Source organism: Frankia sp. Allo2 (assembly GCF_000733325.1).
In the GTDB taxonomy this organism is placed as follows: domain Bacteria; phylum Actinomycetota; class Actinomycetes; order Frankiales; family Frankiaceae; genus Frankia; species Frankia casuarinae.
In genome coordinates, this window is record NZ_JPHT01000020.1 from 1 (window position 1) to 41735 (window position 41735).

Genomic DNA, 41735 nt, shown 5'->3' on the forward strand with positions numbered 1-41735 from the left:
GAGCAAGGACACCTACCTGGCGTCCCACCACGCCCAGGTCCGTGGCCGCCGCGGTGTCCTGAAAGCGATCGGCGCGACCCGCCACGACATTCTCATCGCCTACTGGCACATCATCGCGAACAAGACCGTCTACCAGGACCTCGGCGGAGACTGGCATGCCCGCCGACGCCGGGACCCTGAACGCCGCCGGAAGAACCTCGTCGGCGAACTGGAGAAACTCGGCTACACCGTCACCATCACACCAGCGGCATAGCCGCTACCCCAGACAGAAAGGAACACCCGCAGCACGCGCACCGAATACCGATAAGACCAGCGTTGGAAGCCCGGCTCCCAGCGCCTTCCCGCATGCCCGGAACCAGCCCCTCCGCGGTCCAGCAATTCACTCCTCAGAAGACATTCGGCATGCCGGTCGCCGCGCTCGCCGCGAACCTCTCCTGGGAGGCTGCCTNCTCCTTTTTCATCGATCCGTTTGCCGATGAGATTCACCTCCTGAGCATCGTCTGGTTTGTGATCGATCTCGTTATCCTTTGGCAGGTCTGGCGGTTCGGGCCGCGGGAGTTCGAGGACAAGCTCTCCCGTCGTGGCTTCAACATGATGCTTCTCGGTGGGGTAGCGATTGCGTTCCCGGTCGTCTACCTGGGCTTCTCGGAGTTCCACGATCCGGACGGCGAGTACACCGGCTTCGGCGTCAACTTTATGATGTCGATACTGTTTGTGGCGATGCTCCTGGAGCGCGAGAGCCCGCGAGGCCAGTCGATGTACATCGCGGTGTCGAAGTTCTTCGGAACCTTCTTCGCGTGGCTGGCGACGGCCTTCACGGTCACGACTAACAAGGCCGAGCCGTGGCCGGACAGCTTCGGCTCCTTCGTCATTGACAGCGTCACACATGACACCTACCCGCTGACGAGGCTCATCAATGTTCTTTATCTAGTGACATTTCTGGTGGACATTGGGTACATCGTGACGTTGCGGCGCCATCTCATCGCGGCCAAGATGAGCCCGTGGCGACATTTCTAAGGGCGGGAGAATCCCGGCGCGCCTCGCACCGGCGGAGCCCGGCNGTGCGCTGATACGCGCCACCGGGCCTCGCCGGCTACGGCCGCCGAGCCCTGCGGCCTACTGGAAGCGGCGAACGTAGCGATGCTGCCAAGGCGTCTCCACCGCATGGCGAGCATAGTTCGTCCGTATATAGTCAACTGCCTCGCCCGGGGCGATTCCGTCGAGCACGGCGATACAGGCGAGTGCCGTTCCAGTCCGCCCTTTTCCTCCGGAACACGCAATTTCGACGCGTTCCGAGTCCGCACGCGTCCAGGCTTCGTGAATGCTGCGTGCCGCGGCCTCTCGATCGGATGGCAGCCGGAAGTCGGGCCATCGTATCCACCGANTCTCCCAGGGGACCGCAGGTGGTTGACGTCCCACGAGGTACAGTCCGAACGATGGTTCACTTCCGTCCGGAAGCGGCTGTCGCAGCCCCCTGCCGCGGATAAGCCGGCCCGACGGGAGTGCCAACACTCCCGGCGCCCCAGGTTCCCATGTCGTCATTGTTCTGATGCTAACACCACGTCCGTCGCGACAGCGGACCGGGAAGTGGCGGGCAGCGGCTCGGCCGCGACACACCGGNTGATGAANAGCATTTCTCCCGGTCGGGTCGAGGCTCACGACCGCCACGTGGATGCACTTCAGCGCGGCGGTCTCGTTCGGGAAGTGTCCGCGGGCCCGGACCCTGCGGGGTGCCAGAAGTCGGCTTGGACCCGTGAGCTGGGGTGATGCGACGGTGCGGCAGCCGGCATAATGGTCAGTCATGTTCGTACGCCTGCTCTATCTGATCTTCGTGCGGGTGTGTGGCTGGTTGGTTATCCTCGGTCGTTCGTCGGCGTCAAAGGATATCGAGCTGCTGGTGCTGCGGCATGAGGTCGCGGTGCTGCGCCGTACCCAGCCCAAGCCCCGGTGGGACTGGGCGGACCGGGCGGTGCTCGCCGCACTGATCCGACTCCTGCCCAGAGCGCTGCGAGCGCACCGGCTGGTCACGCCCGGCACCGTCCTGCGGTGGCACCGCCGTCTGATCGTACGGACATGGACCCATCCACAGCGGATGGGTCGGCCACCGGTCGGCACGGAGATCGTGACCTTCNTCGAGCGGCTCGCGACCGAGAACACGACGTGGGGCTACCAGCGGATCCAGGGCGAGCTGCTCAAACTCGGTCACCGGGTGAGTGCCTCCACGATCCGACGGGTCCTTCAGAGCAGTCGAACACCATCACCGTCTTCGGCGCCTCCGGCGGGTTGACCGAGGTGACCTCCGGATGCAGCACAGGTGCCCCCCGTGCTACCAGCCCGTTGTANTGATCGGCGTACAGGATGCCGGAGGCGACCTGCAACGCCGACCCGGAGGCGTAGCGGACCAGCTCGGGTGACTGCCAGTTCGAGGTGTGGCTGGCCTCGGCCATCGCCTGCCACAACCCGACGTACGCGGCCACGGCCCGCTGCCCGGCGATCTCGGCGGGCGAGATCGGCGACGGCGACACCGAGGGCGATGCGGTGGCGCGCGGCACGGAGGGGGCCGAGGTCGCGGCTGGCCCCGGTTCGGAGGTGTGATCCGAACTGCACGCACCCATCACAGTGACGGCCAGCAATACACCGGCCGTGGCCCACCGCGCCGGCCTGCGGCCCGTGGGGAGTTCCGAACGAGGAGCCACTGCATCCACCTCGCAACGTCCGGCGGCGGTCCGTCCCCCCTGTGCTGCGGACCGTTTCCCTCCATGCGTACCTCGCCGGAACGCCAGCGGGCCGTTCCAACTCGGAAGTGGGAACGGCAACCCAGCGCAAAATGACCCGTTATGACCACATCGTGTCTAGTCCATACGGGTGCGGGATGTGGCATAACGGGACCATTCACCGCTGGGAAATGGGGGAATGCTGGCACCGCGCCCGCCCGGCGACACCACAGAAACCGAGGGAGGCAGCCTTCTGGGCCCCCGTTTCACCGTCGACCGGCGGCGCCTACCCGTCGTCCCGGCCGAGCCGAAGGGCCTCACCCAGATCAGCTGTGGTGGGGCTTGTCGGCCAGCGTGCGGCCAGGTCGGCGTGCAACCGCCGCAGCCGTGGCAGAAGCCGGACGGACCCCGTCGCGGCGATGATCGTCGCCGCCTCGATACCGGCTGTGCCGGCGAGGTCGGGGCTGTCGGCCTGGAGGTAGGCGGCGGCTAGGTGGCAGAGGAACTCCGCCGCCCAGCCGGAGGTGCGGGCGTCGCCGAGGCCGGCGAGTCCGCGGGTGAGGCAGGCGATCGCCTCCTCGTTGGAGGCCGGGTCGTCGCGGCCGAGGTAGCGGCAGACCCAGCCGCGTTCCAACGCGTAGAACTCCGGCGTGTAGTAGTAGATCCACGCCGGGGCCGCCTCGCCGTCCGCCGCTGCGGCGGCAGCGAGATCGGCGCCCCGAGCCAGCGCCTCGACCGCCGGCCGGCGGCGGCCCGCGAGCGCGTGGGCGCGGGCTTCCTGGTGGGCGTCGTAGGCCCGCTGGCCCACCCACACCCGCTCGTCCCGCGACGCCGCCCGCGACAGGCCCACCGCGGCGTCGAGCTGGCCGAGGTGGAACGCCAGATGACCCTTGAAGCTGATTGTGGTCGCGTGCAGGGTGGTCGCGTCCACCTCGAACGCCCACTCCGCGGCCCGGTCCAGCCAGCCACGGGCCGCCGCCCACCGGCCGGTGGAGATGTGCAGCCAGCCGGCGAACTCCGCCCACTGCGCCCCGATCTCCACCAGCGGCCCCCGCACCTGCCCCGACGCCTCGCCGATCAGCCGCTCCACCTCACCCAACTGCGCCATGACCGGGACCAGTAGCCGGGCCGAACCGATCAGGTCCTCGGTCGCCCGCTGCTCGGCCAGGATCGCCGCCAACGACGCCACCACCCGACCATCCACACGGCTCGGCCGCGACACCGCACGGCGTAGCCGCTCCTGCTCGTCACCGTCGAGAAACCCGGTCTCTCCGGCGGAGGCCATGGGCTGTGGCGCGCCGCGGTTGCCCTGCTCGTGGCGGAAAAGGTCGTAGGCCATCGGCCGGGTCCGAACCGCCCCCACAGTCCCGGCAGACTGCGTGCTCCTGCGCCCCCGAGGCGCGGAATCCACCGTGTTCCGCTGCATGCGATGGAGGAGGAGCCGGTCCTGCGGGCTCAGCCGCTCCCGATCCTCAAGATCGAGGAGGCGATGAACATCGGTGCCGTACACAACGGCGAGTAGCGCGAGCACCTGCGGAGTTAGCCGTCGCCGGTCGGGGCGCGGCCAGTTCTCCACCTCGCTCAACCGCGGAGCGGTCATCACCGGTATGCCATCTGGATCGAAGCCGGTACGGGTGGCATGAGTGTTGATCTGGTTGGCGGCTTCCTGCAACGTCCATCCGAACGCATGCCGGAACGCCGCCCGAGGGCGGAGCCGGTAGCGGCGGGCGAACTCGACCGCGGCTTCCTCGTGCGTCATCCCGGCCGCCCGCATCCGCGCACGCAACTCGTTCTGCTCCACCCGCAGACTCACCCGCGCCACCCGCCCCACCTCCATCCCTCGCGGTGACCGCGCTGGAAAGTCGAACCGCACCGCTATGGATCTCTTCCACCGTAGCGGGGACAATCACCAGCCCACCGCTCCGCCGAAGCGCGCTCGGCAGCGACACCTTCTCGTCGTCGGACTGGCACAGCAGCCGTTCTCCTCGCGACCTGACAGCGCCAGGGTTCGCTTCGATCACAAGATCAGGAAAGATCGAGTTTTCGCGAAGCCTTGACACCTGCGCCAGCGGCACCCTGCCGGGGGTAGCCGCTCAAAACGGAGAGGACCGGTACGGCTACCCGGGGCAGGGGCTATGCCGGCACAGTGAGGCTCCCGGACCACGCCAGCGCGTCCGGTCGTGCCCTCGGCACCCGGGGCACGACCGCCGTGGGTTCCCGGCGGCAGTGGGGGCAGCGGGCCGGTTGGTGCGCGCACGCGATGGCGTCGATCACCAGCCGGTCCGCCGGGCGCATCCGTGCGCGGTCGTGGACGTCCACAAGGCTGTGGACGTCGGTCCCGTACACCGAGGCCAGCAGCACCAGAGCGTGCGGCGTGGGCCTGCGCCGCGCGGACGGGTACGGCCAGTTCTCCACCTCACTGAGGTGGGGAGAGGTCNTCGCAGCCCGGCCCAGCGGATCGAGATTGAGATCGGCGGCGTGGGCGTTGATGTGCCCCGCGGCCTGCGTCAAACTCCACCCGTGCGCGTACCGGAACGCCGCACGGGGCCGGTACCCGTACCGCGCCATGAACTCCTCGGCGATCTCCCCGTGTGTCCTGCCCGCATCCACCAGGGCGACCCGCAGAGCGTCACGCTCCGCTCGTACGCTGATCGCGCGCATGATCGTCCCCTCTCGGGTCACGTCGCCGGGCGGCGGGCCACGCCGGTCACGGCCTCGGGCGCGCGCTGGCTGGGCGGGGGCCAGTGCCACGGGTCCAGTCCACGCAGCGCGTCCGCGACCCGCCGCAACGTCTGCGGATCGGTGCGGTAGACGACCGGGGCCGCAGGCTCCGGCACCGCCAACGGCGCCCGCGCCGGCAGCGCCACGCCAGCACCTGCTGTCTCCGGCCGCAACCCGCCCGGAACCTCCCCCCATACGACCTTTCCACCCGATTTGACCCGGTACCAGGACCATGAGCTGCACAGCGCATCCACCAGAACCAGGCCACGCCCGTCCTCGCTGAACACGTCCGGACTCTTCATCTCGGGGCCGACGTTGCTGCTGTCCCACACCTCCACCACGACCTGCCCGCGCGTGGCCGTGAGCCGCACGGCCAGCACGTCCTGCGGACGGCTCACCTTCACCGCGTTGGACGTGATCTCCCCCACAACGAGTTCGACGGTGCCCACAGTGTCGGTGTCCACTGACCAGCCCAGCAGCGTGGCAGTGGTCCTCGCGCGCACCTCGGGCACAGCGGCGGCTGTCGGAGGGAAATGCGCCACCGCCACCCGGATCACCGCCGGCTGGTCGGCCGCTGTCATGCCGAGCCCCTCGGGCTGCGGACGGCGCGCGACGGGTGTGGATGCCGGTGATCGTGATGCTCATGTGCGGGTGTACTGTCCGCTGTCGCCGTCGATGGCCTGTGGAGTGACGGCAGGTCGCAGCCCGGCAGGACGGCGAACTCAGCCCATGCCACCAGCTCACAGCGCGCGTGTGACAGACGGCGGCTGACCTTCGCGACACGATCGTCAACGGTCAGGGGAAGACGGGTAAGCGCCTGCCGCATCCGCCCGTGCGCCCACTCGTGGGCGGTATCGAAGTCAGCGAACGCCCCGAGCGGCTGCCCGTCCGCGTCCCACACCACGAAGCGGTGTCCGTCCATGGCACCTCCCGGTCTAGCATGGCTTGATGCAACGATCCACGTTGCTGCAACAGCATGCAAGAGTCTCAGGGAAACTTTGGTTGCCGTGGTGCGTGTAGCGTCCGACCTGGACGATCACCTGTGATCCGGAGTGGAGGGGCCTGCTGATGCCTCGGCGTCCACCGTCGGCGCGTGCCCGTGGGCTCGGCGCTGAACTTCGCGACCTGCGTCTCGGCCTCGGGAAGACCAGCCGCGCTGTAGCCGAAGGCTTGGGGTGGTCTCCCAGCACACTTAGCCGGCTGGAGAACGGCCTACGCGGCATCACGGTCGAAGACGTCGCGGCGCTGCTGGTCGTCTACCAGGTCACCGGTCCGGAGCGAGATCGCCTCCTCGCGCTGGCGCGGGAAGTCGACAGGCCCGGCTGGTGGGAGACCGGCCTGCCGGGACTGCCCAACCAGCTCACGGCGCTCATCGGCTTCGAGTCGCAGGCCGAGAGGATCACCGAGGTGGGCATGCTGCTTGTGCCCGGCCTGCTCCAGACCACGGAGTACGCCCGCGCCGTCATGGTCGGCGGAGACGTCCCCGCCCACGAGATCGAAGCGCGGGTGGTTACCCGACTCGGCCGGCAAGCGCTCCTGAGTCGCGCAGACCCGCCCGAGCTGCATGTGATCATTGACGAGTCCGTTCTACGCCGCCCGGTCGGCGNCCCCGCCGTGATGGCCGCGCAGCTACAGCACATCCTCACCGCGGCATCCCGGCCCACGATCACCGTGCAGGTTCTCCTCAGCGCACTCGGGGCGCATCTCGGCACCGCCGGGTCGTTCGTGCTACTGGAGTTCCTCAAGGCGCACGCCATCGTCCACCTCGAACACCTACGCTCCAGCCTGTTCGTCGACGAACCCGGCGACGTCGCCCCGTTCATGCAGGCCCGGGATACGCTGGCACAACAGGCTCTTGACCCCACCGCATCAGCGGACCTGCTGGCATCCGTCGCAGACGAGTACCAAGGGAGGTGAGCACGACGGATCTGACCAACGCTGAATGGCGCAAATCGAGTTACAGCGCGACGCAGACCACCTGCGTAGAGGTAGCACAGGTTGATGAAGTCGTTGCCGTCCGNGACAGCAAAGACCCCACGGGCCCGGTTCTCGTCTTCACCCCCGACGAATGGGCGGCGTTTCTAGCCGGCGTACGAGACGGCGAATTCAACCATTAGTGGCGCGACATGGTGATGCAACCAGCGAGACGATACAGGCCCACCCGATCTCAGGTGGGCCTGTATCGTTCGCGTAACGATCAAGGATCGCGCGATGTCGCTCGTGAATAACGACTACATCCGTTCCGGTGCCGCGATCCCCAGCAAATCGAGTCCTTGCCTCAAGGTCCGGGCCGTGAGGTGGCACAGAGCGAGACGGTTGGCACGGGTTGAGGGGTCGGCTTGCAAGACGGGGCAGGCTTCGTAGAAGTCGGTGAAGGCGCGGGCGAGTTCGTAGAGGTAGTTGCACAGCCGGTGGGGTTCGAGCAGGCGGGCGACTTCGGTGAGGGCGCCGCCGAAGGCATCGAGTTGGAGTGCGAGAGCGCGTTCCGCTGGGTGCAGAGCCAGGGCCACGTCGACGGTGGCCGTCATGTCGCCGGCCTTGCGGAGAATCGACTGGATACGGGTGTGGGCGTATTGGAGGTAGACGCCGGTGTTGCCGTCGAAGGAGACCATCCGGTCGACGTCGAAGACGTAGTCCTTGGTGCGGCTGGTCGACAGGTCCGCGTATTTGACCGCGCCGATACCGGCGGCCTCGGCGATGTGGTCGAGGTCGTCGTCGGTGAGGGCGTGATCTTTCTCGGCGACGGTGGCTCGCGCCTTGCCGGTCGCGGCGTCGAGAAGATCCATGAGTTTGACGGTGTCGCCGGCCCTGGTCTTGAAGGGTCGGCCGTCGGGGCCGAGGACCGTACCGAACGCGACGTGCGCGACGTCGACTGCATCGGTGAGCCAGCCGGCGCGGCGCGCGGTCTCGAACACCAGCCGGAAATGGAGGGCTTGGCGGGCGTCGACAACGTAGAGGAGCCGGTCGGCGTGCAGGTCGCGGATGCGGTAGCGGATGGTGGCCAGGTCGGTGGTGTCATAGCCGTAGCCGCCGTCGGTCTTGCGGACCATCAATGTGGCCGGGTCGCCGTCGGGGCCGGTGACTTCCTGGGAGAGGACGACCAGCGCGCCTTCGCTGTCCTGCGCGATCCCGGCCGCGGTCAGCTCGTCAACGATGTCGAGTAGGCGGTCGTTGTAGAAGGACTCGCCCGCGGAGTCCGATGGTTCGAGGAGGACGCCAAGCCGGTCGTAGATCTGCCGGAAGGCGACCTCGGACTCGGCCACGATCTCCCGCCACCGGGCGACGGTGTCCTCATCGCCAGCCTGCAACGCGACGACACGGGCCCGTGCACGGTCAGCGAACCCGGGGTCGGCGTCGAACTCCTTGCGCGCGGCCCGGTACAGGCTGTCAAGCGCGGAGACCGTCGACGTTCCAGGCGCGAGGTCGTCGCTGTGCCAGGTGGCGTCTGGATGCTCGTCAAGGTATTGGATGAGCATGCCGAACTGGGTGCCCCAGTCACCGAGATGGTTCTGTCGGATGACCTCGGCGCCGAGGAAGCCGAGCACCCGGGCGAGCGCGTCACCGATGATCGTCGTGCGCAGGTGGCCGACGTGCATCTCCTTGGCGATGTTCGGCCCGGAATAGTCGATCACGGTGCGGCGGCTCTGTTCCGGCAGGTCGATACCGAGCCGTGGGTCGGCTAGCCGCGCCGCGACCTGTGTCCAGACCGTGGCATCGGCGAGGGCCAGGTTGAGGAAGCCGGGGCCGGAAACGGTCACGTCCGCGACGGCCGTCGAGCCGTCGGCACGAAGCGCGTCCGCAACCGCGGTGGCCAGGTCGGCAGGCTTGGTGCGGGCTCGCTTCGCCAGGGCCAACGCGGCGTTGGACTGGAAGTCCGCGTGTTCCGAGGGACGCACCACCGGGTCGGCGCCGGCCGCCTCGGGCAGCACACGGTCGATCGCGGCGGATACGGCGATCTCGACCTGGTTGATGAGCGAGCGTACGGTCTGCGCGGTCACGCTGAAGTCCTCCCTGGTTCGCGTGTCCATCCTCCCAGGCGCGGGCTGTTCTCCCGCGGCGGGACGCCACAGGCGAGCCAGCAGGGCCTGACGGCGGTCAGGGTGCGCTCTGAAGCGCCTGCCGTCGAGGCTGGTCACGACACGGGCGGAGGTCAGACGGACCAGGCCACGATGCACCGTGGAGTACAGCGCCGGGTTGTCGACGTAGCCGAGGAAGTCCTCACCTGTTATGCCGCAGGGCGATGTCAGCAGCGCGTCGATCAGGTTGGCGATGGTGAACGGGGCGGGTGAGTCGAGCAGGCAGAGGGCGGCCAGGGTGATGGCACGTTCGGCTTGGGCACAGTGCCGCTGGTAGGGGCCGATCTGACCGCCGAGGAAGATGTGCTGCGTTGTCATCGCGTTGAGGATCAGGCGGAGCTTGAACACCTGCGAGTTCAGGAACCATGGCTCCACAACGACCGGGGCGATGTTCAGTCTGCCGGCGGCGTCCAGGATGAAGCCGCCGAGGGCCACGGCGATATCGACCTCCGTCGCCGTGGCATGCAGCTTCACCTCATAGGCGACCTCGGTGTCGAGCCGGAGCAGATGGGTCGCGTGGAGGGCGATCACGGCGTCTGCCAGTCGGGCACGCACGCTCTCGGACAGCGGCGGGCCGACAAACAGCAAGTCGAGATCCGCGTCGTGCGCGGCGGAACCGGCTGCGTGGGAGCCGTAGGCGATCGCGTATCCGCGCGGGCCGAGGAACTCTGCGCGCAGTCGGCCCGCGTCCGCCAGCGCCTGCGCGATGCCAGTCACCGCTGTGACGGAAGGTGATGGTGGGGATCACCGGTGACCTGAAAGTCAATCAGGTGGATGCCGCTGGGCAGCACGACCTGACCCGACGGGCGGGTGTGTGCGTCCACGAAGGCAGTGACCTCGGCCTGAACTTCAGGATCACGGACAAGGGCTGGCATGTCCTTGAAATGCAGCCGGTTGAACCATGCCATCGCCGCATCGCGGCTGTCCGCGAGGGCGACACCGGCCGCGCGGATGTGAGTGAGATGGCCGATGGCGCGGTCCTCAGCCAGTCGCAGTTCCTCCAACAGCAGAAGGCGGGTGTACTCGCGTCCGCCATCGGGGAACGGGGCGATCCTTTCCCATGCCCAGGTCACCAGCCGCTGTTCCGGGGTCTGCGAATCGAAGAACAGAACGAGGAGATGACCGCCATCAGCGACAAGTGACAGCATGTCGCGCACCAGGCTGCCCGCCTCCCGGCGCGCCGCTCCTTGATCAGCCACCGGCTGGATCCCGTCCCCTGTCATCTCCTCGAAGAACTCACCCAGCGGGTAGCTCAGCGACCAGAACGCCCCGACCAGGTCAAACCCGCCGGCTCGGCCGTCGTCGAGCAGCCGTGACACGGCGAGCGGGATGTCGGCCTCGTGAGCCTCCGCTTCCGGGAAACGACTACGGAAGGTGTCGAGCATGGCGGCGCTGGAGTCGATCGCCACGAGCCTGCGTGCGTACGGGGCGAGCCGGGCGGTCAACCGTCCGGTGCCGCACCCGAGTTCCAGCACGTCGAGCGCTTGGCGCGGCGCACCGAAACGCGCCTCGATGATCTGCGCGATCATGTCCCCGTCGTCTCGACCGCTGTAGTAATGCGCGGGTAGTACCGCCTCGTAGATTCCTTCGGTGCGGTAGACGGCTTTGAATCCCGGCGTGGCCGGTACGTCAATGCTCCGGCTGTCGCCTGCTGCGCCGTTCATGCCCGGTCCTCAGCGTGCTCGCTGGCTTCCCACGCCTGTCCCAGCGCGACGGCGTGGTCAAGGACACCGGTCATATGCTCGGCCTCGATATGGGGGTTGGCTGCCATGAATCGCAGCGGATAGACGGTGGCGCCCTTGCGTAGGATCCCCGCGTCGTCGCGGATGCTGAACTGATGCAGATGCCAGATACCTTCGGCCAGCATCCGCTCGTGGATCCATCGGTTGGCATGGTTGACCAGCTCGATGGCGGAGACATGATCGGTAGCGTTGGCATAGCTGACCGGTAGGTAGAGGAACGCGACCGCGAGCAGGTCCGGCTCATGCAGTCGAATCGTCCGCGGACAGGCATCGACCAGCGCGGCGAACCGCTGCGCGTTCGCAACCCGCTTCTCAGCCATCGCCGCGAGCCCTGTTCTGCCGTGCGTGCGCATCAGCATCCACAACTTCAACGACAGCCAACCCTTGGTACCGACAAACGGCGTCACCTGCCCGAACGCGAAATCCTCCTGCATGATCAGATCCGAGTAGCTGGCGATCGTTCGCAGGCTTGCTGGCGTGCGCACCAGCAACGCGGACAGCGCATGGGGCACGGCCATGACCTTGTGCGGGTCCACCGTCACGCTGTCAAACCCGGAAATTCCAGCAATCTTGTGACGGAGGTGATCGCTGAATGCGCAGAGCAGCCCCCAGCAGGCATCTGCGTGCAGCCAGATCCGTTCGTCGGCCGCGCGGGTGACATCGTGCACGCCTTGGAGGTTCTCGATCGTCTGAGTGCGACTGTCGCCGGCGTAGGCCACCACAGCCATCACTCGGCCCTGGTTCTCCGCAAGAGCCCGTTCCAATTTCGCCAGGTCGTAGCGGAAACCCGCAGTGTCGACCTCGATCAACTGGCTACCAGCGCCAATCCACGCCAGCGCGCTCTTCACACTGTAATGACCGATACCACGGGGAACGACGATCGCGAATCTGCCGGGGTCGGTCACACCACATTCCATCGTGCCAGGCGCCGCGTGCTCTCGGGCCAGCATCATCGCGACCGTGTTGCTCATCGTCCCGCCATGGGCGATGACACCACCGACATCCCACACCGTCATCACATCCTGCACGGGAGGGTTGGTGAAGCCGAGCAACTCGCGCAGCCACCGCAAGACGGTGATCTCGATGAAGGTGGCGCTCGGCGAGTCGAAGCTCTGGTTGATCAGGTTCTGCTGGGTGAACAGCGCGAGCACGCCGCCCGCGAGCGCGGCAACGTCGTCGCCTGTATCCCCGAAGCCCAGGAAGCGTGGACTCGCCTCGTTCTTGCACAGAGGCAGCACGGTGTCCGTGAACTCAGCCAGGACCTCCTCAATGCTGCTGGTGTAGTCCGGAAGCTCCGACAACAGCAGGTCGCGGATCTGGGTGGGAGGCAGCCGGGCGCGGTAGATCTCTGGCTGGAGCTTGAAGTCAAACCCCAGCTCCAGCGCGTCTGCCAGCACGCGGCGGGCTCTGCTCTCATTGGGTGACGTAGCCGGACTTCCCGCCGAGAAGATCGCCGAGGGAGCTTCCACCGTCCTCCTCACCAAGCCAGCACCTAGAAGACACAGACCATCACTATCAGTGATGATGATGGTCGTCATACTAATCGAGACTTCCCACAGCTTCCAGGCATTTCCCGCACGTCACCCGCACCCCTCCGAGGCCGGAACTGCGCCGACAGGCACAATGGGTGCCGTGCCGATCCCCACCGCCCAGTACGAACCGTGGATGCGTCGTGCTCTCAAGCTGGCCACGNCCCTCCCTGNCCCCGGAGCCGACGACCCGCCGGTCGGGGCAGTCATCTACGGACCGGACGGGACCGAGATCGCGGCAGCACATCACGACCGCGAACGCACCGCGGATCCCACCGCCTACGCCGAGATCCTCGCGCTCCGCCAGGCAGCCCAGGCGCTCGGAACCTGGCGCCTCACCGACTGCACCCTCGTAACCACCCTCGAACCAGGCACCATGTCTGCCGGCGCGATCGTCCTCGCCCGCATACCACGCCTCATCATCGGCACCTGGGACAAATACAACGGCGCGGTCTGCTCCCTCTGGGACGTCGTGCGCGACCGTCGTCTCAACCACTTCGTTGAAGTCATCCCCGACGTGCTCAAGGACGAGTGCGACGCCTTGCTCGACTCCTACCTCGACTCGCCGAGCAACCTCGCCCGAGGCTGATCGACTGAGCCGACAACTCTCGCCGTCCCGGCGCGCCGATCAGACACCCCTTGGTCGTCGCGCAAGATCGCTGTGCAATTTGCGTGCCAGCGCGTGTAGTCACAATGGACCAGTCGGTTGGGGTCATTGATCGCTGGCATGCCGCCCAGTGGCACAGCGTCGCAGGTCAGCCCTTGGTAGGCCAGCGGGGCTTGACCTCGGCCGCGATCGTGATCAGCCGGCTCCCCNCCCGGAACCCGCCGTTCACTACGCCCACAAAGCAGCGTGATCTCAGGCACAAACTCTTCGGGCTATTTGTCTTGAATGCCGTGAATGTCGACTTGCGGTTCTGTGTGTCGTCGGACCCCCCGCTCGTCTGCCAGGGGGAATGCGGGTGGGCGGCGCGGATTTTGGGCGTTGGTACAGGTCAAGCGTGTCTGACGCCCACCCGAGGTGTTCTGGATTGGCGTCGTGGGTGGGGTTCTCCCGAGGTCGTGTGCGGGGTATCGGAGGGTGGCCTGTTGGTGGTTTGGTCTCGGTCACGATCGGGGTAGCTTTCTGGGATCGTGTCGATTGCTGCCGGTATGAGGTCTTGTTGGTGCAGTTGTACCCGCGGTGCCGTCCCGTGTCCGCCACGCCTGCTGCTGAGCGTTCACGGGACGCCGGCTCACCGCCGCCGCGGGTGGCCCGTCCAATCGGGCGTTTCCTGTCGTACGGGTCTACCGGGATTGCGGTCTCGGTCAGCGCCTGGTCAGCCGGGCGGTTGCCGGCCTCGCCCGCCGACGAGGACGTGTGCCCTCGCGCGGCGGCCTGAGCGGGGCGCCGCGGGTCCCGATGTCCCGGCCGGCGTAGCCGCCTGGCGCGGACGTGCCTGTTGCGGTCGGAGGCCGGTAGTCGTCGCGTCGGTCGCGGCATCCCTCGCGCCCGGTCGGGCGGTCTGGCGTGGTGGGGACGGGCCTGCGCGCGCACCTCCGGCACCGACGGGCCCGTAGTGGCGCCTGCGCCTCCTGGTAGCCCCGCCTGTACCGCCGTGCTCCCGTCGTCCGCTCCGCCCGTCTGCAAGCCCGTCCTGCTCTTGGGAGACGCCTCCGCGTGATCACGAATCCTCCGCAGCAACGCCATCTCGGCCGCCGTACCTACGCCCGACCTGCCACCCGCACCGCCACCGGATACGACCACCTGCTCGGGTTGGCCCGCCACCTCACTGCCCGGGACCGGTGGATCACCCGCATGATCCATGAGCATCGGGTCCTGACCACCCACCAGATCGCCCAGCTCGGCTGGACGTCGCGCCGCGCGGCGAACATTCGGCTGCTGGAGCTGTACCGCTGGCGCGTCCTGGACCGTTTCCAGCCACTGGCCGTGAGTGGCCTGGCGCCCATGCACTACGTCCTCGACGTCGCCGGCGCGGCCGTGCTCGCCTACGAGGATGGCGTGGACCCGAAGAAGACCGGCTACCAGCACGACCGGGCGAAAGGCATCGCCCATTCCCTGCACCTGGCCCACCGGGTCGCGGTCAACGAGGTGTTCACCAGCCTCGTGTACCACGCCCGCCAACCCGACACCGCCGGCACACTGACCGCCTGGTGGTCGCAGGAACGCTGCGCCGAGCACTTCGGCGACATCGTCCGTCCCGACGCCTACGGCCGCTGGACCGAACGCGGCGCCGAGGTCGAATGGTTCCTCGAACTCGACTACGGCACCGAAGCGATGCGCCGCCTCGCGGCGAAGCTCCTCGACTACCAGCAGCTCGCGACCGCAACACGGATCACGACCCCGGTCCTGTTCTGGTTTCCCACCAGCCGCCGTGAGACCGCGGCCCGCCAGGCTCTGACCCGCGCCCTGGGTGACCTTGACCGGCCCGCGCTGGTGCCTGTCGCGACGACCGCGGCCGACCTCACCGCACCGGACGACCACCTGGACCCCACCCTCGTCCGCTGGCTTCCCCTGACCCCGGCCCCGGCCGGTCCCGGCCGTTTCGCGCTGCACCAGCTCGACCAGCTCTGGCCCGACCGTTCCGCCCCCGCCCCCAAGACTGAGGACGCCGATGTCCCGGACAAGCCGGGACGGCTGCGCCCACCCCAGCCCATGCCCCCGACCGGCCTGCACGGGCAGCACACCGCCGCCTGATTCCTGCTGTCACGACGGTCCCGTCGCGCGTCCCCCCGTGACCGGGCGCGCGGCGGGACCGTTGCCGTTTCCGGGGCCATCGGGTCCGGGCCGCAGCCCGACCTCGCGGTCTGCGGCCTGGACGGTCGGGGTCTCACCCGCCCCGCATGGGGGATGAAGGGGCGGGTCCGACCCGCCCCCGGCCTGCGGCCGGGGNGCCAGGCAGGTTCGCGTCGCGCGGACGGTCGGGCCGTACCCCACCCGTATTTCGAGTGTGAGGCCGACGCAGACCTCGCCACATCCGACGGACGAGAGGACCTGGGCCGTGAACACCGACACCTGGACGCTGGTCGAGGACATCACCAGCCGTGTGCAACACGCCGTCCGCGGCGGCGACTACCCCGCGATCCTGGGCTTGCACGGCACCCAGAATCTGGTCCTCACCGACCGGCCCTATCTGATCAGTTGGGCGACGGCGCTCGCGTTCGAGATCCGCGCCGCCGCGCACGCCCAGAGCAACGCCACCCACCGGTGGGTCTTCGCCGTCCCCCAGGTCTGGTACGAGGACGGCGACCTCATCGAGGCCAGGCCCCTGTTCACCGCACCCGTGCAACCGGACGAGCAGGAAGCGATCACCTGGATGAGCTGCGACGACACCGACGGCATCGACTACGGCCGCGTCCCGTTCACCCGCCGCCCAGGCGGTGAACCCGTCTTCGACGATCCCGAGTACTTCACCAGCCCCGTCCGGCCTCTCCAGCGCACCCCGGGCGCCGCGCTGCACCGCCTGCTCACCGCGGGCATCCCCGACCTCGCCTCACACCTACCCGCCACCCCTGACCCCCACCATGGCCCGCCGTACCAGCACCGCCGCTCGCCCCGGGCAAGGTCCGAGTCCGGGCCTTGCGGCGGGTTCGGTCCGGTCCGGGTCGGGACCCGGACCGGCGGCNGCCGACGACCGGTCCGGACCCGGCGCGGGATGTGACAGCGACCATGAGCAGCAGAACCGACCGGGACGAACGCAGGTCCGCCCGCCCGCTGGGGACCACGTCCCAGGACATGCGTCCACGCCGCCGTTCCCGTGACCGGGTCAGCGGCAGTAGCTGCGGGCAGCAAGGCATGCGCGTGGACACGGCCTCACTCCCGAGTGGCTATGTCATCGACTCTGGGCACCTTTTGTCGGTGAGTGCCGACCGCGACCGATGCGGGCGTCGGAGGGTGTCGGCGAGTTCGGGCACGAGTGGTCCGGTGACTCGCTGGACGTTCGCGAAGCTGCGTGGGCCGCTCTCAGTTCATGATGTTCTGAGTTCAGGTTGAGCTGTACTCTCGGGTCGTGGCGACGATCGCTTCGGACATTGAGGTACTGGCGCGGGTCGGCCGGGCGTTGGCTGATCCGATCAGGGCCCGGCTGCTGCTGGCTCTGCGAGACAGCCCGGCGCATCCGGCTGATCTGGCGGAGGCGATGGGGATCTCCCGGAGCCGGCTGTCGAACCATCTGGCCTGTTTGCGCGGCTGCGGTCTGGTGGTCGCGGTTCCGGTCGGTCGGCGGACCCGCTATGAGCTCGCGGATGCCCGTCTCGGTCGTGCGATCGACGAGTTGCGGGCGGCGGTCATCGCCCTGAGGCAGGACACTGGCTGCCCGGACGCGGCGGAGAAGGGCTGCTGCTGAGATGGCCGTCTCGCTGCCGTGGGGTCCGTCGCCGGGCCGGCGTGACCTGCTCGCCCGGCGGATCCGGCTTCTGGTCGGGGTCACGATCGCCTATAACGTCGTCGAGGCCGTCGTCGCGTTGACGCTCGGCGCGGCGGCGTCGTCCACCGCGCTGATCGGTTTCGGTTTGGACTCGGTCATCGAGGTTTCCTCCGCGGCGGCGGTGGTCTGGCAGTTCTCCGCCTCCGATCACGCTGTGCGGGAGGCGCGGGAACGCCGCGCGCTGCGGATCATCGCGGTGTCGTTCGTGGCGCTCGCGGTCTATGTCACGGTCAACGTGGTGCGGTCCCTGACCGGCAGGCAGGACGCGGACGGTTCGGTGCCGGGGATCGTCCTGGCCGCGGTGTCGCTGGCGGTGATGCCGTTCCTGTCCGCCGCGCAGCGCCGGACTGGCCGGGAACTCGGTTCCGCCTCCGCGGTGGCGGACTCGAAGCAGACCCTGCTGTGTACCTATCTGTCCGCGGTCCTGCTCGCGGGTCTCCTCCTCAACGCCACCCTCGGCTGGTCCTGGGCGGACCCTCTCGCAGCTTTGGTGATCGCGGTGATCGCGGTGAAGGAAGGCCGTGACGCGTGGCGCGGCGACGTCTGCTGTCCCACCCCGCCGCCGTCATCCGTCCCCGGGGCCGGTGGGCAGCCGGCCAGGTGCGGATGCGCACCGGGCTGCGTCTGTTGCGGCTGACGCTGCTCCTGGCACTCAGGGGCCGGGTCGTTCAGTGAGTGTCGGCGGTGCGGGCGCGGGTCTGCGCGAGGCGGTAGGAGTCGGTGCCGGTTTCGAGGATGGTGCCGCAGAAGGTGAGGCGGTCGACGATGGCGGCGCAGAGGCGGGGGTCGGTGAACGTCTTGGTCCAGCCTCCGAAGCTTTCGTCGAAGGCGATCGCGACGCTGGCTTTCTCCTCGCGTTCAGTCAGACCTGGAAGAGGAGTTCGGAGCCACGCCGGTCGAGCGGGAAAAGAGCGGAAACGCCTGGCGGGCGTGAAAGAATGACCGGCGACGCATCGACCTCCCCACCGCTGGACCGGCCGGCCGGCTGTGATGCCCAGCGGCCTTCAGGCACGCGGTTGTAGGAATCGGCTAAATAAGAACGAGCAGTCATATCGGCGCGCTTCGGGCGGGTAAGCAGTCCGCGAGCGCCTCCAGGCAGCCCAGCCGCGCGGCGGCGTACGGACAGCGAGTTGCCAGCGATCTAGCCAGCGAGGCGTTCGTGCTGGTCAGACGTCGTGCTCAAAGAGATCTACCGTTACGTCTCGCGCCGTGCCCATGCCGGCGCCGGAGATCATCCTCCACCAATCCCCCCAACGGCAAACCCCCTTCCCATCCGCTGGCGACACCGGTAGCCACANTGGTCACCTATTTGAGCCGCTACCCCCCAGAAGCACAGCGGCGCAGGTCAGCGCCTATACTGCACGACCCAAGCACCGCCCGACTTGGCTCCCCAGGAGCCTGGATGATAGTCGGATGGCCGCTGCTGGCGTGCGTGCTGTGCCGCGGTCTGCGGGGACCTGCGAACAGACTCTTCTCCCCACTATTCCATTTCCTGGTCGTATTTCATTGCATTTCCCCGGGTTGCATTCCTCTGCTTTCGCCTTTCGCTGCCCCGTCTTTCTATCTCTTGGGGTCGTCGTCTCGTTTCGATTTTTCCGGCAACAATCCACAGAAAGGTCTCTGACCTGCGAAAACGCGATCCAAGAAATCCCCAGAAAAAGCGGCCGGAGGTATTGATTTCACCGCCCGGGAGAGGGATTATTAGATATCGGCAGTTGCGCGCGGCGCGCGACGCCAAATCCCCCCTCTTTCCGTGTGGAGACTTTCATGTCGCATGCGTTCTTTTCCCGCGAGATTCCGTCGACCGTTCCCGCTGAAGCCGCCACCCGCGAGGACATGGCGCGCGTCACCGAAGCCGACTGGGCGGCGATCGTCACCCACGCGCACCGGTACTGCTGGAAGGTCGACGGCTCACGGTCCCGCAAGCGGGCCGACCGCAGCGCCACCATCACCCGCGACGGCCACGCCGCTTACGGCACCGATGACGTGTCCGACGACATCGCCCACGACGCGGTCCTGATCTACGCACGCAGGCTCGGGATGATCATCCGGGGCTGTGTCGTTGCCTCCATCGACGTCACCACCCGCGAAGCCGACCGGTGGCAGTACCAGCCCCACGACGCGGACATGTTCCTTGTCGACCGTGCCACGATCCGCAGCTGGGCGGTCACGGACGCCGCGCAGCGCAACGGCTACCGTCCCACGCGCCGTGACACCAGCCCCGAAGAGCTGGAGACGCAAGCGGAGCATCTGGCCGCCGTGACCTACCTGTCCGGAGTCAGCCACGTGGTGTTCGCGGCAGCATGGGGAGACGGACGGGACTTCCCGATCCTGCGGCGGGTCATCGCCGTTGCCGGCGCCGCCGAGGATCTGGGACGTACCGGCGTGTTCGCCATCGTCGCCCAGCAGATCTACGGCGGAAAGTACGGATCACGCCGCTCCGTGATCAAAGTCCGTGACGCCGCACTCGCGGAAGCACGCGAACTCACCGCCCGCTGCGACAGCATCCGCGACGCTCTCACCCACCACGACCGGCACCGACGCACCACCACCGACTGACACCACCCCAACCCCCGGAGCCTCCGAGCACACCGCTCGGAGGCTCCACCCATATCCGCAGAACGCCACCACCCCCGCCCGCCGTAACGACGGTCCGGCCCGTCCACCGCTACCACCGGTCCCGCACTGGCTCCGCCGGTCCCGCCGGAGCCGATCTCGGTTCGTCTGTCCCGCCGGCCGTGCCGGTGCCGCTGACTCCGCTGGTCCCACCGGCCAGTCTGGCCGCGCGTCCAGCTCCGGCCGTACCGGACGCGCAGGTGGCGCCGGTCCTGCCGGTGGTGTCGGTTCCTCGGTTCCCGCCGATCCTGACCGGTCATGCCGCTCAGCCTCCGACCCCGCGCCGGTCCGCCTGGCGGCGCGCTTCAGCTCCGGCCGCGCCGGTCCCGCTGGTGCTTGGGTCCGGGTTCCTGACCCGTAGGGCATGGCGGCCGACGAAGATCGCTGTGCAGGTCGGATGCCCCCGCGCGTGTAGTCACGATGGACTGGCCCATGTGGACCAATGATCGCTGGCACTGGCCGCGTTGGTCACAGCGTCGCAGGTCAGCCCCCTGATACCACTGGACACACCGGAGGCGCTGATTGCACGTGTCCGCTGTGACGTCGCATCCTGTCCAGAGGGGCCGCGCTACCGGCACGGTGCCGGCGCGCCGCCCAGGCCGCTGGCCGTTCACCGCGTGCCACCGTCACGGCGCGGGCAACGGCGCCCCCGTGACGGTGGCACTCTCGTGGATGACTCTTCCCCTGCCACGCTCGGCCCGCGCAAAAGAGACGCCGGGGAAGGCGGTTCCACACGCCAACATGGCTCTTGGTGGCCATAGCGGGCAGATACGCCGAACCCCCGGCGTCGTCTGCGGGGGCTTCGCCGGTGGTGTGGGCTACCGGGGATCGTTCAGGTCACGCCACACGATCCGCACCCGCTGAACATCATCACCCTCCACGGTGCCGTTGCCCCCGACGATCACACCGTCGATCAGTTGCGTGAGGATCACCCGCTTCGCCGCGATGTCCTCGCCCAGCGCGTCCCAGCCCGCGGCGCCGTCCACGGGCAGCGTGGCGCGCCGTCGCGCGCTGGTGTNCATCCGGGNCTNNGCCNCNCGGATCTGNCGGNCGATGGCCTTGTGNGCNTCGTCGTAGGCGTCNTCNTCCATCTTCCCGGANGCCCACCGGTCCGCCAGCGCGCTCTTGCGGGCCTCCAACGTCGCCAGCTCAGCGGCCACCGGGTCCGCCGTCGCGGCAGGCTGGAGAACCAGCGCGTCAAGGCGCTCCCGCACGGCCAGGCCCACCAGGCCGACCAGGAAGCTCTCCCCGATCCGGACCTTGGCCGCACAGCGGCCGTCGCGGCGCTGGCAGTACAGCCGCGTGCCGGTCGCGCCGTTCCCGGTCAGCTTGTGCCCNCAGGACGCGCAGTAGACGAACCCGGCCAGCACCCGCCGGACCTTCTCCGCGTCGGTGTTGGTCCGCCGCGCCGCGTCGGTCAGGATCGCCCGGACCTGCTCCCACGTCTCGACATCCAGGATCGCCGGCCACTGCGCCTCACCCATGACCGCGATGGCGCCCGTGCTGCGCCGGGACCTCCTCGTCTGATAGCCACGCATCCCGATCAGACGCGGATTGACCATCAACTCCTTGAGAGTGGTGGCATCCCACGCCCGGTACGGGCACGGGCAGTCCACCCACGCCCGACGGCCCTTGACGTTGTTCACGCAGGCCGCCCGGTGGGCTTTCGTCACGGTCGGGACCCCGGCCGCGTTGAGGGCGCGCGCGATGCTCCCCAACGGCACGCCCGCGAGGATGTCAGCGGCGATCCGGCGAATCGTTGCCGTCTCTTCCGGAATGACGGCGTGGAAGTCCCGCACGGGCCTGCCCAGATGGTCGGTAGCCNCCNCCGGCCCGTAGCCGAACGCCCTACGCCCGCCGTGGTGGCGGCCCTGCTCTGCCCGCTGCTTGGCCGCGCGGGATACCCGTTCCGCCGTGCGCTTGGCCTCCGCCCGGTCGATCGCTCCCATGAGATCGACCATGAGATAGCCGTCCGCCGTGGTCGGGTCAGCCTCCGAACCTCGCACCGGGATGATCCGGATTCCCTTGGCCTCGAACAGGTCAAGGACACGAACCCGGTCCTTCGCCGATCGAAAGAACCGGTTCGACGTCCACGAGATCACCGCGTCGATCTCACCGGCGGCAGCCATGACCAGGATGCGCTCGAACTCCGGCCGGTAGTCCTTCGTGGCCGACAGATCGTTGTCGGTCAGCACGTCGATCAGGTCGATGTCGTCCCGCCGGGCGGCATGATCGCGGATGTCCTCATCCTGGCGGGTGACCCCGGCTTCCAGCCCTTCGCGGTCATCGGAGATCCGCCGATACCCGATCGTGCGCAACATGCGAACCACTCCAGAACCGTACGCGGCGTCCTGAGTGTCCGACCAGAGCGTGACATTGGGTATCACGCGGCCACGCTCCCCAGTTCCTGACCGCACTTCGCGCAGCGGGACTGATCGAAGATGGTGGGCAGGTGGGGGCAGGGAACGAGCGTCAGCCGCTGTCCGGGCGGCCACGCCCGGCACGTGAGCGCAGACCGATCAAACGGCCTGTAGTAGACGATGGCCCCGCCCTCATCCAGACGGGAGATGTAGTCCACCCAGCCCAGCGGCGTAGCCATCCCGACCCGGACGTCGGCAACATCAACCGTGACCGGCCCATCGTCATCTGGGGCCGTCGCCCGGTCGGGGGCCTCGCCAGGCTCGGCACCGAGCACCGTCCGGCCCGCGTCGGTCAGGACGTATGCCAAGATGGTCACGGTGCCGCCGTGCAGGCTCAGGTCTCCCGCCGGCTCCCGGACCACCCAGCCGCGATGCTCGATCGCCTCGAACGTGTTCCCAGCGACACGGACAGGGCCGCTATCCCGCTCTCCGTAGTAGCCGTGACCGAAGCTGTCGGCCCGGTAGTACAGAACACTCGCGTGGGCGAAGGTCAGCGCGCGGCGCTGAGGGTCCGACAGTCGCGGGGCCTTACTCGCATGTGCGTCCATAGGATGGACGGATCGTTGTCGACATAGAGAATCCGCGATTCCGGCGCGACCTCATGTAGGTTCGGCGCGGTCGGCAGCCCGGTACCGATATCCAGGAACTGCCGGATGCCGTGCTCCGCCGCCAGGACGCGGGCCATCCTGACCATGAAGTTCCGGTTGGCCCGCATGGACGTGGGTAGGTTGGGCATACTCCTGGTGAACTCCGCGGCCGCAGCCCGGTCCGCCGGGAAGTTTTCCTTGCCGCCGAGTATGTAGTCGTAGACCCGCGCCGAGTGCGGAACGTCGCTCTTCAGGTCGACGTTCGGCGGCGCCCAGTCCGGCACCACCGAGCCGTGGGTCCACCCGGCGTTGTCACCTTTGGCCACGACTCCCCCTAGCTCTGACAGCGCCCATACACAGACGCACTGATTATTTCTCCCAGACTCTCCCATGACCCCGTAATGGCGGCATCGGATGGGGTCGGGGAGTGACGTCCTCGGGGAGTGTTGCCTCCTGGGATCCTGGGCATGCCTGGCCCCCTCGGCCCGCCTTCGGCCGCCCCGGGCTCCGGGGGCGGACACCGGATGGAGATCATCGTCTCGTGAGCACCGAGCTGATCGATCTGTCGGTACCCATCGTGACCGGCATGCCCGTCTACCCGGGGGATCCCGAGGTCGACGTGTCACCGGCACTGACCACGGCCGAGTCCGGCGTCAACGTGCAGCGCCTGCACCTGGGATCACAGACGGGCACGCATGTCGACGCCCCCTTCCACATCGACGACTCGCTGCCCAGGCTTGACGAGGTTCCGCTTCAACGTTTCACCNGACCCGCGGTTCTGCTGGACGCGCGGGGCTACGGTCCACAGGCGGCGATCGGCCCGGAGGTGCTATCAGGCCCCTTTACCCGCCCGTTTCCTCACGATGTCGTCGTCCTCATCGTCACAGGATGGTCCGTCCACNGGGGCCACGACGGGTACCTACGACATCCCTATCTCGCGCCGGACACCGCGCGGGCCCTCGTCAACGCGGGTGTCCGGACGGTCGGTATCGATGCGCTCAGCGTTGATCGAACACCCGGACCGGGCCAGGATGTCAGTCTCGCGGCCCACCGGATTCTGGGTGGGGCCGGTGCCGTCATCGTAGAGAACCTGACCAGTCTCGATCGACTTCTCACCGCCCGGGCGAACGGACGGCCCATCCACATCGTCCTGTTCCCGATTCCGCTCGCCGGAGCCGACGGTGCCCCGGTCCGGGCAGTCGCAAGCGTCGGCCCCGCGGATCAGCNCCCCNCCGCGTGCCGTCGCAGCAGCGGGTCGAGTTCGCCGGACGTGTCCCCCACGACGTTCCCGCCCGCCGGTGACGCATCGGCCGTCGGCCCGGCCGGCGTCGCCGTACCCGAGGGCATGATCCCGGTGGGAGCCACCAGCCCACCGTGCGTCCCCGGGGGGTTCACCTGTACCCGGCCGGGACGTGAGGTGGTCGAGCGCGTGCCCACGCGGGGCGCGGACCGGATGGCCGGCCGGGCCGAGGCCACGTCCACACCGACGACACCGTCCACACCGACAACACCGTCCACACCGACAACACCGTCCACACCGTCCACACCGTCCACACCGGTCTCGCCGTAGCCCGTCTCGGGGTACTCGGCGAACCGGGCGAGATCGTCCTCCTCCGCGCCCTCGTCCAGGCCTGGCTGACCAGCCGCCAGAGCGCCGAGGTCGATCGTCTCGGCGCAGGCGATCGCGAGCTCCTCGTCGGTGAGCTCCTCCACCGGCTGCTGGCCAACCCGCTCCTCCAGGGAGTCCGGTCCCGGCTGACGCTGCCGGTAGGCGAAGGAGGACCCGATCGGGGGCCGTCGGCGCCGGGCGGCCCGCTCGGCCTCGATCCGCCGGTCCATCGCCGCACGCGCGGTGGCCAGCCGCCGCTCAGTCTGCGCCGACCGGCGAAGATGAACGAGGTACGCGCCGAGTACGGCATCAACGAGGAACTGCCCGGCGATCCACAGCCCGCCGAGGACGGCGGCCAGCACGATGCTCACCGCAAGCAGGACGAGCAGGACGAGCAGGCGCTGCCGACGCACCCGCATCAGGGCGGCACGCTCGGCGTCCGCCCGACGCTCGGGACCGCGCGCAGGAACATCCACCCGCGGATCGTCGGGGTGCGCACCCGACCACCGTGGGCGGCCGGGGCACCCGTCCTCCGAGCCCCCGCCCTCCGGATCCTCGCCAGCAGACCCGCCACCGGATAGCAACGCGCCACCGGTCGAAGCGTCCTCGACGATCGGCGTGCCGGCCGCGATGGGCATCCCGGGGACGACCGGCTGCCCGCCGGGGGCTCCGGCCTCCCGGGACGGCTCGGCGGACACCGAATCCCCGAGCTCCGCGAGGTCGACCGGTCCATCGAAGAATTCCGCGTGCGACATTCCCGTTCCTCCCACGGTGAAGACGCCGCCATGATCGCCGCCGAAACGATCGACGACGGCACCGCCCCGGCCGGGCGGCCGTCGGGAGAGCACCCGCATCGCAACCGTGAAACGCTCGGTGGACCGCTGCTGCGCCGTCGTGTCGTGACGGCGCAGCCACATCGGGATCAGCACGAACCCCCAGACCGCGACGATCGCCACCCAGATCAACGCGCTCATCGGATCACACCTGCACGACCCTGGTCGCTCCCATCATCGACCACCATGATCCCGCCCGCCCCCATACTCCCACCCGCTCCTGTGGTTACGTTGTCAATCTCGCGGGATCTGTGGTCTCCGTGGTGTTCGCCGTTATCGTGGGGAGGGAACGCCGCGGGAAACGCGTCCCACCCACCACCCACTGGATGCGCACCATCCGCGGCGAGCGCGGCGGGTGCGGGCGCTCTGACCATGAGGAGCCTCTTCTCGACACCAACGATTGCGATTTCGTAGTCGACGCTAGTGAGCGAAATCCACGTGGTCACCGACCCGGAGCCCGCGTGTCGCATCCGCAACCGGATGGGCGATGGTGGATGTGTGGTCGTCAAAACGCACCGTGGCACCCCACCAGAACCGCGCATGGCCTATGGAAGCCCTCGTAGAGAGCATCGGCATCCGGTCAGGACCTTCACTTTGTCACCGGATTGAGATCCGGAACGACGGGCGGTGACTAGAAGGGACTACATCCGGTAACCGACACCGTCCCGGTGGCGGAGTGGAACGTGTCACGCAAGCCATGGATCCAGGCATCGTTCTCAGGCGCGGCGGCACCGTCGGGCACGGCACCGTCCGGGCACGGCACCGTCCGGGCACGGCACCGTCGGGCGGCGCGGCGGCCGCTCAGGGCCGGCTGTACCGGGTCTCCCGCCAGCGGTGCACCAGGCCCTCGGGGACGTCCTCGGTCGTCAGCGCGAATCCGATGTGGTCGTGGTAGCGGCCGTCGATGGCAAGGAAGTGCCGGTGCAGCCCCTCCTCGCGGAAACCGAGCTTCGCGAGCACCCGCCGGCTCGCGGCGTTCTCCGGGCGCACATTCGCTTCCACCCGGTGCAGCCCGACCGGCCCGAAACAGTGGTCGACGACGAGCGCGAGCGCGGTCGGCGTGATGCCTCGACCGGCGTACTCGCTGTCGATCCAATAGCCGACCTGAGCGCTGTTGAACGCCCCGCGCACGATTGTGGACACGGTCACCTGACCGACGAGCCGCCCCTCGAAGGTGATCGCGAACGGCAACGTGGCGCCGAGCCGGGCCTGCTGGCGCAGGCGGTGCCACATCTGACGGTAGANCGAGAGGGTCTGGCGCTGCGCCCAGGTCTCGCGGACCATCATCACTCCGGGTGGGGTCGCCTCCCACGGCGCCAGCCAGTCGGCGTTGCGCAGCCGCACCTCGACCCACGTGGAGGCGTCACGCAGACGAAGCGGCCGCACCTGGACCCGTCCGTCAGTCAGGACTGCCGGCCAACCCGGAGCTCCCACCGTCGCGCCCTATCCGGCGTCAACGGCATCGACGGCAGCGGCATCGACGGCAGCGGCATCGACGGCAGCGGCATCGACGGCAGCGGCAGGGCCCGCGGACCCCGCGGCCGGGTGCCCGTGGTCGTCGGCTCCGCGCAGCTGGGCGACGGCATGACCCACCACCCCGGCCAGCACGCCCAGCCCGTCGCGTACCCCACCGGTCGAGCCGGGCAGATTCACCACCAGGGTGGCGGCGACGGTTCCGACGAGCCCACGGGAGAGCATCGCCGCCGGCACGGTCTCCCGACCCGCCGCGCGCAGCGCCTCAGCGAGTCCGGGCACGGCCCGCTCAATCACCTCGCGCGTCGCCTCGGGGGTGACGTCGCGGGGACCGAGGCCGGTGCCACCGGTGCTCACCACCAGGTCCACTCCGTCGGCGACGGCGGACCGCAGCGCCGCGACGATCTCATCCCGCCCGTCCGGGACGATCGTCGCCGCGCCCACCTCGAAACCGAGCTCGACGAGCCCGGCGACGAGCAACGGGCCCGACCGGTCGGCATAGATCCCTCGGTACGCCCGGTCGGAGACGGTGATGACCCGGGCCCGGGCACCCGCGGGAAGGTGGCGCCTGCCACTCATTCCGCGGACCCCGCGTCCGGCGGGGGGTCGGCATGCCAGTCTCCGGAGCGCCCCCCGGTCTTCGCGATCACTCGCACCCCGGTCAGCTCCGCGGCGGGATCCACCGCCTTGACCATGTCGTGCAGCGTAAGCCCGGCGACGGCGACGGCGGTCAGCGCCTCCATCTCGACGCCGGTCCGGTCCGCCGTCCGGACGGTGGCCATGATCACCACACCGTCGTCCCGTACGTCCAGCTCGACCGTGACGCCGGAGATCGCGATGGGATGGCAGAGCGGAACGAGATCGGGCGTGCGCTTGGCCCCCATGATCCCTGCGACCCGGGCGACTGCGAGGGCGTCGCCCTTCGGTAGCCCCTGCCCGCGCAGCAGCGCCACAACCTCGGGAACGACCCGCAGCATCCCGGTGGCGGTCGCGGTACGGACGGTGACGTCCTTCGCCGACACGTCGACCATGCGGGCCGCGCCGCGATCGTCGACGTGGGTGAGCCGGGCGGCGGTCACCGGGCCGCCGATCCGGCGGCCCGGGGCACGGCCGCGTTCCCCCGGCCGGCTTCGGCCCGCGGGCCGAAGCCGGCCGGGGAAGCCGGATCCGGGGCATCGACGTCCGCAGTGTCCGCAACCACCCAGGCCATGCCGGAGAGAATGGCCCCCGATGCGTCCGGGAGCAACAACGCCGGCAGCCGGCTGCCCGCCGGCACCTCGGTAACCCCCTCGGGGATGATCAGCAGCGCCTGCGCTCCCGCCAGCGAGGTGAGCTGATGTGACCCCTGCCCGCCGGCCAGATGGGCGACGGTGGCGGGTTCCAGGCGCCTACCGTCCCCGCTCCGCTCCAGCCCCACCCTCGGGAAGGACCTCTTCCCGAGGGGGGAACGCAGGTCGGATCCGACGGTCACGACAATCCGCGGGAGCCCGGTGCCGGCGAGACCGCGCATACGTTGCAGGGCCGGGCGGACGAACAGCTCGAACGAGATGAGGGCGCTGACCGGGTTCCCCGGCAACGTGAAGACGGGCACACCGTCGACCAGGCCGAAACCCTGCGGCTTGCCCGGCTGCATCGCGACCCGATCGAACCGGACAGTCCCGGTCCGCGCGAGCACCTCCTTGACGACGTCATATGCCCCGACGCTGACGCCACCGGTCGTCACCACAGCATCCACGTCGGGAAGCACCCCGTGCAGGGCTGCTGCGAAGGCGTCCGGCTCGTCGGGCACCCCGGCCAGGCGGCGTACCACCGCGCCGGCCTCCCGTGCCGCGGCGGCGATGCCATGGCTGTTCGAGTCGACGATCTGCCCGGCGCCCAGCGGTGTACCGACCTCGACAAGCTCGGTCCCGGTGGACAGCACCGCCACCCGCGGCCGGGGATGCACCGGCGGGCAGGCCACGTTGACCGCGGCGAGCAGGCTGATCTGCGCGGAGCCGATGATCGTCCCGGCGGGGNGCACCAGGGCGCCCGGGGCGACGTCCTCCCCCGTCCGGCGGATGTGCAGGCCACGGCGCGGCGCCCGCTGGACCGCAACGGTCCGGCGGCCACCGTCGGTCCACTCGAGCTGGACGACCGTATCCGCTCCCGGGGGCAGCGGGGCCCCGGTCATGATGCGTACCGCGGCGCCGGGGAGCAGCGCGGCCGGCGAACCCGGACCCGCGGGGACGTCGCCGATGACCGGTAGGGAGACGGGAGTGGCCGCCGACGCCTCGGCCACGTCGGCGGCCCGGACGGCGTACCCGTCCATGGCCGAGTTGTCGAACCCGGGAAGCGCGACCGTCGCCCGGACGTCCGCGGCGAGCACGCATCCGTGCGCCTCGTCCAGCCTGGCCTGCCGAGCGCGGGTCGGCCGCACCGTAGCCAGGATCCGCTCGAGGTGTTCATCCACCGAAGTCATGGGCGCCCGTCCAATTCTCTGCCCTTCGATGCACCACTCGTCGCACGCCGGGTCCGGCATCACCCAGGCTACGGCCGTCGAAGCCCGGACATCTCTTACCCGCAGTTACCTTCAGGTATTACCCGCAGTTACCTTCAGGTAGCTCCAGCGGTCGGGGCGGGGGGCGTCCGCTCCNGGCCTCCCNCTCCGGGCCTCCCAGTCCGAACGGCATGCCGCGACCGCCGGGCGCTGGCCGGTTCCGGGAGCGTTCCGGTCCTTGCCGGAGTCGTCACCGGAGTCGTCACCGGAGCCGTCAAGGCCTACCCGAAGAGAAGCCGGCACATCCCGGCACCCTCAGGCGATGAAGCGGATAAATTTAAGCAATATGGATAAATCAGGACAATGCTGCCTTCGGACCACCGGACGCGACATACTCCTCGATCCACGGGTACAGCTCGGGGCCAAGGTCGGCGCGCTCGCACGCGAGCCGGATGACGGCCTTCAGGTAGTCCACCCGGTCACCGGTGTCGTACCGCCGACCCGTGAAGATCACCCCGTGCACGGGCTCGGCGGCAGTGTCGGTGCCGGCGTCCCCCGCGGCACCGGCCGGTTCGACCGCCCGTAGCGCCAGGATCCGCAGGGCGTCGGTGAGCTGGATCTCCCCGCCCCGTCCCGGCTCGGTCCGCCGCAGGACGTCGAAGATCGTCGGCGAGAGGATGTACCGCCCGATGATCGCCAGATTGCTCGGGGCCTGCGCGACCGGTGGCTTCTCGACCAGGTCACGGATCCGCACGATCCCGTACCGGTCGTCGGCACTGCCGGTGCCGGCACTGGTGCCGACGGACTCCACCGTGGCGACGCCGTAGAGGNAGACCTGGTCCTCGGGCACCTCCATCAGGGCGATGACGCTGCCCCCGAAGCGGCGCTGCACGGCAAGCATCTCCTCGAGCAGCAGGTCCCGCTCGTCGATGAGATCGTCACCGAGGAGGACAGCGAACGGCTCGTTTCCCACGTGCGCCGCCGCGCAGAGCACGGCATGACCGAGCCCACGCGGCGACTGCTGGCGGACCGAGTGGACCTCGGCCAGTTCCGCCGACACCCGGACCCGACGGAGACGAAGATCGTCACCCTTCCGTTCGAGGGCCGCCTCGATGTCCGCCTCACGATCGAAATGATCCTCGATCGCCTTTTTCGTGCGGCTTGTGACAAGCAGGACATCGCGCAGGCCGGCGCGGGACGCCTCCTCGACGACGTATTCGATAGCCGGCCTGTCGACGACCGGCAGCATCTCCTTGGGGACGGCCTTCGTCGCCGGCAGGAAGCGGGTCCCCAGACCCGCGGCTGGAATGACCGCCTTCGTTACTGGCATAGCCGAAACCTTAGTCGGGTCCGTGGACACGGGCACCGTCCACGGCCCCAGCACAGGCAATGCACAGCTCACGGCGGCCGCCGGTCCCGCCCGCCGCCCGCCCGGACATGCGCCGCGGGTCCGAGAACGAGCCCGCGGCACTCCGTGCCACCCGGTCCACCACCGACAACACCCCTACCGGTAACTGACAACACCTCCACCAACAATCGACAAATCACCATCAGTAACTATGGGTGCCACAATTGGTAACCTGCGCTCCCTCCGCCCGACATCACGCCCACGTTCGCGTGCCGTATGCCGCGGCAACCCCCCGCTGGCGGCCAACCTGCGGGAGGCTGTCGGTGTGCAGTGGAATGACCGGCCTCCGGGTGATCTCGACGAAGAGCTCACCGTCGAGCTGACGATCCGTCCGCATCCCGGACCGGTGTCCGGACGCGGGAGTCGGCCAGCGGACCCGGGGCGTGCCCGCCCCCGCCACGACGGTGTCGACCGAACCCCCGGCACCGGCCCCGAGGCCGGCGGCGGCTCCGGGCAGATCGCACCCGCCCTAGTCGGCGGCGCGTCGGCGCTGGGTGAGACGAGCGAGGCAGGCGAGGCCAAGGCTCGCCTGCGGGCCCGGCTACTGGTACAGCGCCGCGCATCCGTGGCCCTGCGTCGGGGCTCGCTGTCCAGGTCGGATGCGTCCCGACTGGCCAACCGCATCCAGCGGCTGCCCGAGGTGGAGGCCGCGCGGTGCGTGGCGGCGTATGTGGGGCTGCCCGGCGAGCCGGACACCGCCGAACTGCTCGATCGACTGCTGGCTCGCGGAGTGCGGGTGCTGTTGCCCGCCCTACGCGCCGATCTCGATCTGGACTTCCGGGAGCACGTCGGAACACTGGTGCCCGGCGCGCTGGGTACCCGCGAACCACCGGCGGCGGCACCCCGTGGGGTTCTCGCCGAGGCCGACGTGGTGATCATCCCGGCGCTCGCGGTCGACCGGACGGGCCGGCGTCTGGGGCGCGGTGGGGGCTCCTATGACCGGGTGCTGGCCCGGGTGGGCGCCGACGTTCCGGTGATCGCCGTCCTGCACGACCAAGAGGTTCTGGATGAGATCCCCATGGAGTCCCACGATCACAACGTGAAGATCATCATCACGCCGAGTCGTACGCTACGGTGCGAACCAACCGATGGCACCGGGGAACATCTCGGGCCCTCTACAAGCTAAAGTTGGCAGTCTCCACGTCAGAGTGCCAACTCCGGGAGGAGCACGTGCCTACCTACCAGTACCGCTGCACCGACTGCGGGCGTGACCTTGAGGCCGTACAGAGCTTCAGCGACGTATCACTGACGGAGTGCCCGGCCTGCGCCGGACGACTTCGTAAAGTGTTCGGTTCGGTGGGCGTGGTGTTCAAGGGCAGCGGCTTCTACAAGAACGACAGCCGGTCCAACTCCTCCGGCGGGTCCACGCAGCACCGCCCCAAGGACGTCGGCGACGCCACGGCCACGGGTGGCAGCAGCGAGGCGACATCCGGGGGGAGCACCAACAGCTCCGTCAGCTCGGACTCGTCGTCCTCGACCTCGTCGGGCGGCACCGCCACGGCCTCCTCGACGACGTCGACTCCGGCCTCCAGCACCGCGGCGGCCTGACCAGCCGCTGGATCCGCCCAAGGCGTCCGGGCATCTCGGCCTGGACGCCTTTGGCATGCCCGGACACCGAGCACCCAGCTCCTCCCCGCCGCGGCTCACCCACCGGCCCCCGGATGCGGTAACCGGGAGATGCCGGCGAGGGTTTCCAGATCTTGCGTCACACCATGACCTTGGAAGCCATCTCTTCAGGCCCGGCTACGGCCAGCCCGGAGTTCGGACTTACTCATCTAACGGAAGCCCTTCCGCCCCACTGGCGGCGTTTTTCGGCCACCCTGAACCGGCCGCGCCACCGGGGTGGCCCGGAGCCGCTGGTGCCGACAGATCTGACCTGATGCGGTGGCCTCGGCCGATGGCCGGGACGCCTACTGTTTGCGCCGCCGATAGTGCTCCACGATCCAGGCGTCTACCTCTCGCTTGCGCCAAACCCGGGTGCCTTTGGCACCGCTACCCATCGGCGCGTTGATGACCTGCAAGGGCGCCGGAAACCGGGAGTCCTTGCGTGTCCAGTAGTCCACCGCCTGGCGAGTGATCTTGAGTTGGAACGCGATGTCCCCGATGCCGACCAACTGCTCACCGTCGTCCACGCGGAACATCGTAACCACTTTGCTCTTCCTCAAGAACCTCGCTAGGGTCTAATTTGCTGAGTAGCAAATAGATGGAGGAGGAAACCATGCCCCCCACCCCGCGCCGCCTGGATGAGGTCCGGGCGCTGTTAGACNGGGACGAGGACTACGACGAAGATCCGGTCGGCGATCCGCCGATCACGGTGAGCCGCTACCGGGCGTCGATACGGGCGCTCCTGGCCGCCCGGGTACCGGAGCCCGGGATACTCGCTTCTGCCTGGTCCCAGCGGGAGACGGATGCCTTCCTGGCGGGAAGCCGGGCGACCCTGCGCCTGGTCGTCGAGATAATCGGGCACGCCCTAGCGGCGGCACCCACCGGAGACGGCAGCGGCGGCGTAGATTGACCGGCGGCGAGCGGGCGGCCAAGCGGCCGGGNGGCCGGGNGGCCGGGNGGCCGCCCGCTCGGTAGCATGCCGGCGGCCATCGGGAAGTAATAAGCACACTCCGGGCAGCCCGCCGAACAACGGCCGGCCCTAACCCGTACCCGGCCGGAGTCCAATCCCGCATCCAATCCTGCAAACGATTCACCCGAAGCACTGTCGGGATCGCGACACCAGACCGCGGCACCAGGCCGTATCCCGCGCCGGGACCTCCGTTGCGAACAACCTGCGCCACACGAGGGGAAGATCATGGGGGCCACAGAGCCGCACGACGACAAGCTGTTCGACGACGAACGCGAGATCGGTTGGGGTGACGAGTCATTGTCCGAGGAAGAGGACCCGGACATCGAACGACTCCTCGCCGATCTTCCACCGCACCACGTCGACCGCTGATCCGGCGGCGAACCCACTCGTCACCACCAGCCCCCGCCACCAGGGCGAGAAAGTGCACCACTCGGCACTTTCCTGGCGCAATTATGGGGCGCCGGGTGCGGTTTGCCAGGAACGATCCGTGCCGGGTACCCAGCCAGCGGGGCGGCGTCCGCGCAGTTGGGCAGGACGTGAACGGGCAACCCGAGCCTGTCCTGGAGGACCCGCGCCGCTGATACCGCACGGGCGGAGAATTCTCACTCACGGTGATGATTGTGGGACGTGTCACCGCCGGGAGGAGCCTCGGTTCGAATTCCAGTCGGCGGTTGGCGCCGGTATCTCACCGAATCCCAATCCGACGACCGGCTCCGGCCCAGGTACCGTAGGGGGGTACCTGGACGGGAAGGCGCGATGGATGCACGGCTACACCAACACCAAGGACGATTACACCGCTCGGCTTCGCCGCATCGAAGGCCAGGTCCGGGGGCTACAGCGCATGATTGCCGAGGACAAGTACTGCATCGACATCCTCACCCAGGTCTCGGCGACGACCCGGGCGTTACAGTCGGTCGCCCTCGGGCTCCTCGAGGACCATCTGACGCACTGCGTGACGCACGCCGCCGCCGAAGGCGGTCCGGTGGCCGACGAGAAGATCCGGGAGGCGTCGGCCGCGATCGCGCGGCTCGTTCGGTCCTGACCACGGCGGTTGCGGTGAAGGCGGNTGCGGTGAGACGACGGACATCGCTTTCGAGGTTCGTCGAGGTCCCCGGGTCGGGTGCTGCGCAGGTCATCCTCGCCTGTTCACCTTCACGGAATATGCCTCCTGGATCTCGCAGGTTACGCCGGACGGCCCCGGACCGGGGCCTGCCGGATGGCGTCGGCCGGGTAGCGTCGGCCGGGTGACGAGCGAGACCGACGGCACCGCGGTGCCCGCCAACGGTGCGGTCGACCGCACCGCGTCGGTGCAACGGATCTGGCTGGACGACCGGTCCTGGGTCGACGTCACGCGCGGATGGCTACGCGAGGCCGACCAGCTGTACGAGACCCTGCATGCCGAGATCCCCTGGCGACAGGGAACCATGTGGCGTTACGAACGCCACGTCACCGAACCACGGATGAGCGCCTGGATCCCGCGGGGTCGGCCGGTCGCCTTTCCCGCCCTGCTCGACGCCTACCGGACCCTGCGGCGGACCTACGGCGTGGAGTTCGACGGCTTTGGCCTGTCGCTGTACCGGGACGGAGCCGACGGCGTCGCCTTCCACCGGGACCGCGAGATGCGCTGGCTCGACGACACGGTGATCGCCATCCTCACCCTCGGTGCCCGGCGACCGTTCCTGATCAAGTCTCGCCACCTGCCGCCCGGCCGACGGATCCTCAACGACCCGGAGGCATCCGGCGCTCGCGACCTCTCCCCGGCCGGCGGTGATCTGATCGTGCTGGGAGGTCGGGCCCAAGCCGACTGGCTGCACGCGGTGCCCAGGGTCCCGGAGCACGTCGCCGGACGCATCTCGGTCCAGTGGCGATGGACGTCCCGGACGGGCCGCCCGGAACAGGGCCCCGGTTACGGCGCCGCGCGCCACTTCTCGCGATAGCCGCCGCCTGCCGGCTCCCCGAGGCATCCTCACCTGCCCGCACCCGCGGCACCACCACCAGCAGCAGGCCGGACATCACGAGGAACGCGACCAACCCGGCCGGTCACCGGGCGGGCCGGTCACCGGGCGGGTCAGTCACCGGGCGGGTCAGTCACAGGGCGGGTCGTAGTGCCGGTGACCGAGGTAGGTCCGCCACTGCTCCCGATTGATGCGGCCCTCGGCCCTGGCACAGATCTCGTCCTCGGCCGCGAGCAGGTCGAGCTGCCAGAGACGGACGGCGTCACCGGCTACGACTGCGAGGACGCCCTCATGTCCCAGAGGTCCGAAGACCGTCGCCGTCGGCGCGGTGCCGACCGGCAGGGTGGCCCGCTGCACCGGCCGGGATGGTGAGCGCATGTCCCAGAGCGTTACCTGACCGGCCGGGGTACTGACAGCGAGGACCCGCCCGTCGGCGGAGAGCGCGATCGAACCGGCCTGGCCTGGCCGGCTCGCGATGGCGGTGAGGCGGTGCAGTCCCCGGGGGCTGTCCAGCCCATAGATCTCCGTCAGCGAGCCGCCGTCGGAGGTACTCGCCACGGCGAGCCACCGGCCGTCCGGGCTGACGAGGAGCTTGCGGACAGTGGCGGGGGCGGTCAGCTGGGCCCGGCGGCGCGGTTGCCCGGCAGCGGTCACATCCCAGACGGAGAGATGGCCTACCCCCCCGACCGCGAGCGAGTCGCCGTCGGGGGTGAAGGCGAGGCTGGTGACCTCCGCCGGCTGGGGCAGCTCGGCGAGGGCGCGAGGATTCTGCGGATGGCCGATGTCCCAGAGACGGACGACGCGATCGGCGCCCGCCGAGGCCAGGGTTCGACCATCCCCGCTCACCGCGACGCTCGCCACCGCACCCGTGTGTCCCCGCAACTCGGCGAGCAGACTCACCCGTTGACCGGTGTTGATCGCCGACTGAAGGTCNCCGNNNTCCGTNNNCCCGGGCTGGGCCAGCCGCCATAACCGGATCACCCCGTCCGTCCCCGCCGTCACCATGATCGTGGACGCCCGCACACCCGTGGCCGGACCGGATGCGGGTATCAGCGCGACGGCGAGCAGGCCCTTCACCGCGGCCGCCGGGGCGACCCCGGCCGCGAGGGGGCTGCGATCTCCCATGGCCGCGGCCACCGCGGGCAGGTCGGTGATGTAGCGCACCCGGCCAGGGCCGATGATGTTCCACACCGACCCGCCGAAGTCACCGACGATGATCAGATATCGACCATCCGGGGTGATCAGCAGATCGCGGATCGCTCCCGTCGCCGGCCCGATCTGCCGGATGCTCGCATTGACCAGCGCCTCCGCCGCAGCCGAGGTCGGAGCCATGCGGTAGGCCGAGACGGCGAGTTGGCCGGCGAGATCCGGTTCCCGGTCGAGAAGGCGCATCGCGCCACGGGCCGCCTCACGCGACGTGGCCGCCGCGCTGCGCTCCCGCAGCGTATCGACGATCACAACGGTCGAGAGGACGAGCACCGAGACCGCCACGCCGATCGAGAGCACGCGTCGAAGCCACCCGCGGTCCAGGTGATCCCGCGGTGACGATGGTGATGACAAGGCGGAGACATTCCCGGTGCCCTCCTGGACGTAGCTTGCGCGCGCTCTCGCGGCCGCGGTGGGCAGTGGGGCGGGCACACCGGCCAGAGCGGCCGACGGACCGGGAGACGACGGACCGGGAGACGACGGACCGGGAGACGACGGACGCATCCGCGGTTCTGCTCCGGTACGGACGGCGCCGAGGGCGACCGCGGCGGCCGGCGGGACGGCCGTGATCTCCGCGGCCGGCGGGACGGCCGTGATCTCCGCGGCCGGCCCGGTCCCGAGCACGGTCACGGTTTCGAGTACGGTCACGGTTTCGAGCACGATCTCGAGGCCGTGGATGGCACCGATGGCAGGAGCGGCGAGGTCGCTCGTGCCTACGACCTCCGGTTTCGTCTCGGACTCGACCGTCCGCCTCGTCTGCACCGGCACCAGCGTCTCGATGACACCCGCCGGCAGGGCGAGACGCCGGGTGGGTTCGACCGCCGGCTCCGCCTCGCTTCGTGTCGGATAGGCCATCAGCTGTTCGAGCAGTTCGGCCGCGGCCGGCCGGCGCTTCGGGTCCTTGCGCATCGCCGCCGCGACCAGCTCTCGCAGCTCCGGGCAGAACACGGACAGGTCGGGTTCCGCGTAGACGGCCCGCTGCAGCAGGACCCGGGGCGTTCCGGCACCGAATGGCGGCCGGCCGGTCGCGGCGAACAACAGCATGCCGCCCCAGGTAAAGACATCCGATGCGACGGTGGCGGTCTGCCCGAGAGCCTGTTCGGGCGTTATGAACGCAAGTGTTCCGATACCGGACGGCGGTCCGCCCGGATTATTGATGCTTACCGCATTCATCGCTCGGAAGAGCCCGAAGTCAACCAGCCGCACTCCCTGCCCGGAAAGAACCACATTGATAGGCTTCAGGTCGCCGAGGAAAATTTCCAATTCGTGCAGTGCGGCCAGAGCCGTCGCCAGCCCGACGGCGAGCCGGTAGGTGTCTGGTCCGGACAACGCTGCGCCGCCGGCGACGGTTGCGGCGAGAGTCGGAGCGTCGATGAACTCCGCGACGACGTATGGGGGGCGAGCGCCCGTGTCGAGGTCGAGGATGGCGGCGAGGCAGGACGGCGCCAACCGGCGGATGTTGTCGAGGTCGACGCGCAGGCGCCGACGGAACTCTGCGTCCCGCCCGAAGGGCGCAGTAATCGTCTTGACGAGGACCGGACGCGCCTCGCCGTTACGTGCAAGAAACACTGGTCCTGTCCTGGCGTCGACCAGCTTCCGTTCAACTGTATACGGACCGATAGTCTGGAGATCAGTCCCGGTGAGCCCAGGGAGGTTGCGCCGGGATATCGCCATACGACGAAACCTCCTACGACTGCACAAACCGGCCGTGCCGGCACGGCGGCGGATCTGGTCGACAAATTCATGTTATCGGCGCGAGCCATGGGCCGGGCGCCCCCTTGTGGTGGTCGAGCACCCACACCCACGCCATCCCGCCTAATGTTGGCGGGAGGCCGGATGCCCGCCGACGGGCGTGGACGATCAGGCGTTCGTCGGCCGGGCGAAGGGCTGCAACCGGGTGACGAGTCCGCGGACCTCGGCCCCGGCCGCAGCCAGGGTCTCCTCGGCGGAGCTGCGGCTGCTGCCCTCCAGCAGGACGTCCAACGCGATCAGCCGCTCCGCGATCTCCGTCATCAGATCAAAGTCGCGAACACGCTGGTGGACCAGTTCGGCCAGCCGCTCGTTCTTCTCGAACAGCTCGACGAAGACGCTGACCTTGGCCCGGAGCAACCAGGGGTCGAAAGGCTTCGCGATGTAGTCGACCGCGCCGACAGCGTAGCCGCGGAACGCGTGATGCGGCTCGCGGTCGATCGCCGTCAGAAAGATGATCGGAGTGTCTCGGGTACGCCCCCGCTGCTTGATCCGGTGCGCTGTCTCGAAACCGTCCATCCCCGGCATCTGGACGTCCAGCAGGATCACCGCGAAGTCGTCCACCAGAAGACGCTTGAGAGCTTCCTCACCCGACGACGCCGTGACGAGATCCTGATCCAGCGAGGCGAGAATCGCCTCCAGGGCCATCAGATTGTCCGCTCGATCGTCGACCAGCAGGATCTTGCTGCGGGGCCGTTCCGTGCTCGGCCCACCTTCGCCGTCGACGGAACCGCCGGTCCGCTCGGTCACCCGCCTGCCTCCTCCTTCGCGATCGCCCTGCCGACCCGTGGTGGGCGTCGCCACCCCTACATGATCACTGATCGCTCCCGGCGGCATCTCACCACCCCACCGATAGCCACCCGAATGCGCACCATACGCGATCTGATCAATACAGATACGACCGCATCACCCCGAGGAGATGCTCCAGATCCACGGGCTTGGTGATGTAGTCGGTGGCTCCGGCGGTGATGCTCTTCTCCCGATCTCCCGGCATGGCCTTGGCGGTCAGCACCAGGATCGGCAGGTCCGCGAACGCCGGCATGTCACGGATCATCGAGGTCGTTTCGTTGCCGTCCATGCCCGGCAACATCACATCCATCAGCACGAGGTGCACGGGCGGGGTGTCCTGCTGCAGCATACGGATCGCATCATGACCGTTGTCGGCGTAGAGGACCCGCATTCCGTACATCTCCAGCGCGCTGGTGAGCGCGAAGACGTTGCGGACGTCGTCGTCGACGACCAGCACCGTGGTGCCGACCAGGGGATCGGATCCTTCCGATCCCTCGGTCAGCGGGCGGCTGGCGGACTCGGTGGACTCGGTGGACTCGGTGAGGAACGGAGTCCCCACCGTGACGGGCTCGCTCGGCCGCCAGCCCGACGTGAAGGCCGCCGAGCCCTCCGCCGGTCCGCTGGCCGCGGCGGACCAGTGGGCGCCGCCGATCCCACCCGCGTCCCCGTGCCCGGCGGTTCCCCCCGCGCCGGGCCCGGAACGGGTCGGGGACAGGGACGAAGACGAAGACGGGGACGAGGGCGCGAGTGCCGCCGTGCCGAACCGGTCGGCGTCGGGGTTCTGCCATCCGTTCGCGGGCCCGGCATCGCGGCCGGCGGACGGCGCGGGTCCGCCACCCGGTTCCGCGTCCACTCCCTCACCCGACCGCCGCCCGAGGTACTGACCCGACGGATCGACGATCATGAGAACGTTGTCTGGCTCGCCCGGCGTGACCCCAAAGGGCGGCGTCTGCGCCGGCGGGGCCGACGGCAGGNAAAGGGNGAAGGNGCTCCCACGGCCGACCACGCTGGAGACCGCGATGGCCCCGCCCAGCAGGCGGGCGATCTCCTTGCTGATCGACAGGCCGAGCCCGGTGCCACCGTAGCGACGCGACGTCGTGCCGTCCGCCTGTTGGAACGCCTCGAAGATCATCCGAAGCTTCTCGACGGCGACCCCGATTCCGGTGTCGGTGACCGCGAACGACAACACCGTGCCCGCGGAACACAGGCTCGGCGAGAGGAAGGGCAGATCCGGCCGGGCGACGGTGACGTCCAGCCGGACGGTGCCGGTGTCGGTGAATTTCACCGCGTTCGACAGGAGGTTCTTCAGCACCTGCTGGAGGCGCTGCTCGTCGGTGACGAACTCGGCCGGCACGTCGGGAGCGAGGTTGACCTGGAATGACAGGCCCTTCTCCTCCGCCACGGGGCCGAAGACCCCGGCGACCGCGTCGCAGAGCGCCGCCGTGCGCACGGTGGTCGCATCGACGTTCATCTTGCCGGCCTCGACCTTCGACAGGTCCAGGATGTCGTTGATCAATTCGAGCAGCTCGGAACCGGCGGAGTGGATCGTCTCGGCGAAGTCGATCTGCTTGCGGGAGAGGTTACGGTCCGGGTTGTCGGCCAGCAGCTTGGCGAGGATGAGCAGACTGTTGAGCGGCGTGCGCAGCTCGTGGCTCATGTTCGCCAGGAACTCCGACTTGTACTGCGACGACAGCGCCAGCTGCTCGGCCTTCTCCTCCAACCCGATGCGGGCCAGCTCGATCTCGTGGTTCTTCTCCTCGAGCAGCGCCGCCTTCTCCTCAAGCTCGTTATTCGTCCGCTGCAGCTCGACCGACTGCGAACGCAGCTCCTGGGTGAGCCGCTGGGACTGGGCCAGCAGCTCCTCCGTCCGCGCGTTCGCCATGATCGTGTTCAGCACCACCCCGATGGTGTCGACGAGCTGGTCGACCAGGGTGAGGTGCAGCTCGGAGAACGGCGAGAACGAGGCCAGCTCGATGACGCCGAGCACCTGGTTCTCGAACACGACCGGCACGACGACCAGGTCGCACGGCGGCGCCTCACCGAGTCCGCTGCGGATGTTGAGGTAGCCGGCTGGTACGTGCTCGACTCGGATACGGTCGCGTTCCAGGGCCGCCTGCCCGATGAGTCCCTCGCCGAACAGGAAGGTGCCGTCCGAGCGGCGCCGGGGCACCGAGCCGTAGCCGGCGACGTAGCGCAGCTTGTCACCCTCGATGAAGTCGAGCAGGTAGACCGTGCCCTGCTGGGCGTTGACCGCTGGCGTCATCTCACTGATGATCATCTGGCAGACCGCGTAGAGATCGCGCTGGCCCTGCATCTTGCTGCCGATCCGGGCCAGGTTGGACTTCAGCCAGTCCTGCTGGGCGTTGACCTCGGTGGTCTCGCGCAGTCGCGCGATCATCTGGTTGATGTTGTCCTTGAGCTCGGCGACCTCGCCCTCGGCCTCCACCGAGATGGACCGGGTCAGGTCACCGCGGGTCACCGCGGTGGAGACGTCGCCGATCGCCCGCAGCTGGATGGTCAGCGTGGACGCCAGCTGGTTGACGTTGTCGGTGAGGTCCTTCCACGTTCCGGCGACTCCGGCTACGGTGGCCTGACCGCCGAGCTTGCCCTCGACGCCAACCTCCCGGCCCACCCGGGTGATCTCCGCTGCGAACGAGGAGAGCTGGTCGACCATCGTGTTGACGGTGTCCTTCAGCTCGGCGATCTCACCCTGCGCGGTCACGGTGATCTTCTGGCTCAGGTCGCCGCGGGCCACCGCCGTGGTCACCAGCGCGATGTTGCGGACCTGACTGGTCAGGTTGCCCGCCATCGAGTTCACCGACTCCGTCAG

Annotated in this window: 35 protein-coding genes and 4 pseudogenes; 18 read left to right on the forward strand and 21 right to left on the reverse strand. The window is 68.9% G+C overall.

Features of this window, described 5'->3' with window-relative positions; genetic code table 11:
* Positions 1–253 (forward strand): annotated as a pseudogene (locus ALLO2_RS26455) (IS110 family transposase); the annotation flags it as partial.
* Between the two features lie 92 nt (positions 254–345).
* A complete protein-coding gene (locus ALLO2_RS14225) occupies positions 346–1017 on the forward strand; it encodes a hypothetical protein (RefSeq protein WP_051875268.1) in 672 nt (223 codons plus the stop codon).
* A gap of 99 nt (positions 1018–1116) precedes the next feature.
* Here ALLO2_RS14225 and ALLO2_RS24570 read toward each other — a convergent pair whose 3' ends face one another.
* Complete coding sequence (locus tag ALLO2_RS24570; RefSeq protein WP_084588439.1) at positions 1117–1542, reverse strand: protein-tyrosine phosphatase family protein; 426 nt, start codon at positions 1540–1542, stop codon at positions 1117–1119.
* Positions 1543–1801: 259 nt separating this feature from the next.
* On the opposite strand from ALLO2_RS24570, the pseudogene ALLO2_RS14230 reads away from it, so the two are divergent.
* Positions 1802–2257, forward strand: a pseudogene (locus ALLO2_RS14230) (transposase); the annotation flags it as partial.
* A gap of 170 nt (positions 2258–2427) precedes the next feature.
* Complete coding sequence (locus ALLO2_RS25680) at positions 2428–2595, forward strand: hypothetical protein (protein ID WP_157493398.1); 168 nt, start codon at positions 2428–2430, stop codon at positions 2593–2595.
* A 405-nt stretch (positions 2596–3000) separates the two neighbouring features.
* On the opposite strand, the gene ALLO2_RS24575 is transcribed toward ALLO2_RS25680, so the two are convergent.
* The 3 genes from ALLO2_RS24575 to ALLO2_RS14245 form a co-directional block, all read right to left on the reverse strand.
* Complete coding sequence (locus ALLO2_RS24575) at positions 3001–4536, reverse strand: hypothetical protein (protein ID WP_023840970.1); 1536 nt, start codon at positions 4534–4536, stop codon at positions 3001–3003.
* Between the two features lie 311 nt (positions 4537–4847).
* Positions 4848–5375, reverse strand: a complete 528-nt coding sequence (locus tag ALLO2_RS14240; RefSeq protein ID WP_035732661.1) for a hypothetical protein — start codon at positions 5373–5375, stop codon at positions 4848–4850.
* Positions 5376–5392: 17 nt separating this feature from the next.
* Entirely contained in the window at positions 5393–6016 is a 624-nt protein-coding gene (locus tag ALLO2_RS14245) for an ATP-binding protein (protein WP_011437096.1), read from the reverse strand.
* A 487-nt stretch (positions 6017–6503) separates the two neighbouring features.
* Here ALLO2_RS14245 and ALLO2_RS14255 point away from each other — a divergent pair, with 487 nt between their 5' ends.
* Positions 6504–7352: a helix-turn-helix transcriptional regulator gene (locus ALLO2_RS14255; RefSeq protein WP_035732663.1), complete on the forward strand. Its 849-nt coding sequence runs from the start codon at positions 6504–6506 to the stop codon at positions 7350–7352.
* Positions 7349–7552 carry a DUF397 domain-containing protein gene (locus ALLO2_RS24585; RefSeq protein ID WP_011437099.1) on the forward strand — a complete coding sequence of 68 codons (204 nt, stop codon included), beginning with the start codon at positions 7349–7351 and terminating at the stop codon, positions 7550–7552. Before ALLO2_RS14255 ends, ALLO2_RS24585 begins: the two co-directional genes overlap by 4 nt.
* A gap of 114 nt (positions 7553–7666) precedes the next feature.
* On the opposite strand, the gene argS is transcribed toward ALLO2_RS24585, so the two are convergent.
* The 3 genes from argS to ALLO2_RS14270 form a co-directional block, all read right to left on the reverse strand.
* Positions 7667–9463, reverse strand: a complete 1797-nt coding sequence (gene argS / locus ALLO2_RS14260; RefSeq protein WP_011437100.1) for an arginine--tRNA ligase — start codon at positions 9461–9463, stop codon at positions 7667–7669.
* Between the two features lie 761 nt (positions 9464–10224).
* The gene (locus ALLO2_RS14265; protein ID WP_011437102.1) at positions 10225–11175 is read right to left on the reverse strand and encodes a class I SAM-dependent methyltransferase; all 951 of its coding nucleotides are present in this window, start codon (positions 11173–11175) and stop codon (positions 10225–10227) included.
* On the reverse strand, positions 11172–12722 hold the full coding sequence (locus ALLO2_RS14270) for a pyridoxal-dependent decarboxylase (protein ID WP_023840972.1): 1551 nt from the start codon (positions 12720–12722) through the stop codon (positions 11172–11174). The genes ALLO2_RS14265 and ALLO2_RS14270 overlap by 4 nt, the downstream gene beginning before the upstream one ends.
* A 154-nt stretch (positions 12723–12876) precedes the next feature.
* On the opposite strand from ALLO2_RS14270, the gene ALLO2_RS14275 reads away from it, so the two are divergent.
* From ALLO2_RS14275 to ALLO2_RS14300, 4 genes are all read left to right on the forward strand, one after another.
* Entirely contained in the window at positions 12877–13371 is a 495-nt protein-coding gene (locus ALLO2_RS14275; RefSeq protein WP_035732665.1) for a nucleoside deaminase, read from the forward strand.
* Positions 13372–14442: 1071 nt separating this feature from the next.
* Entirely contained in the window at positions 14443–15480 is a 1038-nt protein-coding gene (locus ALLO2_RS14280; protein WP_011437106.1) for a replication-relaxation family protein, read from the forward strand.
* Between the two features lie 1312 nt (positions 15481–16792).
* Positions 16793–17128, forward strand: coding sequence for a helix-turn-helix transcriptional regulator (locus tag ALLO2_RS14295; protein ID WP_011437108.1), 336 nt, complete (start codon positions 16793–16795; stop codon positions 17126–17128).
* A 1-nt stretch (position 17129) separates the two neighbouring features.
* The gene (locus ALLO2_RS14300) at positions 17130–17846 is read left to right on the forward strand and encodes a cation transporter (RefSeq protein WP_011437109.1); all 717 of its coding nucleotides are present in this window, start codon (positions 17130–17132) and stop codon (positions 17844–17846) included.
* A gap of 31 nt (positions 17847–17877) precedes the next feature.
* On the opposite strand, the pseudogene ALLO2_RS24590 reads toward ALLO2_RS14300, so the two are convergent.
* Positions 17878–18110 (reverse strand): annotated as a pseudogene (locus ALLO2_RS24590) (ATP-binding protein); the annotation flags it as partial.
* Between the two features lie 866 nt (positions 18111–18976).
* Between ALLO2_RS24590 and ALLO2_RS14305 the strand changes: the two are divergent.
* A complete protein-coding gene (locus ALLO2_RS14305; protein WP_023840976.1) occupies positions 18977–19768 on the forward strand; it encodes a hypothetical protein in 792 nt (263 codons plus the stop codon).
* 875 nt (positions 19769–20643) lie between these two features.
* On the opposite strand, the gene ALLO2_RS14310 is transcribed toward ALLO2_RS14305, so the two are convergent.
* The 3 genes from ALLO2_RS14310 to ALLO2_RS14320 form a co-directional block, all read right to left on the reverse strand.
* Entirely contained in the window at positions 20644–22146 is a 1503-nt protein-coding gene (locus ALLO2_RS14310; protein ID WP_084588442.1) for a recombinase family protein, read from the reverse strand.
* Between the two features lie 62 nt (positions 22147–22208).
* The gene (locus tag ALLO2_RS14315; protein WP_023840978.1) at positions 22209–22793 is read right to left on the reverse strand and encodes a hypothetical protein; all 585 of its coding nucleotides are present in this window, start codon (positions 22791–22793) and stop codon (positions 22209–22211) included.
* Entirely contained in the window at positions 22736–23158 is a 423-nt protein-coding gene (locus ALLO2_RS14320; protein WP_023840979.1) for an SAM-dependent methyltransferase, read from the reverse strand. The genes ALLO2_RS14315 and ALLO2_RS14320 overlap by 58 nt, the downstream gene beginning before the upstream one ends.
* 260 nt (positions 23159–23418) lie before the next feature.
* On the opposite strand from ALLO2_RS14320, the pseudogene ALLO2_RS27300 reads away from it, so the two are divergent.
* Positions 23419–24048 (forward strand): annotated as a pseudogene (locus tag ALLO2_RS27300) (cyclase family protein); the annotation flags it as partial.
* Positions 24049–24053: 5 nt separating this feature from the next.
* On the opposite strand, the gene glpR reads toward ALLO2_RS27300, so the two are convergent.
* The 6 genes from glpR to ALLO2_RS14355 form a co-directional block, all read right to left on the reverse strand.
* Positions 24054–25415 carry a gephyrin-like molybdotransferase receptor GlpR gene (glpR, locus tag ALLO2_RS28295; RefSeq protein ID WP_035732672.1) on the reverse strand — a complete coding sequence of 454 codons (1362 nt, stop codon included), beginning with the start codon at positions 25413–25415 and terminating at the stop codon, positions 24054–24056.
* A 660-nt stretch (positions 25416–26075) separates the two neighbouring features.
* Positions 26076–26708 (reverse strand): GNAT family N-acetyltransferase, encoded by a 633-nt coding sequence (locus tag ALLO2_RS14335; RefSeq protein WP_035732673.1) that lies wholly within the window; start codon positions 26706–26708, stop codon positions 26076–26078.
* A 9-nt stretch (positions 26709–26717) separates the two neighbouring features.
* A complete protein-coding gene (locus ALLO2_RS14340; RefSeq protein ID WP_023840983.1) occupies positions 26718–27326 on the reverse strand; it encodes a molybdenum cofactor biosynthesis protein B in 609 nt (202 codons plus the stop codon).
* Positions 27323–27826 (reverse strand): cyclic pyranopterin monophosphate synthase MoaC, encoded by a 504-nt coding sequence (gene moaC, locus ALLO2_RS14345; protein WP_011438408.1) that lies wholly within the window; start codon positions 27824–27826, stop codon positions 27323–27325. Before moaC ends, ALLO2_RS14340 begins: the two co-directional genes overlap by 4 nt.
* Complete coding sequence (gene glp, locus ALLO2_RS14350) at positions 27823–29205, reverse strand: gephyrin-like molybdotransferase Glp (RefSeq protein WP_232235104.1); 1383 nt, start codon at positions 29203–29205, stop codon at positions 27823–27825. The genes moaC and glp overlap by 4 nt, the downstream gene beginning before the upstream one ends.
* A gap of 373 nt (positions 29206–29578) precedes the next feature.
* Complete coding sequence (locus ALLO2_RS14355; protein ID WP_035732674.1) at positions 29579–30553, reverse strand: UTP--glucose-1-phosphate uridylyltransferase; 975 nt, start codon at positions 30551–30553, stop codon at positions 29579–29581.
* A gap of 343 nt (positions 30554–30896) precedes the next feature.
* Between ALLO2_RS14355 and ALLO2_RS14360 the strand changes: the two genes are divergently transcribed.
* Together ALLO2_RS14360 and ALLO2_RS24605 are read left to right on the forward strand one after the other, a co-directional pair.
* Positions 30897–31757, forward strand: coding sequence for a 5-formyltetrahydrofolate cyclo-ligase (locus ALLO2_RS14360; RefSeq protein WP_023840986.1), 861 nt, complete (start codon positions 30897–30899; stop codon positions 31755–31757).
* Between the two features lie 44 nt (positions 31758–31801).
* The gene (locus ALLO2_RS24605; protein ID WP_011438412.1) at positions 31802–32179 is read left to right on the forward strand and encodes an FmdB family zinc ribbon protein; all 378 of its coding nucleotides are present in this window, start codon (positions 31802–31804) and stop codon (positions 32177–32179) included.
* A gap of 362 nt (positions 32180–32541) precedes the next feature.
* Here the strand turns inward: ALLO2_RS24605 and ALLO2_RS14370 are convergent, their stop codons facing one another.
* A complete protein-coding gene (locus tag ALLO2_RS14370) occupies positions 32542–32772 on the reverse strand; it encodes a hypothetical protein (protein ID WP_173645797.1) in 231 nt (76 codons plus the stop codon).
* Positions 32773–32849: 77 nt separating this feature from the next.
* On the opposite strand from ALLO2_RS14370, the gene ALLO2_RS14375 reads away from it, so the two are divergent.
* The 4 genes from ALLO2_RS14375 to ALLO2_RS14385 all read left to right on the forward strand — a co-directional run bounded on the left by ALLO2_RS14375 (position 32850) and on the right by ALLO2_RS14385 (position 35143).
* A complete protein-coding gene (locus ALLO2_RS14375) occupies positions 32850–33146 on the forward strand; it encodes a hypothetical protein (protein WP_035732719.1) in 297 nt (98 codons plus the stop codon).
* Positions 33147–33431: 285 nt separating this feature from the next.
* Complete coding sequence (locus tag ALLO2_RS26465; RefSeq protein ID WP_023840989.1) at positions 33432–33575, forward strand: hypothetical protein; 144 nt, start codon at positions 33432–33434, stop codon at positions 33573–33575.
* 391 nt (positions 33576–33966) lie between these two features.
* Positions 33967–34248 carry a metal-sensitive transcriptional regulator gene (locus tag ALLO2_RS14380; protein WP_011438415.1) on the forward strand — a complete coding sequence of 94 codons (282 nt, stop codon included), beginning with the start codon at positions 33967–33969 and terminating at the stop codon, positions 34246–34248.
* A gap of 202 nt (positions 34249–34450) precedes the next feature.
* Entirely contained in the window at positions 34451–35143 is a 693-nt protein-coding gene (locus tag ALLO2_RS14385; protein WP_011438416.1) for an alpha-ketoglutarate-dependent dioxygenase AlkB, read from the forward strand.
* Positions 35144–35290: 147 nt separating this feature from the next.
* Here ALLO2_RS14385 and ALLO2_RS14390 read toward each other — a convergent pair whose 3' ends face one another.
* From ALLO2_RS14390 to ALLO2_RS14400, 3 genes are all read right to left on the reverse strand, one after another.
* The gene (locus ALLO2_RS14390; RefSeq protein ID WP_035732675.1) at positions 35291–38041 is read right to left on the reverse strand and encodes a serine/threonine-protein kinase; all 2751 of its coding nucleotides are present in this window, start codon (positions 38039–38041) and stop codon (positions 35291–35293) included.
* Positions 38042–38227: 186 nt separating this feature from the next.
* Positions 38228–38866, reverse strand: a complete 639-nt coding sequence (locus ALLO2_RS14395) for a two-component system response regulator (protein WP_023840991.1) — start codon at positions 38864–38866, stop codon at positions 38228–38230.
* Between the two features lie 136 nt (positions 38867–39002).
* The coding region (locus tag ALLO2_RS14400; protein WP_035732676.1) for an ATP-binding protein at positions 39003–41735 on the reverse strand (2733 nt) is incomplete at its 5' end.

Bases quoted from the DNA above. Each gene is read 5' to 3' on its own strand.
- ALLO2_RS14245 (WP_011437096.1), bottom strand. From the start codon at position 6,016: ATGACAGCGGCCGACCAGCCGGCGGTGATCCGGGTGGCGGTGGCGCAT.
- argS (WP_011437100.1), bottom strand. From the start codon at position 9,463: ATGGACACGCGAACCAGGGAGGACTTCAGCGTGACCGCGCAGACCGTA.
- ALLO2_RS14265 (WP_011437102.1), bottom strand. From the start codon at position 11,175: ATGAACGGCGCAGCAGGCGACAGCCGGAGCATTGACGTACCGGCCACG.
- ALLO2_RS14300 (WP_011437109.1), top strand. From the start codon at position 17,130: ATGGCCGTCTCGCTGCCGTGGGGTCCGTCGCCGGGCCGGCGTGACCTG.
- ALLO2_RS14305 (WP_023840976.1), top strand. From the start codon at position 18,977: ATGTCGCATGCGTTCTTTTCCCGCGAGATTCCGTCGACCGTTCCCGCT.
- ALLO2_RS14315 (WP_023840978.1), bottom strand. From the start codon at position 22,793: ATGGACGCACATGCGAGTAAGGCCCCGCGACTGTCGGACCCTCAGCGC.
- ALLO2_RS14340 (WP_023840983.1), bottom strand. From the start codon at position 27,326: ATGAGTGGCAGGCGCCACCTTCCCGCGGGTGCCCGGGCCCGGGTCATC.
- ALLO2_RS14370 (WP_173645797.1), bottom strand. From the start codon at position 32,772: ATGTTCCGCGTGGACGACGGTGAGCAGTTGGTCGGCATCGGGGACATC.
- ALLO2_RS26465 (WP_023840989.1), top strand. From the start codon at position 33,432: ATGGGGGCCACAGAGCCGCACGACGACAAGCTGTTCGACGACGAACGC.
- ALLO2_RS14380 (WP_011438415.1), top strand. From the start codon at position 33,967: ATGCACGGCTACACCAACACCAAGGACGATTACACCGCTCGGCTTCGC.